Raw genomic sequence first — 54,979 nt, forward strand, 5'->3', positions numbered from 1 at the left:
GCCGCGGTCGGCCGTGACGAGCGACTCGCCCTCGTCCAGCAGTTCGAAGGCGCGCACCGCGTAGTCGAGCAGCGTCTGGCCCTGGGGCGTGAGGCGCATGGCGCGCGTGGAGCGCTCGAACAGGCGCGCGCCGAGCTGGGCCTCCAGCCGCTTGAGCGTGGCGCTGGCGGCCGCGGGCGTGATGCCCAGCGCATGCGCCGCCGCCGTGAGCGTGCCGCCGCGCGCTGTCTGCACCAGCACCTGCAGGTCGGAGAGATTTTCAATCTTCATTTGAAAGTGTTGCTGATTCGAGCCGGCTTATCAAGCCAGCCTTGCGATCCTACAGTTCAGGCATCGTCACTGAAAAGGTTCCTTGCCATGAAAGCCGTCGGCTACTACCAGCCCCTTCCCATCGACAACCCCGAATCGCTGCAGGACATCGAGTTGCCCGCCCCCGTGGCCGGCCCGCGCGACCTGCTGGTGCGCGTGAAGGCGGTGTCGGTCAACCCCGTGGACACCAAGATCCGCAAGAACGCCGCGCCCGAGGCCGGCCAGGCCAAGGTGCTGGGCTGGGATGCCGTCGGCACGGTCGAGGCCATCGGCAGCGGCGTGCAGAACTTCAAGGTGGGCGACCGCGTGTACTACGCGGGTTCGATCATCCGCCCGGGTGCCAACGCCGAACTGCATGCGGTGGGCGAGCGCATCGCGGCCATCGCGCCGAAGACCCTCGACGACTCGCAGGCCGCCGCGCTGCCGCTGACCACCATCACCGCGTATGAACTGCTGTTCGACCGCCTGCGCGTGCCCAAGGGCGGCGGCGAAGGCCGGACGCTGCTGATCACCGGCGGCGCGGGTGGCGTGGGCTCGATCCTGATCCAACTCGCGCGCCAGCTCACGAAGCTGCGCGTCGTCGCCACCGCCTCGCGCGCCGAAACGCGCGAATGGTGCCTGGCGCTGGGCGCGCACACCGTCATCGACCACTCGAAGCCGCTCGCGGCCGAGCTCAAGGCGGCCGGCATCGGCGAGGTCGACATGGTCGCCAGCCTCACGCAGACCGAGCAGCACTACGCGCAGATCATCGAGAGCCTCAAGCCCCAGGGCCAGCTCGCGGTGATCGACGACATGAAGATGCTCGATGCGATGCCGCTGAAGACCAAGTGCATCTCGCTGCACTGGGAAATGATGTTCGCGCGCTCGCGCTTCGAGACGCCGGACATCGCCGAGCAAGGCGCGCTGCTGGCGGAGGTTGCGGCGCTGGTCGACGCGGGCCGCATCCGCACCACCGCCAATGCGAGCTTCGGGACCATCAATGCGGCGAACCTTCAGCGCGCGCATGCGCTCATCGAGAGCGGCAAGGCGCAAGGGAAAGTCGTGCTGGCCGGGTTCTGAGCTACGTGGACTGCCACGGCAGTCCACGCATGCGCTCGCGCTTTTCTTCCTCGTCGAAGTGCGCAAGCGAAGGCTTGATGAGGTCGCTGCGCGCCACGATGCCGGCCAGCACGAGCGATTGCGCGTCCTTCACCACCGGCAGCCGTTCGAGCCGGTGGCGCGCGAGCCGGGTCGCGACGGCGCGGCAGTTCTCGCCAGGCAGGGCGAAGTACAGCGGCGCGTCGGCGCAGGCGTCGCCCACGGTCGCGATCGGGTCGCGCGTGCCATACGCGGCCAGCATCGCGCGATCGGCCACGCCGATCACCGCGCCGTTGCGCAGCACGGGGAACGCACGGTGCGCCTGCCCTTCGCCGAAGTAGCCGAACAGCGCCTTCGCCACCGGCATGGCCGCGTCGATGCTGCGCACCTCGCGCGTCATCACCTCTTCCACCGAATGCCGCTCCAGCGGGTCGATGCCGTACTCGCGGTAGATGTGATAACCGCGGCGCGCGATCTTCTCGGTGAGGATCGAGCGGCGCATCGTCAGCACCGTGAAGCCGTAGGCCACCGCGGAGGTCGTCAGCAGCGGCAGCAGCGCATTGCTGTCGTGCGTGAGCCCGAAGGCGAAGATGGTGGCGGTGAGCGGCGCGCGCATCACGCCGCCCAGCGTGGCCGCCATGCAGACCAGCGGCCACAGCATCGGGTCGTTGCCCGGCAGGATGTGCGAGAGCACCACGCCCAGGCCGGCGCCCATCATCAGCAGCGGCGCCAGCACGCCGCCCGAGGTGCCGGAGCCCAGCGAGATGACCCAGATCACGGCCTTCACCGCCAGCAGCGCGATCACCACGCCGAGCGCGAGGTGGTTGTGCAGCAGGTCGCCGATCACGTCGTAGCCCACGCCCAGCGCACGCGGCTGCAGCCAGCCGCCGATGCCGACCGCGAGGCCGCCGATGGCTGGCCACCACATCCAGTGCAGCGGCAGCTTGCCGAACCAGTCCTCGACCTTGTAGAGCGAGATCGACAGCGACGCCGACAGCGCGCCGCACAGCACGCCGGCGATCACGCACGACAGCATGGCGAGCGGGCCGGGCACGGCCGTCTGCAGCGGGAACAGCGGGCCCGGGTCCATCAGCAGCGGCCGCGTGAAGCCCGCGACCGCGCAGGCCACGGCCACAGGCAGCAGGCTGCGCGGGCGCAGCTCGAACAACAGCAGCTCGACGGCCAGCAGCACCGCCGCCACGGGTGTGCCGAACACGGCCGTCATGCCGGCCGTGGCGCCCGCCACCAGCAGCGCCTTGCGCTCGGCCGCGGTGAGGTGAAAGTGCTGCGCGATCAGCGAGCCGATGGCGCCGCCGGTCATGATGATCGGCCCCTCGGCGCCGAACGGTCCGCCGCTGCCGATGACGATGCCCGACGACAGCGGCTTGAGCAACGCGACCTTCGGCGACATCTTGCTCTTGCCGAACAGGATCGCCTCGATGGCCTCGGGAATGCCGTGGCCGCGGATCTTGTCGGAGCCGTAGCGCGCGACAAGGCCGACGATCAAGCCGCCGATCACCGGCACCACGATGACCCAGGCGCCCAGCGTGTGCGTGGCCGGCGAACGGTCGGCCAGCGAGAAGGTCTGGAAGAAGAACAGGTTGGTGAAGAAGCGGATCAGGTCGAGCAGCACGCGCGCTGCCACGGTGCTGACGGCGCCGATGACGGCGGCCATGACGGTGATGCGCATGAGGCGCGTGTTGAGCGCGAAGTCGCCGCGCGGCGGATGGGAGTTGGCTTTGGAGCTCATGGATTTTCCGGAAGATCGATTTGCGGCACGTCGAACACGCCCTTGAGCGAGCGCAGTTCCGCGCGGTGGAGCTCGGCCAGCCGAAGCAGCAGCTTCTCGCCCTTGGCGAGCAGGTGCACCTCGACCTGCCGGCGGTCCATTTCGCTGGGCCGGCGCTGCACGAGATCGAGCGCTTCGCAGCGCGTGACGAGCGCGACCGCGCCGTGCGGCTGCAGTTGCAGGCGTTCGGCGATCTCGCCCACCGAGGCCCAGTCGCGGCCGGGCACGCCCTTGATGTGCAGCAGCACCAGGTATTGCTGGGGCGTGAGGCCCTCGGCCTGCGCGGCGCGTTCGGAGAAGCGCTCGAAGCGGCGCATCTGGTAGCGGAACTGGGAAAGCGCCTCGAAGTCTTTCTTGGCGAGCTTGCGGGAGGTGGAGGCCATGGCGAGGGGAGATGCCGGAATGGCCGCGAATATATCACGTCGTGATATATATGCCGTGCGACACAATGGGTGCATGACCGCCGACCCCATCGAATTCGACACCCCGCGCCTGCGCTTGCGCCAGTGGCGAGAGAGCGATCTGGCGCCGTTTTTCGCGCTGGCTTGCGACCCTCAGGTGATGGAGTTCCTGCTGCCGCTGCCGACGCGCGCCGACAGCGATGCGCTGGCCGATCGCATCTGCGCGCGCTTCGCGGAAAACGGCTGGGGCTTGTGGGCGGTGGAGCACAAGGCGTCCGGCGGGTTCATGGGTTTCACCGGCCTGAACTCGCCGGCGGTCACGCTTCCGTTCTCGCCGTGCGTCGAGATCGGCTGGCGCTTCGGGCGCCAGTGGTGGGGTCAGGGTTTCGCGAGCGAGGCCGCGCGCGCGGCGCTGCAGGTCGGCTTCGAGCGGATCGGGCTGGACGAGATCGTCGCCTTCACCGCATGGCACAACACGCGCTCGAGCGCAGTGATGGAGCGCATCGGCATGAAGGAAGACGCAGCCGGCGCCTTCGACCATCCGTTGGTACCCGAAGGACACGCGCTGCGCCGGCACAGGCTCTACCGCATCGCCCGACCGCAGCGCTGAAGAAAGCTACTTCGCCCTCGAGACCCGCCACACGGCATTGCCGACATCGTCGGCCACCAGCAGTGCCCCGCCCTTGTCGAGCGCCACGCCCACCGGCCGGCCCTGCGCCTTTTCGTCGGCGGTCAGGAAGCCGGTCAGCACATCGACCGGCGGCCCGCTGGGCTTGCCGCCGATGAAGGGCACGAACACCACCTTGTAGCCCGACTTGGGCTTGCGGTTCCACGAGCCATGCTCGCCGATGAAGACGCCGCTGGCGAACTGGTCGGGCATGCCGCCCGGCCGCGAGAAGGCCATGCCGAGCGGCGCGACGTGCGAGCCCAGCGCGTAGTCGGGCGCGATGGCCTTGGCCGTCATCTCGGGGTTCTGCGGCGTGACGCGGGCGTCGACGATGCCGCCGTAGTAGCTCCAGGGCCAGCCGTAGAAGGCACCGTCCTTCACCGAGGTGAGGTAGTCGGGCACGAGGTCGCTGCCGATCTCGTCGCGTTCGTTCACCACGGTCCACAGCGCCTTCGTGTCCGGGTCCCAGCCCATGCCGTTGGGGTTGCGCAGGCCGGTCGCGAACAGGCGCTTCGCGCCGCTCTTCGTGTCGACTTCCCAGATGGCGGCACGGCCCTCCTCAGCCGCGAGGCCGTTCTCGCCGATGTTGCTGTTGGAGCCGACCGTCACATAGAGCTTGCTCCCGTCGGCATTCGCGATGACGTTCTTGGTCCAGTGGTGGTTGATGCCGGCGGGCAGCTGCGTCACCAGCGTGGGGTTGGCGCTGATGGAGGTCTGGCCCTCGGTATACGGCACCTTCACCAGCGCATCGGCATTGGCGATGAAGAGTTCGTTGCCGACCAGCGCCATGCCGAACGGCGACATCAGGTTGGTCATGAACACCTGCTTCACCTCGGCGAGGCCGTCGCCGTTGGCGTCGCGCAGCAGGGTGATGCGGTTGGCGCTGGGCACGCCCGCGCCGGCGCGGGCCATGAGCTTGCCCATGACCCAGTTGCGCACCTTCGCGACCACGCCGCTGCCGCCGTCGCTGCTGCCGCCCGGCTTGGGCGGCTTGTTGCTCTCGGCCACGAGGATGTCGCCGTTGGGCAGGGTATAGACCCAGCGCGGATGGTCGAGGCCGCGCGCCAGCGCCGTCACCTGCAGGCCTTCGGCGGGGATGGGCGCGGCGGCGTCGGTCCAGCCGACGGCGGTCGCGACGTTGACGGTGGGAATCAGGGTCTTGTTCGGCTGGGCCAGTTGCGGGCGAGGGCCGGTCGTGAGCTCCGGGGCCAGCTTGGCGGTCTCGCCGCAGCCGGCGACGAGCAGCAGCGCGGCGGCCAGTGCCAGTGCCAGTGCGGATGCTTGCTGCGATGCTGTCATGCGTATTCCTTGTGCGGCCGGGTGCCGCATGCACCGGATGATCCCCAGCCGGGCAGCCCCGGGGTTGTCGGCCATGGGCGCTTTCTGGCGTGGGCGCACCTCATTTGCGCATCGCCGCTACCATCGCCGGATGACCGACGACCTGTTCCGAGCCGACGCCTACCTGCGCACCTGCGACGCCCGCGTCCTGCGCATCGACGAAACCGGCATCGTGCTGGACCGCACGGTGTTCTATCCGCTGGGCGGCGGACAGGCCGGCGACGCCGGCGTGCTGGCGCTGGCCGACGGGCGCGAACTGGTCATTGCCGACACCCGCAAAGCCAAGAACGAAGAAGGCCAGCCGACGAATGAATTCGTGCACGTGCCCGCCCCGGAACAAGCCGACCTGCTGGCCGCGCTGAAGCCCGGCGACACCGTGACCGCCCGCCTCGACTGGGAGCGCCGCCATCGCCTGATGCGCTTCCACACCGCCTCCCACCTGCTGTGCCACCTCGTGCCGGTGCCGGTGAACGGCTGCTCCATCACGCCCGAGTACGCACGCATCGACTTCCACATGACCGATCCGCTGGACAAGGAAGCGCTGACCGCCGGGCTCACGAAACTGGTCGAAGCGGCCCATCCGCTGACCGTGGGCGCTATCACCGACGAGGAGCTCGACGCCAACCCCGCGCTGGTCAAGAGCATGAGCGTGCAGCCGCCGCGCGGCACGGGCACGGTGCGCACCATCCGCATTGGCGGCGACGGCGATGCCCAGATCGACTTCCAGCCCTGCGGCGGCACGCATGTTGCAAACACTTCCGAGATCGGGGCGGTGATGGTTACCAAGATCGAGAAGAAGAGCGCCAACAGCCGCCGCGTGGTGCTGGGCTGGGCCCCTGCGGCGGCCTGAAACGGCCCGGAACTTCGCCCCCATTGAATGCTCCGACTGACGGCATGATCTTTTCGCGCATCCATTTCGCTACGCTTCTGATAGCAACCGCCGCAGCCAGCATGCCGGCTGCGGCGCAATTGGCTTCCAAGCCAGGCGCCGTGGTGACCACCCCCCACGTGCGCGCCGAGCTGATCGCCCACGCCCCCGACGGCGTGGCGCCCGGCGCCCCGGTCTGGGTCGGCCTGCAGATCACACACCAGCCCGAGTGGCACACCTACTGGAAAAACGCCGGCGACTCGGGCCTGCCCACCGAGATGACGTGGACGCTGCCGGCCGGAGTGTCCACCGGCGAGATCGCCTGGCCTGTGCCAAAGAAGATCCCGGTCGGCAACCTCGCCAACTACGGCTATGAAAACACCGTGCTGCTGCCGGTGCCGCTGGAGGTGTCGACGCTCTACAAGCCGCCGGTGGCGCTGGGCGGCACGCCGGCCATGGACATCCAGCTCAAGGCTTCCTGGCTGGTCTGCCGCAAGGAATGCATCCCCGAAGAAGGCACGTTCACGCTGCCCCTGCCGCTGCAGGGCTCGACCGCGCTGCACAAGGCCGAGTTCGACGCCGCACTGGCGGCCCAGCCGCAGCCGCTGGCCAAGGCGGGCACCATCGAGGTCGATGGCCGCAACCTCAAAGTGCGCCTCGAAGGCCTGCCTGCCGCCGTGCAGGGCAAGACGCTGGGCTTCTTCCCCGAGACCCCCGAGGTGATCCGCACCGCGGCCGTCTCCGGCAAGGACTGGACCCAATCCTGGCAGGGCGGCACCTGGACGGCGACGCTGCCGCTGGCCGACCAGCGCAGCGCGAGCCCCACGGTGATGCCGGTGGTGGTGGCGCTGGCCGAGGCCGACCGGCAGGCCGGCCAGCCGGTGGCCTGGCGCGCCGAAGCGCCGGTCACGGGCGCCTGGCCGGCAGGCGCTGCGCCGCGCGCCGAGGTGTCGCCGGCGCTGCAGGCCGCGCTCACCGCCAACGCAGCCAAGGCAACAGCCCCGGCCGGCGATGCCCCTGCGCCCTCCTCCACCACCTTCATGGCCGCGCTGCTGGGCGCGCTGGTCGGCGGCCTGCTGCTCAACCTCATGCCCTGCGTGTTCCCGATCCTCGCGATCAAGGTGCTGGGCTTCGCGCGGCAGGCGGGCAACGCCAGCGCGCACCGCAAGGCCGGGCTGGCCTACACGGGCGGCGTGATGCTGTCCTTCCTCGCGCTGGGCGGCGGCATGCTGGCGCTGCGCGCGGCCGGCGCCGGGCTGGGCTGGGGCTTCCAGCTGCAGTCGCCGGGCGTGGTCGCCGCGCTGGCGGCACTGTTCACGCTGATTGGGCTCAACCTCGTGGGCGTGTTCGAGTTCGGCCGCGCGGCGCCCTCGTCGGTGTGCAGCGCGCAGGCCAAGCACCCGCTGGCCAACGACTTCCTCTCCGGCGTGCTCGCCGTGGTCATCGCCTCGCCCTGCACCGCGCCGTTCATGGGCGTGTCGCTGGGCTTCGCCATCGGCCTGCCGGCCGGCCAGGCGCTGCTGCTGTTCGCGGCGCTGGGCTTCGGGCTGGCGCTGCCGTACCTCGTGGCCGGCTTCGTGCCCGCCGTGGCGTACCTGCTGCCAAAGCCCGGCCCCTGGATGGGCACGCTGCGCCGCCTGCTCGCCTTCCCGATGTTCGCCACCGTGGCGTGGCTGGTGTGGGTGCTGGGCCAGCAAAGCGGCATCGACGGCGCGGGCACGCTGCTCGCGCTGCTGGTGTGCCTGGCCGCCATCGTCTGGGCACTTACGCTGCGCGGGCGCACGCGGGTCGTGATCGCCACCGTGCTGATCGGCTTCACGGCCCTGCTGACCGCCACCATCGGCCGCAATGTGCTGCAGGTGGTGGAGCCGGCCAGGCTGGCGTCGGCATCCGGCACCGCCGGCCAGCGCTGGCAGCCGTGGTCGGCCGAGCGGGTGTCCGAGTTGTCGGGCGCCGGCCAGCCGGTGTTCATCGACTTCACCGCTGCGTGGTGCGTGACCTGCCAGTACAACAAGAAGAGCACGCTCTCCGATGCCGCGGTGTTGGCCGACTTCGACGCTAAGAAGGTCGCCATGCTGCGCGCCGACTGGACCCGGCGCGACCCCGCCATCACCGCCGCGCTCACCGCGCTGGGCCGCAGCGGCGTGCCGGTGTACGTGCTGCAGGCGCCGGGCAAGCCGCCGGTCGTGCTGACCGAGATATTGGGCAAGGACGAAGTCCGCGCCGCCCTCGCCGCGCTTTGACCACCAGCGTGACATGGGTTGTCACAAGCACTTGAAGAAACCGTTCTAAGCTGCAGTTGTTGTTTGGAATTTGTTCTGGAGTTCAAGCTGGCCATGTCCCTTTCGCCATCCACAGACTCGCGTTCTCGCCGCGCCGCGCGCCATGCCCGCGCCGCACTGAGCCGGGCCTCCCGCCGTGCCGTCGTCGCTGCCGCCGTGGCGCTCGGCGCCACTTTCCTGATGGGCACCAATGCCGCCGCCGCGCCCGCAGTGGGCCAACAGGCGCCCGATTTCGTCGCGGTCGACACCAGCGGCGCCAAGCACAAGCTGTCCGATTTCGCGGGCAAGTTCGTGGTGCTCGAATGGACCAACCCCGGCTGTCCCTTCGTGCGCAAGCACTACGGCAGCGGCAACATGCCCGCCACGCAGAAAGCCGCGACCGACAAGGGCGTGGTGTGGCTGGCCATCAACTCCACCGAGCGCGCCGCCACCGACTACCTGAAGCCCGACGCGCTCGACGCGTGGATGAAGTCGCAAAAGGCCACGCCCACCGCCGTGCTGATGGACGAAGACGGCCTCATCGGCCAGGTCTACGGCGCGCGCACCACGCCGCACATCTTCATCATCGACCCCAAGGGCACGCTGGTGTATGCGGGCGGCATCGACAGCATCGCCTCGGCGCGGGCGGACGACATCAAGACCGCGACCAACTACGTGAACCAGGCGCTGGGCGAGGCCTTCGGCGGCAAGCCGATCTCGGCCGCCAGCACGCGGCCCTACGGCTGCTCGATCAAGTACAAGAGCTGAAACGCAACCACCTCTTGGCAAATATTCACGGGGTCACGTTCAACTGGCCGTAGTAGTAGACGGCTGTGGGCGCGCCATCCCAGGCACGGTGGGTATATCGCACCCGGAACGCGTAGGTACCGCTTGGCAGGCAGTCCCGTGCGCCTGACAGGGAATCGGAAAACCCGCAACTTGCTGAAGCCACGCGTTGGGTAATCGAGTTCGCGGGCGGTGCCGGGACGGTGCCGGAGGTATTGCTCTCGTCGTATATCTTCAGCACCGCCGACAACACGCCAGGCGGCACCGAAGCTGCCTGATCCGGTGCAAGCAGCCATTCGATTCCCTCATAGACCACTGTCTGATTGGATTGGCCCGCCTGCACGCGGTAGTACGTGGTTCGATACTGCTCAGGATCGACATTGAGCGGCACCGACAGCGCGAGAGTCGGGTTCGGGGTGAAAGCCACCAGCACGGCCGGTTCGGCCGCGACGGCATACTTGACAGTGAGCATCAGGCTGGGCGGCGCGGCGCCCGATGGAGTCCGGGCCGAGGATGACACCCAGAACACGGATGAGCCTGACGACGGGATGGTTTGAGGCGGCAAGCTGAATCTGAGGCGGGCAGTTCCGTTGCCGTTGTCCGACAGCGAACCGCTTAAGGGAAACGCGAATGAATCTGCGTACAGTGCGAGCGAGGAAACTGCGGCCCCTTCGGGCGGCGTGACTGTCACATCGCCCACGGGCGGCGGGGCGCCGAAGCTGGATTGGAGCATGAGGTCGCCCCCGCTCAGATGGATCCCGCGCAGCACCTTGACGGTGTACGGGACAAGGTGCGGCGAAGCGCGAAAACGAACCTGGCATCCACTGTCGAGGCACACTGAAATGCGCAATGCCCCCGAAAAAGTGCCTGCCGTTCCTAACGTCTTGCCGCGAAGCAGCAGCGACACCGTCGGGCTGGAACCCGCCTGCATGGCAAAAAGAGCGTTGTTCTCGAAAAGTCCGTCAGGATCTTCGACCACCACGTAGAGAAAGCTTCCGTTGAGCGCGGCAATGTTCCCGATCAGACGACCTGTCAGAAAAAGGCCCGGCATCTCGGCACCCTGGTAGATCGTCGTCGTGACAGATGCGGGCACGAGGTCGACGATCGAAACATCCACCACCTTCCCCAGGTAAAGGGGCTTGTTGGGTGCCGGATGGGCATCGCCGATTTTTGTGCTTTGCAGCTGAGTTGACGCCACCGCGGGCGTGGCACTCGCAGCCTCTGCCAAAGGCTGAGGCGACAAGACCTTCGCGTCCACGCCAGACAACTGAATGCCGCCGGCGTCGTCCGAGCCGCCTCCGCATCCCACCAAGGTCGCACACAGTACCCAGACGCAAATGATCGAGCGCACTTTCATGACTCCCTGATGTTCTTGTCCCGATGCCCGTCCCCACCAGACGCGCTCCGCAAGTGTAACGAGACGCAAGCACCGCCGTGCTGATGGACGAGGACGGCCTCATCGGCCAGGTCTACGGCGCGCGCACCACGCCGCACATCTTCATCATCGACCCCAAGGGCACGCTGGTGTACGCGGGCGGCATCGACAGCATCGCCTCGGCGCGGGCGGACGACATCAAGACCGCGACCAACGACGTGAACCAGGCGCTGGGCGAGGCCTTCGGCGGCAAGCCGATCTCGGCCGCCAGCACGCGGCCCTACGGCTGCTCGATCAAGTTCAAGACCTGATGAGTTCCGTCGCGGGGCGCAACGCAGCCCCCGCGTGACAGCTACCTGACTCGCACAGTCAGCCAGCGGTCGGGAAGCCCGGCCTACCCTCGGGCGAGCACATCGCCAATATCGCCCAAGGGGACAACCAGATGAATCCTGCGCCCACCGCCGCGCAAACGGGTACGGCCGCCCACGCCTCCTCCGCCTCTTCCTCCAAGTTCGCCACCGTCCTGCGCGTGACCGGCGGCAACTTCATGGAGATGTTCGACTTCTTCCTGTTCGGCTTCTACGCCACGCAGATCTCGAAGGCGTTCTTCCCCGCGGGCAACGAGTTCGCCTCGCTGATGCTCACGTTCATGACCTTCGGCGCGGGCTTCCTGATGCGGCCGCTGGGCGCGATCTTTCTCGGCGCATACGTCGACCGCGTCGGACGCCGCCAGGGCCTGATCGTCACGCTCGCGCTGATGGCCGTCGGCACCCTGCTGATCGCCTGCGTGCCTTCCTACGCCACCATCGGCCTCGTCGCGCCGCTGCTGGTGCTGGTCGGCCGGCTGCTGCAGGGCTTCTCGGCCGGCGTGGAGCTGGGCGGCGTGTCGGTGTACCTGTCGGAAATGGCCACGCCGGGCCGCAAGGGCTTCTACGTGAGCTGGCAGTCGGCCAGCCAACAGGTGGCCATCGTCGTGGCGGCTGCGCTCGGCTACTGGCTCAACGTGACCTTCACGCCGCAGGAGATCGGCGACTTCTATTGGCGCATTCCGTTCTTCGTGGGCTGCCTGATCGTGCCGGCGCTGTTCATCATCCGCCGCTCGCTGCAGGAGACCGAGGAGTTCATGGCGCGCAAGCACCGGCCCGACGCGCGCGAGATCTTCCAGTCGATGATCGCCAACTGGGGCCTCGTGCTCGCCGGGATGATGCTGGTGTCGATGACCACCGTGTCGTTCTACCTGATCACCGTCTACACGCCCACCTTCGGCAAGGCCGTGCTGCACCTGAGCACGACCGACGCGCTGATCGTCACGCTGTGCGTGGCCATCTCCAACTTCATCTGGCTGCCGATCATGGGCTCGCTGTCGGACCGCGTGGGCCGCAAGCCGCTGCTGATCCTGTTCACGGTGCTGACCATTCTGACCGCGTACCCGTCGCTCAAGTGGCTGGTCGGTGCGCCGAGCTTTGTACGCATGCTCGAGGTCGAGCTGTGGCTGTCGTTCCTCTATGCGAGCTACAACGGCGCGATGGTCGTGGCGCTCACCGAGGTGATGCCGGTGAACGTGCGCACCGCCGGCTTCTCGCTCGCGTACAGCCTGGCGACGGCGCTGTTCGGCGGCTTCACGCCGGCGATCGCGACAGGGCTGATCGAGATGACCGGCGACAAGGGTGCGCCGGGGCTGTGGATGACGGCCGCCGCGGTGTGCGGGCTGATTGCGACGCTGCTGCTGTACCGGCGCAACGTGGACCCGGCCGATGCGCGGCGCGTGCCGGTGGTCTGAGCGCAGCCAGCCCGCTGCCTTTCGATAGGCCAGGCTGCGAGGAGCCGGGACACACCCCTGCGACAATCGCGGAATGCCCTTCGCCCCCCTGCAAAACGACACGTTCCTGCGAGCCTGCTGGCGCCAGGCCACCGACCACACGCCCGTCTGGCTGATGCGCCAGGCCGGCCGCTATTTGCCGGAGTACGTCGCCACGCGCGCCAAGGCGGGCAGCTTCATGGGGCTGGCCACCAACACCGACTACGCCACCGAGGTCACGCTGCAGCCGCTGGCGCGCTACCCGCTGGACGCGGCCATCCTGTTCTCCGACATCCTGACGGTGCCCGACGCGATGGGCCTGGGCCTGTCGTTCGAGGCCGGCGAGGGCCCGCGCTTCGCGCACCCGGTGCGCGACGAGGCGGCGGTCGCCGCGCTCGAAGTGCCCGACATGGACAAGCTGCGCTACGTGTTCGACGCGGTGGCCTCGATCCGCAAGGCGCTCGACGGCCGCGTGCCGCTGATCGGCTTCTCGGGCAGCCCGTGGACGCTGGCCTGCTACATGGTGGAAGGCGCCGGCTCCAGCGACTACCGCCTCGTGAAGAGCATGCTGTACAGCCGCCCCGACCTCATGCACCGCCTGCTGGCCGTGAATGCCGACTCGGTGGCCGCCTACCTCAATGCCCAGATCGATGCCGGCGCGCAGGCCGTGATGGTGTTCGACAGCTGGGGCGGCGTGCTGGCCGACGGCGCGTTCCAGGAGTTCAGCCTCGCCTATACGGCCCGCGTACTGGCCGGCCTGAAGCGCAACGGTGCCGACGGCCAACCGGTGCCGCGCATCGTGTTCACCAAGGGCGGCGGGCTGTGGCTCGACGCCATGCGCGAACTCGACTGCGAAGTGCTCGGCGTCGACTGGACCGTGAACCTCGCCACCGCGCGCAGGCAGATCGCTGAAGGCACCGACGGCAAGGCCAAGGCGCTGCAGGGCAACATCGACCCCAACGTGCTGTTCGCGCCGCCCGCGCAGATCGAGGCCGAGGTGGCGAAGGTGCTGAACGCCTTCGGCAAGCCTCACGCCGACCGCAACGCCAAGGGCCCGACCCACATCTTCAACCTGGGCCATGGCATCAGCCAGTTCACGCCACCGGAGCATGTGGCGGCGCTGGTGCAGGCGGTGCACGCCCAGTCGCGCGCGCTGCGCGGTTGAAACCGTCACTTCGGGGCGGGCCGGCGATGGCGCCAGGCCTGCCCGAAAGTGGGTTCGCAGCCGTTTGTCAAGCACAAAAACGGTCTATCGGCGCCGACTTATACACAAAACACGTGTTGCACTGCGCAAGATTATCTGAGTGGCCTCTTTCTTTGCTCCTAAAGAAATAGCGAAGCTAAGTTGTTGATTTATATAGGATTTGAACTTTGCTTTTTTTCCGGGCATTCCAGCCAGAGCCTTGATTTTCAAGGCCTCGCAACGAGTCGAGCCCGCTTGTCAACAAAGTTATCCACAGAAACTCTGGATGGCCTTCAAAGCCCAGATAAATCAACGACTTAAGCGCTTTTGCTCAAAGTCGCATTAACAAACCTTTCCAAGAAGGACCGCTCATCTCCACAGCCGGCTTACCCCTCGGCGGGGCTCACCAGACGACCGACGGCGCTTCCCCGGCCCTGCCGTGGCGGCTCGACATCGCGGTGCAGACGCCCGCACATGCCGCGCTCGGCGACCTGCTGAGCTACGCCAGCGCGGAGCCGGTGCCGCCCGGCACGCTGGTGCGCGTGCCGCTGGGCAAGCGCGAGGTGCTGGGCGTGGTCTGGAACGAGCCGGTTTCGCTGCTGGGCGCCGAGCCCGACATGGCGCTGAAGCCCGTGGGCGCGGCGCTCGACGCACTGGCCCCGCTGGGCGACGCCTGGCGCGACCTGGTGGCCTTTGCCGCGCGCTACTACCAGCGCTCGATCGGCGAGATCGCGCTGGCCGCGCTGCCGCCGCAGCTGCGCGACCTGTCGACCGCGCAGCTGGCGCGCCGCCTCAAGCGCAGGACGACGGCCGGGCCGGTGGCCGAGACGGCCGAATCCGCCAACCTGATCGCGCTGAGCGCGGAACAGACCGCCGCGCTGGCGCGCATCGAGGCAGAAACGGGCACCTTCCTGCTGGTCGGCAGCACCGGCAGCGGCAAGACCGAGGTCTACCTGCGCTGCGTGGCCGACCTGCTCGCGCGCAACCCCGAGGCGCAGGCGCTGGTGATGGTGCCCGAGATCAACCTCACGCCGCAGCTCGAAGCCCGCTTCAAGGCCCGCTTCGGCGACGAGGCCGTGGTGTCGCTGCACAGCGGCATGACAAATCCGCAGCGGCTGGCGAGCTGGCTGGCGGCGCACGGCGGCGCGGCGCGCATCGTGCTGGGCACGCGCATGGCGGTGTTCGCGTCGATCCCGGGGCTGAAGCTCATCGTGGTCGACGAGGAGCACGACCCAAGCTACAAGCAGCAGGAAGGCGCGCGCTATTCGGCGCGCGACCTCGCCGTGTGGCGCGGCCAGCGCGAGAAGGCCAAGGTGATCCTGGGCTCGGCCACGCCCTCGCTCGAAAGCTGGCACCAGAGCCGGCCCGCCGAGGGCGACGACCAGGGCGGGCGCTACGTGCGGCTGGCCATGCCCTCGCGCATCGGCGCCGGAGAGCTGCCCGCCGTGCGGCTCGTCGACATGAACCTGCAGCCGCCGAAGACGGTGATTTCCGCCGCGCTGCTCGACGCCATCGGCCAGCGCATCGCGCGCGGCGAGCAGAGCATGATCTTCCTGAACCGGCGCGGCTATGCGCCGGTGCTGGCCTGCGGCGACTGCGGCTGGAAGAGCGAATGCCCGCACTGCAGCGCCTACCGCGTGTTCCACAAGATCGACCGCACGCTGCGCTGCCACCACTGCGGCTTCACCGAGCGCGTGCCGCGCGCCTGCCCGGCCTGCGGCAACCCCGACATCGCGCCCGTGGGCCGCGGCACCGAGCGGCTCGAAGAACACCTGGCCGAGCTGTTCGCGGGCGTGAAGCACCCGGACGGCAGTGCGGTGCCTGGACCTGTGAGGATTGCACGCATCGACGCCGACAGCACAAAGAAACAGGGCGCGCTCGAATCGCAGCTCGCTGCCGTTCACGCGGGCGAGGTCGACGTGCTGGTCGGCACGCAGATGATCGCCAAAGGTCACGACTTCCGCCGCATCACGCTGGTGGCCGCGGTGAACCCCGACGGTGCGCTGTTCTCCAGCGACTTCCGCGCGCCCGAGCGGCTGTTCAGTTTGCTGATGCAGTCGGCCGGCCGCGCAGGCCGCGACGCCGCCTACCTCGCGGCTCAAGGCGCCAAGGCCGAGATGTGGATCCAGACGCACCATGCGCAGCACCCGCTGTTCATGGCGCTGCGCCAGCACGACTACGCCAGCTTCGCGCAGCAGCAGCTCGACGAGCGCCGCGCGGCCGGCATGCCGCCCTTCGCGTTCCAGGCGCTGCTGCGGGCCGACGCGCGAGAGCAGTCGGTGGCGCAGGGCTTCCTGAACACGGCCGCCGACAAGGCCGAGGCGCTGCCGGGCGCCGACCTCGTCACGCGCTACCCGGCGGTGCCGCTGGCGATCCAGCGCGTGGCGAATGTGGAGCGAGCGCAAATGCTGATCGAAAGCCCCTCGCGGGCCGCGCTGCAGCGCCTGCTGGCGGGCTGGCAGCCGCTGCTGCATGAACTGCGGCGCACGCCCGAGGGCAAGGGCGTGATCCGCTGGCTGGTCGACGTCGACCCGCACAGCATCTGAACCCGAAACGCCGGCGAGCCTGACGCCGCGGTTTCAGTGGTGGCCGGCGGGCTCCTTGCCCATGTCGACATAGCGCAGCTCACCGTGATGCCTGCGCCGCGCGATGCTCGCGGGCCACGCGAACACCACGAGGCTCAGCGCGGCGAGCGCTATCGCGGTGGCGGTGCCGAACCTGTCGGCATGCCAGAACCAGCCGACCGCACAGAGCCAGGCCAACCACAGCAGGATGCGAGAAAGAATTGCCATCGCGCGCTCCATTCACATCTTTGACTTGCAAACACTGTAGCAGCTCATCTGCAAACCCAAGTATTCATCCGAAGTCATAGCGATAGCTATGTCTTACGGCCTGCCTTGGCCTACCCGAAAATTTGTGAAAAAAGAGTTGACGCCATACCCCGGCGATGGCCAAGCTGTAACCGCGCCAGCCCCCCGCGGGGACCGCGTTCCAAGCAAGCTCGCTCGTCGCAAAGGCAAAGGTCGCCGTGAAACCGCCGTCTTTCTCTGTTTGGGTCCTCTCGCTCGCTTCGAGCCTCGCCTGCATCGCGGGCGTGCCTTCGGCTTCAGCGGCCGAACTGGAGGTGCAAGGCAGCCGGCTGCTGGTGTCGGGCGCGCTCGACGGCACCGCCATCAAGGAATTCACCGAGCAGCTGGCCAGCGGCTCGGTGCACACCGTGGTCTTCAAGGATTCGTTCGGCGGCACCGCCGAAGCGGCCGGCGCCTTTGCCGACGCCATCCGCGCGAGCGGCGTGCAGACCGAGGTTCGCGGCCAGTGCATGGCGGCCTGTGCCTACGCCTTCCTGGCGGGCAAGACGCACCGGTTCGGCTACGGCGCGCAGGTCAACGGCATCCTGCTGCCTGTGGCGGCGCGGCCCACGGCTGCCGAGCTCGCGGTGCGCTGGCGCGGCGACGAAACCCACAAGACCCTGGCCGACTTCACACCGACCGCAGGGTCCGCGGCCAAGCCGGTGGAAGCGAGCGCCCCGCCGCCCAAGGACAACTGGCAGCCCGACCACGGCGTGCTCTTCACCGCCAGTCCCACGCTCTTCGGGCGTGTCTACAACACCTACTACTGCGACGGCACGCAGGGCCGCGACTTCTCGAAGTGCGAGCGCCTCGCCGATGCCGATCCTTACAAGCTCGGCGTGCTGACCCCATAGCACGCGCACCGCGAGCGTAAAGCCGAAAAACGCGGTCCCCCGTCGTCCGCTGGACGATGCGGGCGATGCGGCCGCGCTCGGCGCGAAGAAAGGGAAAGTAACAAGGACTACAGGCGGCACCGGCCCGCTGTCGCCGGGCCGCTCCAGGGCTGCCGGGGGGTGTCGGGGCTATAACCCCGCAAAGGCCGGCCCCGTATCATTGCCCGCTTTGCGCCAGCCGTTCCCCACGGCCTTCTTCGCGGCCTTCCCGGTTCTTTTTCTCCCATGTCTCACGGTCTCAATCTCGCGCAACAAGAAGCGGTCAACTACATGCACGGTCCCTGCCTGGTGCTCGCCGGCGCGGGCTCGGGCAAGACGCGGGTGATCACGCACAAGATCGGTCGCCTGATCCAGTCGGGCATCGAGCCACAGCGCATTGCGGCCATCACCTTCACGAACAAGGCGGCCGCCGAAATGCGCGAGCGCGCGAAGGACCTGATCGGCAAGGACGCGCGCAAGGTCGTGGTCTGCACCTTCCACGCGCTGGGCGTGCGCATGATGCGCGAGGACGGCGCGGTGCTCGGCCTGAAGAAGGCCTTCAGCATCCTCGACGCCGACGACGTCACCAAGATCCTGAAGGACGCCGGCGGCACCACCGATGCGGCCACCGCGCGCATCTGGCAGTGGACCATCAGCAAGTGGAAGAACATGGGCCTGAACGCCGCGCAGGCCGAAGCCCAGGCTGCCGACGACAACGAGCGCATCACCGCGAAGATCATGGCGCGCTACGAGGAGCGCCTCGCGGCCTACCAGAGCGTGGACTTCGACGACCTGATCGGCATGCCGCTGAAGCTGCTTTACGAATTTCCCGAGGTGCGCGCCAAGTGGCAGGCCGCGCTCGGCCACATCCTGGTGGACGAATACCAGGACACCAACGCCACGCAGTACGAAGTGCTCAAGGCCCTGGCCGGCGAGCGCGGCCACTTCACCGCCGTGGGCGACGACGACCAGTCGATCTACGGCTGGCGCGGCGCCACGCTCGACAACCTGCGCAAGCTGCCGGTCGACTACCCCACGCTCAAGGTCATCAAGCTGGAGCAGAACTACCGCTCCACCAGCGCCATCCTGCGCGCGGCCAACAACGTGATCGGCCCCAACCCCAAGCTGTTTCCGAAGACGCTGTTCTCCGAGCTCGGCGAAGGCGAGCCGGTGCGCATCGTCGATGCCGACAGCGAGCTTCACGAGGCCGAGCGCGCGGTGGCGCGCATCGTCAGCATCCGCGCGGGCGACGTCATCCCGCAGGGCAAGCAGTACAAGGAGTTCCGCGACTTCGCGATCCTGTACCGCGCCAACCACCAGGCGCGCGTGTTCGAGCAGGCGCTGCGCAAGGCGCAGATTCCGTACAAGGTGTCGGGCGGCCAGAGCTTCTTCGACCGCGCCGAGATCAAGGACCTGTGCGGCTGGTTCCGCCTCTGGGTCAACAACGACGACGACCCTGCGTTCCTGCGCGCCATCACCACGCCCAAGCGCGGCATCGGCCACACCACGCTGGCGAGCCTGGGCACCTTCGCGAGCCAGTACAAGCTGAGCCTGTTCGAGGCGCTGTTCAGCCCCTCGCTGCCGAGCGTGATGCCCAAGCGCACGCTCGAAGGCATCCACGAGTTCGGCCGCTACATCAACGACCTCGAATACCGCGCGCGCCGCACCATGGGCGCCGAAGACTCGCGCACCTTCATGCTCGACTGGCTGAAGGAGATCGACTACGAGAAGCACCTCTACGACGGCGAGGACAGCGAAGCCGCCGCGGCCTCGCGCTGGACCAACGTGCTGGAATTCGTCGACTGGATGTCGCAGCGCGCCGGCGGCACGCTCGACGATGCCTCGGGCGCCAACGACAACGTCGAGACCGAGCGCAAGAGCCTGCTCGAAGTGGCGCAGACCATCTCGCTGCTGTCGACCATCAGCGAGCGCGAGCAGGACCAGGACGTGGTCACGCTCTCGACGCTGCACGCCTCCAAGGGCCTGGAATGGCCGCACGTGATGCTGATCGGCGTGACCGAAGGCCTGCTGCCCTTCAAGCTCGAAGACGACAACGGCCGCCAGCAGGTGGTGAGCGACGACACGCTGCAGCGCCTGCAGGAAGAGCGCCGCCTGATGTACGTGGGCATCACGCGCGCGCAGCGCAGCCTGGCCGTGAGCTGGACCAAGAAGCGCAAGCAGGGCCGCGAGATGGTGCCCTGCGTGCCGAGCCGCTTCATCGCCGAGATGGGCCTCGACAAGACGACCATCAAGGAAGACCCGCGCGAGAAACTCAAGGCGCTGCGCGCGGAGTTCGCGCGCAAGGCACAGGACAGCGCGGCGAAGGCGGCGGCAGCGTCATGAAGGCGAACAGCTTTTCCGCGCTGCTGGCCGGCGCCGTTCTTCTTGCGCTGTCGGGCTGCGCCTCCGTGCGGGGCAGCGCCGACTGCCCCGCCGATGCGCGCGACCTGCCGCTGCAATCGCTCTACGGCCGCTGGGATGCGCACTTCGACGGCCTGCCGGCCGTGGCCGCCGTGCAGCTCGGCAAGCACCCCGACTACGACGGCGTGCGCGGAACCATCACACGCCACGGCGCCAACCCTGCAAAGGCCGCGGTCGCGCAACTCGCGGGCGACGTGGACGACGAAGGCGCCCTCTCCATCGACGAATCGCAGGACGGCCGCGCCATCAGCGCCGTCTGGTCGGGCAAGCTGCAGGCCGGTTCGTGCGGGCGCGAATTCAGGGGCACGTGGCGCAACGCCGCGGACGAGAGCACGCACCCGTTCGTGCTCAGCAAGACAGTCGCGCAGGAAGGAAAGCAATGACGACGACACGACGACAACCTCACTTCAACCTGGCCGCGCTCGCGGCCGTGGCCGCCTGCCTCGGCGGCGGCGCCACGGCGCACGCCCAGGCCGTGGACAAGCCCGCGAGTCCGCTGGCCGACGCCCAGCTCACCTGGCAGCAGTGCGCCGCACTCGGCGCCAGTAACGAGGCACGCCTGGCCTGCTTCGACCGCTGGTCGCAGCAGCAGACGCTGCCCTCGGCGTCGGTGCCCGCCGCGCCGCCCGTGCTGGCGAACACCCAGCCGCCGGTGGACGCCTCGATCCCGGCCACGCGCGTCGTCTCGGTCGCCACCACCGAAGGCTGCCGCGACCGCCAGTACTCGGTGCTCTCGCGCTTCTGGGAACTGGAGGAGGCCACCGACTGCGGCACCTTCGGCTTCCGCGGCTACCGCCCGCTCAACGTGTCGGCCTCGGCCGCCACCAAGAAGCCCGAGACACCGACCTCGCCCTCGGCCGGCCACACCGCCGACCCCGTGGCCTATCAGGCCAACGAGATGCGCATCGGCCTGTCGGTGCGCACCAAGCTCGCCCAGGGCATGCTCACGCAGAACGATCCGGCCAACAGGAAGGACTCGCTGTGGTTCGCCTACAGCCAGCAGTCGACCTGGCAGCTGTTCAACGGCGCCATCTCGCGGCCCTTCCGCACCACCGACCACGAGCCCGAGCTGATGTACGTCTACCCGACCGACTTCAAGCTGCCCGGGGGCTGGCGCTGGCGTTATTCAGGCCTGGGCATCGTGCACCAGTCGAACGGCCAGGCCCTGCCGCTGTCGCGCAGCTGGAACCGCGTCTACCTGATGGGCGGCGCCGAGCTCGACGACCGCTTCACCATCACCGGGCGCATCTGGAAGCGCGTCTCCGAGAGCGCCGCCAAGGACGACAACCCCGACATCTCCGACTACATCGGCCGCGCCGAGCTCACCGGCCGCTGGAACCTCAACCGCGACAACCAGCTCGCGGTGACCGTGCGCAACAACCTGCGCGACAGCGGCCGCGGCTCGGTGCGCCTCGAATGGCTCAAGGCCATCGGCGACCCGACCAAGAGCAACCTGCGCTTCCACACGCAGCTGTTCTCGGGCTATGGCGATACGCTGGTGGACTACAACCGCAAGCGGACCGTCCTGAGCATCGGCCTCAGCCTCGTCGACTTCTGATTCACTTCACACGTCCTTCCACACCATGAGTGCAGACCTGTCCCCCGTCGACGACACGCAGCGCGAGATCATCGCGACGCTGCATGTCGCACCCGTCTTCGATGCCGCCCACGAGCTGGAGCGCCGCGTCGACTTTCTTGCCGGCTACCTGAAGCAGACCGGCCTGAAGACGCTGGTACTGGGCATCAGCGGCGGCGTCGATTCACTGACAGCCGGCTGCCTCGCGCAGCGCGCCGTCGAGAAGCTGCGCGCCACCGGCTACGACGCCACCTTCATCGCGATGCGCCTGCCCTACGGCGTGCAGAAGGACGAAGCCGAGGCGCAGGCCTCGCTCGCGGTGATCAGGCCCGACCGCACCATCACCGTCGACATCCGCCCCGCCGCCGACGGCATGCTCGCGGCGCTGAAGGCCGGCGACCTGGCATTCCGCGACGCGGCGCATGAAGACTTCGTGCTCGGCAACATCAAGGCGCGCCAGCGCATGATCGCGCAGTTCGCGGTGGCCGGCGCGCACGACGGCATCGTCATCGGCACCGACCACGCGGCCGAGGCGCTGATGGGGTTCTTCACCAAGTTCGGCGACGGCGCGGCCGACATCACGCCGCTCACGGGACTCAACAAGCGCCGCGTGCGCGCGGTGGCGCAACTGCTGGGCGCGTCCGACGCGCTGGTCTACAAGGTGCCGACCGCCGACCTCGAATCGCTGGTGCCGGGCAAGCCCGACGAAGATGCCTTCGGCGTCACCTACGAGCAGATCGACGACTTCCTCGAAGGCAAGCCGGTGTCGGCCGAGGCCCGCCGGATCATTCTTGCGACGCATCGCAAGAGCGCGCACAAGCGCGCGCTGCCTGTCGAGCCCTTCTGACGGCGGCCGTGCGGCCGGTCAGGCCGCGGGCTTGAACTCGTCCACCGTCAGGCCGAGCTTGCGCACCTTGTCGTGCAGCGTCTGGCGCGCGATGCCGAGCGCGGCGGCCGTGGCCGGCTGGTCGCCGTGCTGCCGCCGCAGCTCCTCGACGATCACCGCGCGCTCGAACGATTCCACCTGCTGCGGCAGCCCGCGCGGCAAGGCCGGCACGCCGTCGGCGCCGTTGCCGCCGCGCGTCTGCGTCAGGCGCTCGCCGAGCAGGCCCAGCACGAAGCGGTCGGCCACGTTGCGCAGTTCGCGCACGTTGCCGGGCCAGGCGTAGGCCATCAGGTCGGCCAGCTGCGCGTTGCTCAGCAGCGGCGCGGGGCGCTCGTAGCGGCTCGCGGCCTGCAGCGTGAAGTGCTCGAACAGCAGCGGGATGTCCTCGCGCCGCTCGCGCAGCGGCGGCAGCTCGATGAAGGCCACGCCCAGGCGGTAGTACAGGTCAGCCCTGAACTTCTGCTGGTCGCTCATGGCCTTCAGGTCATCCTTGCTCGCAGCCACCACGCGGCAGTCGAAGGGAATGGTCTTGTTGGAGCCGATGCGCTCGATGCTGCGCTCCTGCAGCGCGCGCAGCAGCTTGATCTGCACCGCCATCGGCATGCTCTCGATCTCGTCGAGAAAGAGCGTGCCACCGCTGGCGTATTCGAACTTGCCCACGCGCACGCGGTTGGCGCCGGTGAAGGCGCCGGCCTCGTGGCCGAACAGCTCGCTCTCGGCCAGCGACTCGGGCAGGCCGCCGCAGTTGAGCGGCACGAAGTGCTGGCGGCGGCGCGCGCTGTGGTCGTGCAGGCAGCGCGCCACCAGCTCCTTGCCGGTGCCGGTCTCGCCGTAGACCAGCACGTCGGCCGAGGTCTCGGCCAGCGTCTTCACGGTCTGGCGCACCTGCTGCATCTGCGCTGAACGGCCGATCAGCACCGACTGGATGCCCTGCCAGTTTTCCAGCGCGTCGCGCAGTGCGCGCACCTGCAGGCTGAGCTGCCGGCGCTCGATGGCATGGCGCACGATGGCCACCAGCCGCTCGGAGCTGAAAGGCTTCTCGATGAAGTCGTAGGCACCCTCGCGCATGGCCTGCACGGCCATCGCGATGTGGCCGTGGCCGGTGACCAGGATCACGGGCAGCTCGGCATCGACGTTGCGCAACTCGGGCAGCCACTCGGTGCCGCTCAGGCCCGGCAGGCGCACATCGCTGATCACGACGGCCGGCACGCCGAAGGCGATGTGGGGCCGCGCGCGCTCGACGCTGGCGAAGGATTCGACCTCGAAACCGGCCAGGGTCAGCACCTGGGTCGTGCTGATGCGGACGTCTTCGTCGTCCTCGACCAGCAGCACCCGGATGGCAGGGGCTTCGCTCACTTGGGGGTCACTCCTGTTGTGCAATGGAAAGGGAGGGGATGGGCGGGTTGTGGATCACGGCAATGGCGGCGGGCAGGTCGATGACGAAGCATGCGCCGCCTCCATCCAGGTTGGCCGCGCGCAGCGTGCCGTCCATGGCGCGCACCAATTGTGCCGAGATCACGAGCCCCAGGCCCAGCCCGGAACCCGCGGCCTTGCCGGTGACGAAGGGTTCGAACAGGCGCGGCAGGATGTCGGGGCGAATGCCCGGGCCGGTGTCGGTCACCGAAAGAAGCACGCGCCCCTCCTTCGGCCGGGCTTCCAGCCGCAGCGTGCGCAGCGGCACGTCCTGCATGGCGTCGATGGCGTTGCGCATCAGGTTGGCGAGCACGCTGCCCAGCGCGGCGTCCTCGGCCATGGCGCTCAGCGCCGCGGGCTGCACATCGACCTCGATGGTCACGCGCTGCTTCTTTGCGGCGTCGGCGACGATCGCCTGCGCTTCGGCGATCGCCTGCGACAGCAGCACCGGCGCCAGCGGCACCTCGCCCTTGTAGGCGAAGGTGCGCAGCTGCGAGGTCAGGCGCGCGAGCCGGTCGACCATGTTGCGGATGCGCTGGAGGTTGCCGCGCACGTCGTCGATGCGGTTCTTGTCGAGCAGGATGACGGCGCTTTCCGACAGCGTGCGCATGGCCGTGAGCGGCTGGTTGAGCTCGTGCACCACGCCGGCCGACATCTGGCCCAGCGCGGCCATCTTGCCGGCATGCACCAGCTCGCCCTGCGCCGCGCGCAGCTGCGCGGTGCGCGCCACCACGGTCGATTCGAGCGTGTCGTGCGCCGCCTGCAGCGCAGCCTGGCTGGCCAGCTTCTGGCGCACCGCGCGGCGGCGCTGCCACAGCGCGACGGCCACCAGCAGCAGCACCGCCATCGCCAGGCCGGCGGTGACGGCCGCGTAGCGTGCCGCCGTGCGCAGCGGCGCGAGGTCGTCGAGGACCACCAGCTGCCACGGTGCGCCGCGCAGGATGCGCGCCGACGCGAGCTGGTCCACGCCGTCGAGCGAGATCACCTGCACGTCGCGGTCCAGCGCCTCTTTCTGCGTCCACTGCAGCGGCTGCAGGCTGGCCTCGCCATAGGGACGCGAGCGCAGCACCTCGGCGCGCTGCAGCGCATCGAGCGGCAGCAGCGGGCGGAACTTGAGGTCTTCGCGGGTGGAAAGGATCACCACGCCGCGCTGGTCGATCAGCGCCACGTCGCCGGGCAGCTTGCGCCAGGCGCGCTCGGCCTCTTCGAGGTTGATCTTGACGGCCACCACCCCGCGCGAGGACTGGCCGCGGCGCAGCGCATACGACAGGTAGTAGCCCGGCTTCTTGCTGGTGATGCCCACCCCGTAGAAGCGACCCCGGCCCTGCCCCAGCGCGTCGATCACGTAGGGCCGGAACGACAGGTCCTGGCCGACGGTGGTGCCGGGCTTGTCCCAGTCGGACGCGGCCAGCGAGGTGCCGGAGGCGTCGAGCACGTAGAGCATCTCGGCGCCGGCCGTGGCGTTGACGCCGTCGAGGTAGCGGTTGACCGCGTCGCGCAGGCGCGTGTCGGAAGGCGTGCCCAGGAGCTCCGGCACGACGGGCGTCATCTCCAGCAGCGCGGGCAGGTAGTCGAAGCGGGCGAGATCGGCGTCGAGCCCGGTCGCGAGCATGTCGAGCCGGTGCTCGGCCGCCTCGCGCAGGCGCGCCAGGCCGGCCTGCATGGCGATCTGCTGGCCGGCGAGGGCGGCCACGGCCACCAGCGCCAGCGCGCCACACCAGCGCGGCAGGGCGCGCCATCCCCTCGTGTGGTCGAAAGGTCCATCGGAATGCAGGCCCGGCTCCCTTGAAATCATGGGAGCGTTATTGCACAAGGCCGGGCCGTCCGCATCGGTGGCAGCCCGATGGCCCCTGGCGGGGCCGGAAGCAGGGTCAGGCCTGCCGTGCCTGGCCGGCGGGCATGTGCGCCTCGGTGGCGTCGAGCACGCGCTCGGGCTCGTCGGCTTCGGCGGTGCTTTCCTGGTTCAGATGCTGGTGCATGCGCACAGTGTCGAGGTCGCCGGTCCACTTGGCGACGACCAGCGTGGCCACGCCGTTGCCGATCAGGTTGGTCAGCGCGCGGGCTTCCGACATGAAGCGGTCGATGCCCAGGATCAGCGCAAGGCCCGCCACCGGCACATGGCCCACGGCCGACAGCGTGGCCGCCAGCACGATGAAGCCGCTGCCCGTGACGCCGGCCGCGCCCTTCGAGGTGAGCAGCAGCACGGCCAGCAGCGTGAGCTGCTGCGTGAGCGTCATGTCGGTGTTGGTGGCCTGCGCGATGAACACGGCCGCCATGGTCAGGTAGATCGACGTGCCGTCGAGGTTGAACGAGTAGCCCGTGGGCACCACCAGCCCGACCACCGACTTCTTCGCGCCCAGGTTCTCCAGCTTGGCCATCATGCGCGGCAGCACCGATTCGCTCGACGAGGTGCCCAGCACGATCAGCAGCTCTTCCTTGATGTACTTGATGAACTTCCAGATGCTGAAGCCGTGGAAGCGCGCGATAAGCCCCAGCACCACGAAGATGAAGAACAGGCAGGTGGCGTAGAAGGTGGCCATCAGCTGGCCCAGCTGCAGCAGCGAGCTCACGCCGTACTTGCCGATGGTGAAGGCCATCGCGCCGAAGGCACCGATGGGCGCCAGCTTCATGATGTAGCCGACGATCACGAAGAGCACGTGCGAGCCCTTCTCGATCACGTCGAACACCAGCGTGCCGCGGCCGCCGAAGCGGTGCAGCGCGAAGCCGAACATCACCGCGATCAACAGCACCTGCAGGATCTCGCCCTTGGCGAAGGCGTCGACCAGCGTGCTCGGAATGATGTTGAGCAGGAAGTCGACCGTGCCGGTCATCTTGCCCGGGCCGGTGTAGGCCGCGATGCCCTTGGTGTCGAGCTGGCTCACGTCGACGTTCATGCCCGCGCCGGGCCGCACGAGGTTGATGATCACGAGGCCCACCACCAGCGCGACGCTGCTCACGATCTCGAAGTACAGCAAGGCCAGCCCGCCGGTCTTGCCGACCTTCTTCATGTCTTCCATGCCGGCGATGCCCACCACCACCGTGCAGAAGATGATCGGCGCGATGATCAKCTTGATGAAGCCGTCGCCCAGCGGCTTCATCGACGCGCCGGTGTCGGGGTAGAAATGCCCCAGCAGCACACCGAGCACGATGGCGGTGATGACCTGGAAGTACAGGGACTTGTAGAAGGGTTTGGGTGCGGTCGGATGTTCCATGGGGGTGCTCATCGGTTTGTCTCCAATTCGTGGCCAGGCTCCGTAGCGGGGCGCACGGCCGGCCTTGTGATTAAGCAATCGACATGCCACCGCCAACAGCGCGCCGACTGCGCGCCAAGTCCTTGATTTGATGGACCTTTTCGCGAACGGGCGAATGGCGCCCCGCCGACGATCCGGATGGCGCAGGCAGGGCCCGTCCGATCTGCCGGATCGACATCTCGGGGAAAACCCTAGGCCCAGGACGGTGTCAGACTCGGCTCCATGAACGACCCCGCGCAGCCGCCAGCGGCCACGGACGGCGCCTCGAAGCGCATCGCGCTCACCGTGGCGGCCGCCTTCTTCATGGAGACACTGGACGCCACCATCATCGTCACCGCGCTGCCGGCCATCGGCGCCGGCTTCGGCATGGGCGCGCTCGACGCGAGCCTGGGCGTCACGGTCTACCTGATCGCGATGGCGGCGCTGGTGCCGGCGGCGGGCTGGTGCGCCGGGCGCTTCGGGGCGCGGCGGGTGTTCGCGCTCGCGGTCGGCACCTTCACCGCGGCCTCGCTCGCCTGCGGGCTCGCGCCCACCTTCGAGGTGTTCGTCGCGGCGCGCGTGCTGCAGGGCGCGGCGGCGGCCTTCATGTCGCCGGTGGGGCGGCTCGTGGTGCTGCGCGAGACGCCGAAGCACCGGCTGATCGAGGCCATCGGCACCATCACCTGGCCGGGGCTCATCGCGCCGGTGATCGGCCCGCCGCTGGGCGGGCTCATCGCCACGCATGCATCGTGGCGCTGGATCTTCCTGCTGAACGTGCCGCTGGGCCTCGTGGGCCTGTGGCTGATCATGCGGCTGTTTCCGCGCCGCACCGACGCGGCTCCGACGCGCTTCGATGCGGCCGGCTTCGTGCTCACCGCCGTCGCGCTGGCCGCGCTGGTCGAAGGCCTCACGCGCCTGGGCGGGCCGCAGCCGGGCTCGCCCGCCACCCTCGGCCTGCTGGCCCTGGGCGCCGTGGCGGCTGCCGCCGCGGTGCGCCATGCGCGGCGGACGGCGGCGCCCCTGCTCGACCTGCGCGCGCTGGCGGTGCCGACCTATGCGCTGGCCACCGCGACGGCCGGCTTCGTCTCGCGCATCGCGATCAACGCCTCGCCCTTCCTGCTGCCGCTGATGTTCCAGATCGGCTTCGGCATGAACGCGTTCCAGGCCGGCTCCATGCTGCTGGTGTACATGGGCGGCAACCTCGTGATGAAGAGCGCCACCACGGCCGTGCTGAGGCGCTTCGGCTTTCGCAGGGTGCTGACGGTGAACGGCGCGATCTGCGCCGCCACGCTGTTCGGCTGCGGGCTGCTGTCGCCGGGCGACCCGCTGCCGTGGGTGTGCGTGCTGCTCTTCGCGGCGGGCATGGCGCGCTCGATGAACTTCACCGCGGTCAACACGCTGGCCTTTGCCGACGTGCCCGACGAATCGCGCGCCGGCGCGAGCACGCTCGGCACGATGCTGCAGCAGGTGTCGCTCGCGCTCGGCGTGGCGCTGGGCGCGATGGTGCTCGGCGCATCGCAGGCGCTGCGCGGCGCACCGGCCGTGCAGCTCGCGGACTTCCGCCACGCCTGGTACGTGGTCGGCCTGCTGATGGCCATCGCGACGCTGATGACGCTGCGGCTCGACCGCCAGGTCGGCATGGCGGTGTCGCACAGGCGATGAAGGCTCCCGCCATGGCCGTACCCGATCTTCCATCCACCCATTCAGGAGAAGTTGTCATGCCATTGCACATCGGCGTGGTCGGTTGCTCGGCCGAAGGCGCCGCGCTCTGCTATCGCACGCTCTGCGTCGAAGGCGCCTCGTACCTTGGCGCGGCCCATGCGCACCCGGAGGTGTCGACGCACACCCACTCGCTCGCCGCGTATGTGGACTGCCTCGACCGCGGCGACCTGGACGGCGTCGCGCAGCTGATGCTGTCCTCGGCGGGCAAGCTGGCGGCGGCCGGTGCGGATTTTCTGGTCTGCCCCGACAACACGATCCACCAGGCGATGCACCTGGTGCTGCCGCGGTCGCCGCTGCCATGGCTGCACATCGCCGAGGTGGTCGCGGCGCAGGCACTGTCGCGGGGCTTTCGCCGCGTGGGCGTGCTGGGCACGCGCTGGCTGGTCGACAGCGAGGTCTACCCGCAGGCGCTGTCGGCCGCCGGGCTGGACGCCGTGCGGCCGGATGCCGGCGAACGCGCCGAGCTCGGCCGCATCATCATGGACGAGCTGGTGTGCGGCGTGTTCCGGCCGGAATCCACGGCCGCGCTGCAGCGGATGATCGAAAACCTGAAAGCGCGCGGCTGCGACGCCGTGGCACTGGGCTGCACCGAGCTGCCGCTGGTGCTGAACGACGGCAACTCCGCGCTGCCGACGCTCGACTCGACGCGCCTGCTGGCGCGCGCGGCGCTGCGGCGCGCGACAGCCGGCTGAGAGGCGCCGCCTACTTGCGCACCTTGTCGATCTCGGCCATCAGCTCCTTCACGGTGGCCTCGCCGACCGAGGCCGAGTACTTGTCGATCACCGGCTTCACCTTCGCGCGCAGCTTCGCCATTTCTTCGGGCGGCAGCTCCGACACGGTCATGCCCGCCTTCTTCAGCGCATCGAGTGCGCTGTCGGCGGCGCCGCGCGAGGCCTGGCGCTGGAACGCGGTCGATTCGGCCGACGCCTCGGTGATGATCTTCTTCTCGTCCGCGCTCATGCCGTCCCAGGTCTTCTTGCTGATCAGCAGCGCCTGCGGGTTGTAGATGTGCCGGGTCTGCGTGATGTACTTCTGCACCTCGGCGAACTTGGACGACAGGATGGTGGTGTTCGGGTTCTCCTGCCCGTCGACCGCCTTCTGGTCGAGCGCCGGGTACAGCTCGGGGAACGGCAGCGGCGTGGCGTTGGCGCCCAGCGCGCTGAACAGGTCGATGTAGATCGGCGACTGGATCACGCGGATCTTCAGCCCCGCGATGTCGTCGGCCTTCACGACCGGCCGCTTGCTGTTGGTGAGGTTGCGAAAGCCCAGGTCCCAATAGCCCAGGCCGTGCAGGCCCTTGTCTTCGAGCTTGGCCATCAGCTTCTGGCCGAAGGGCCCGTCGGTGACGGCATCGGCCTCCTTGCCGCTGTTGAACAGAAACGGAAAGTCGTAGGCCGCGAACTCCTTCACCTGCGCCGAGAGAATGCCGGCGTTGAGCACCGTGAGTTCCACCGTGCCGCCCTGCAGCGCCGACACGGTCTGCAGGTCGCCGCCGAGCGCGCCGCCCGCGAACAGCTTGACGGTGATCTTGCCGCCCGACTTGGCGGCCACGAGGTCGGCGAACTTCTGCGCGCCTTGCGCCTGCGGATGGCCGGTCTGGTTCTGGAACGCGAACTTGAGCGTGCGCTCCTTGACCTGCGCGCCGGCGCTGCACACGGCGAGCACCGCAACGGCGGCAACCAGCATTTTTAGAATCGAACGCTTCTTCATGGTGAATATCTCCTTGTAGTTGTCTATCCGTGGAACAGCCTGGCCGGCCCCGTCACCAGCCACGGGAACAGCACCATCAGGAACATGACGGCGAACTCGGCAATCATGAAAGGCACCACGCCGCGCGTGACGTCGTCCATCGATATCTTTCCGACGCCGGCCACCACGTTGAGCACCGTGCCCACCGGCGGTGTCACCAGCCCGATCGAGTTGTTGATGATGAAGAGCACGCCGAAGTACACGGGGTCGATGCCTGCGGCCTTCACGATGGGCATCAGCACGGGCGTGAGAATCAGGATGGTCGGAGTCATGTCCATCGCGGTGCCCACGATCATCACGAGCACCATGATCGCGAACATCAGCAGGATCTGGTTGCCCATGAAGGGCTGCAGCAGGCCGACCACCTTCGACGGCAGGTCGGCCACGGTGATGAGCCATGCGCTCACCATGGCCGCGGCGATCAGGAACATCACGATGGCACTGGTCTTGGCCGCGCCCACGAACACCGCGTAGAGGTCTTTCCAGCTCAGCTCGCGGTAGACCACGATCGACACGAAGAGCGCGTAGGCGGCGGCCACCACGGCCGCCTCGGTCGGCGTGAACACGCCCATGCGCAGTCCCACGAGGATGATCACCGGCAGCATCAGCGCCCACAGCGCCTTGCGGAACGCGGTGAATATCTCGGCGCCCGACTTGCGCGGCGGCGGCATGATCTTCTCGCGGCGCACCAGCCATGCCCAGGTGATCCACAGCGCACCGCCGATCAGGAGACCCGGCACGATGGCCGCAAGGAACAGCTTGGAGATCGACACGTTGGCGGCCACGCCGAAGATCACGAGCCCAATGCTCGGCGGTATCACCGGCCCGATGACGCCGGTTGCCGCGATGAGCCCGCCCGCGCGCGCCTTGTCGTGGCCCGCCTTGACCATCATGGGCAGCAGCAGCGCGGTGAGCGCAGCCGCGTCGGCCACGGCGGAGCCTGAAAGCGCGGAGAGCAGGCAGCCAGCCATGATGGTCACGTAGCCCAGACCGCCCTTCACGTGGCCAACCACCGCGAGCGCGAAGTCGACGATGCGCTTGGAGAGGCCGCCCACGTTCATGATCTCGCCGGCCAGCATGAAGAAGGGTACGGCCAGCAGCGGAAAGCTGTCGGCGCCGCCGATCACGTTCTGCGCAAGGATCTGCGCGTCGAACAGGTCGAGATGCCACATCAGCGCGACGCCGCTGGCCAACAGGGAGAACGCGATGGGAATGCCCATCGCCATGGCGAGGAGCAGCGAGCCGACGAAGACGAAGATGGTCATTTGCGCGGCCCCTGTGGTGCATCGCCTTGCGAACCGAGGATCTGCTGCAGCTGCACCGCTTCTTCGGACTCCTGCACCATCACGAGATCGCTTTCGGCAATGCGCCCGGTGAGCAGGCGCAGCAGATCGAGCGCGAGGATGAATGCGGCCAGCACCGAGAACACCACGCCCGACAGGTACACCACTGCCATCGATGCGCCGGTGACCGGCGCCGTCACGTCCCAGTTGATGCGCGCCTGCGCCACGCTGCCCTGGAACAGCAGCCACACGATGTAGAGCATCACCGCATGTCCCACCGCGAGGCAGGTCTTCTTGCCGATGGGCGGCAGCTTCTGCACCACCATGTCGACGCCCAGGTGGCCGTGCTCCTTCAGCGCGACGACCGCGCCGAGAAAAGTCATCCAGATGAAGAGCCAGCGCGAGACCTCTTCGGACACCGTGATGCCCGAGTTGAAGCCGTAGCGCAGCACCACGTTGCCGAAGACCAGCACGACCATGACCGCGAGCGCGGCCGCGATCACGGCTTCGATGCCGGCGCAGCATCGGTCGATCCATCGATTCATGCGTGTGCTTCCTGCTCAGGCCGACGCGGGCTGCTTCTGCATCTCGACCAGCGCGCGCAGCGCAGCCAGGTACGAGTGCGGACCGAGCCCCTGGACCGTGCCCTTCACGGCCGGCGAGATGATCGAATGCGCGCGCCATTCTTCGCGCGCGGCGATGTTGGACATGTGCACCTCGATGATCGGGAACGGCATGGCCTTGATCGCGTCGTGCAGCGGCACACCGTGCTGCGTGAGGCCTGCCGGGTTGACCAGCGCGCCCTGGGCGTCATCGATATGCGTGTGCAGGAAGTCGACCAGATCGCCTTCGTGGTTCGACTGGATGATGTCCAGCGCCACGCCGAGCTCGTTGGCGAGCTGCTGCAGCTGTGCGTTGATTTCGGCCAGCGTGGTCTTGCCGTAGATATGGGGTTCGCGGCGGCCGAACAGGTTGAGGTTCGGCCCGTGCAGCACGAGGATCTTCATGAGGCGCCTTCGGTCGGAGTCTTGCTTACTGCTTGCGGATGCGCGCAAGCTCGTCGGTGTAGAGCTTGACGATGGCGGGGTCGTAGCTCGCGGCAAAGCGCTCGGTGACGGGCCTGGCGACCTGCCGCATGCGCGCCTGCTCCGCGGGTGCGAGCTCGTTGAACTGCGCGCCCTTGGCCTGCAGCTCGCCCACGGCGCGCTGCGCAGCGGCGCGGCTCACCTGGCGCTGGTAGCCGCGCGTTTCGTCGGCGGCCTCGTGCATCATCTTCTGCTCGGCGGGGCTCAGGGAGTCCCAGAACTTCTTGCTGACCAGCACGATGTTGGCCGCGTACACGTGGTTCGTGGCGCTCACGAACTTCTGCACCTCGTAGAACTTGTTCGACAGGATCACCGCGTACGGGTTCTCCTGGCCGTCGACCGCCTTCGCCTCGAGCGCGCCGTACAGCTCGGCAAAGGGCATCGGCACAGGGTTCGCCTTGAAGGCCTTGAAGGTCTCGAGGAACACGGGGTTCGGAATGACGCGGATCTTCAAGCCTTCGAGGTCTTCGGGCTTGGTGATCGGGCGCTTGCTGTTGGTGACGTTGCGAAAGCCCAGGTCCCAGTAGCCCAGCGCCACGAGGCCCTTCTCCGGCAGCTTCGCGATCAGCGCCTGTCCCAGCGGACCGTCGAGCAGCGCATCGGCCTGCGCGAAGCTGCCCACCGCGAACGGAAAGTCGATGAGGCCGAACTCCTTGACGATGCCCGCCAGCGAGGTGGTGGCCGGCGCCGACATCTGCTGCACACCGCCCTGCAGCGCCGACTGCTGCTGCATCTCGTTGCCCAGCTGAGAAGCGGGAAACTCCTGCACCTTCATCCTGCCGCCACTCTTGGCTGCGAGCAGTTCGGCGAAACGCTTCACGCCGAAGCTCACGGGATGGTCGGCGTTGTTGAGGTGGCCGAAGCGGATCACACGGTCCTGCACGCCCTGCGCGAGCGCGGGAACGGCCAGCGCGAGGGTCAGGCCGACGGCGGCCAGCGAGCGATGAAGGGTTCTCAAGATGTATGTCTCCAGCGATGCAAAGGTGCAGCGCGGCGCGATCTTAGGCGGAATGTGGAAAGTATTTCCACTAGTGAAAACGCTTGGCAAAACCGCTAGAGTGCCGCCATGACAGCCATACTCGAACGCAGCTTCAAGGTCCTCGAACACCTGGCCGGCCACCCCGAAGGCCGGGCGCTGTCCACCCTCTCGGCCGAACTGGAAATGCCGTTGAGCGCCACCCATCGCCTGCTGGCCGAGCTGGTGCGCTGCGGCTACGTGCGCCAGGACCAGAGCCACGGCGACTACTTTCTAACGATCAAGCTGGTATCGCTGGGCCTGAGCTTCCTGAGCAACAGCGGCATCGTCGACGTGGCGCAACCGCTGCTCGACCGGCTCGCGGCAGAGTCCGGCGAGCTGGTGCGGCTGGCCGTTGTCGACGGCGACGAACTCACCTTCGTCGCCAAGGCCCAGGGCGCGACGCGCGGCCTGCGCTACGACCCCGACATGGGCCTGTCGGTGAACCTCTCGTGCAGCTCCGCGGGCCACGCCTGGCTCTCGACGATGACGGACGAGCAGGCGCTGCAGCTCGTGGCAAAGCGGGGCTTCGGCAAGCCCGAGGACTACGGCCCGAAGGCGCCGACCACCGTGAAGGCATTGCTCGCATACCTGCGCGCGGCACGCAAGCGCGGCTTCGCGATGATCAGCGAGGTGTTCGCGCCGGCGATGACGGCCATGGCCGCACCGGTGCGCAACGGCAACGGCGCGGTGATCGGCGTGATCACCATCGCCGGGCCGCTGGTGCGGCTCACGGAAGAACGCATGCTCGAGCTCGGGCCGGTGCTGCTGGCGTCGGCCGAGGACGTGGCGCTGGCCAGCGGGGCCTCCGCGCTGTTCAAGCGAAGGGCCTGACCGGACACACGCAACGCTACTGCGGCCTCGCCAGCGTTTCCGCAAGCTCCCAGAGCGAACCCATCTGCCCCGAATGAAAGAGCAAGGGCGGCGTGTCGGTGCGCGAGAAGCGATCCACGCGACCGAGGATGATCGTGTGGTCCCCCTCCTGGTGGCGTGAATACGTCGAGCATTCGAATGTCGCGACGCTGCGCGTCAATCGTGCGCATCCGTTGGATGCAAGGGCGAAGGCTTCGCCGAAGCGCTCGAACTTGTCCGCCGCAGGCTTGGCGAAATGCCAGGCCAGGTCGCGCTGCTCGGCGGCCAGGACGCTGAGGTTGAAGGAGCGCGCCGCAAGAAACGCGTCGGCGCTGCGCGTGTCGTCGCGGATGCTCCACAGGATCAGCGGCGGGTCGAGCGACACCGACGAGAAGGAGTTGATCGTCATCCCCTCGCGCTTGCCGTCCGGCGTGGTGGTCGTCACGAGGCACACCCCCGTGGGGAAAGCGCCGAGCGCCTGCCGGAGTTGGCGGGCATCGGCCGTTTCGGCGGCGTCGCCCGTGATCAGAGCCCAGGAGTACATGGCCGGCGTCTCGCTCAGTACTGGCCCTTCGGCTCGAGGCCGAGCAGGTACTGCCCCACCATGGAGGAGACCGCGTCCCAGTTGAGGCTTATGTGGCGCGAGATGGCATTGGCATCGCGCCACATCCGCTGGATCGGCTGGTTCAGCGACAGGCCCGCGCCTCCCACGCTGGCGAACACCGCCTCGACGGCATCGCGCGACAGGCGCGCGGCGAAGGCATGGTCGCGGCGATTGCGGATGCGCTGCTCAACGCTGATGACATGGCCGTCGAGCGCCATCTGCTCCACCTGCGCGGTGTCGCGGTAGAGCAGCAGCCGCGCCGCATCGACGCTTGCCGACGCCTCGGCCAGGCGGGACTGCACAGGGAAGAACTCGCTCAGCCTGCTGCCTGCGCCGGCCACCGCGCCACGGGTGACGCGCGAGCCGGCCAGCTCGATCAGCTCGTCGACCGCGCCCTGAGCGGTGCCGAGGATGGGCGACACGAGGCAGACCGGCACCGCCGAGAGAAAGGGAATGCGGTAGATCGGATTCGCATTGACCTTGGTGCCGGGCGGGCAGTTCGAGGAGGCCTCGGCGAACGTGAGCTTGCGGTGCCCGGGGATGAAGGTGGGCTTGTCGATGACGACCGCCTTCGAGCCCGTGCCCGCCTGGCCGGCGACGTGCCAGTTGTCCTCGATCGACCAGTCCGATCGAGGGGCGAGCAGGAAGCCCGCGGTCGGCGGAGCACCTTTTTCCTCGGGCGGGAACTGCACGCCCAGCAAGGCCCACTGGGAGTTGTCCACGTTGGACGCGAAGAGCCACTTGCCTTGCACGAGGTAGCCGCCATCGACCTTCTCGGCCATCGTTGCCGGCGCGTACGAACCGCAGACGATCGCGCCGGGGTCCTTGCGCCACACGTCGTCCTGCGCCTCCTCGGGGAAGGTCGCGACGAGCCACTGGTGGATGGCTCCCAAGGAGCAGCCCCATGCCGACGAGGTGCAGCCCCGCGCCAGTTCGCTCACCACATCGATGAAGGCGGTGAATCCGTATTCGAAGCCGCCGTAGCGTGCCGGCTGCATCAGCTTGAAGAAGCTCGCATCGTGGAAGGCACGCGTGGTTTCGTCGGAAACGCGCCGATCCTGCTCGGTGCGCTGCGCCCGGGCCCGAAGTATCGGCACCAATTCGCTTGCGGATGCAACTATCGATTCGATCGGAGGCGCGTCTTTCACCGGCGATTTCCTGCCGGGGGCCGGGAGGTCGACGTGATTGAGTTGGGCAAACGGGTTCGCGGCATCTGTCATGGGGGGTCTCCAGGAAGGGTCGGATGGATCTCGGGGTTGGAGCCTTGATTGGAGAAGAAAACATTTGCAAATGCAATCAAATTAACCTAGGTATTAACGCTATATAGGCGCCGATGATTGTTTGTAAGATCGGCCATGGCAAAGAGAAAACCCTCCTCGACTCCTTCCTCCGAGCGGCCCGGTCCGTCGGTGGAATTGGTTCGTGAATTGAATGCATTTACAGATAAATCGCCTCAGCACGACCTGGAGCGCGCTATCCCCTACCTGCTTGCGCGTGCAGGAACAAGGATGGGGCAATCGTTCAGCAGGGAGCTCAAGCAGTTCAACCTCTCGCTGACCGAGTGGCGGGTGTGCGTCGCGCTGCACCACGCGGCGCATCAGCGGCTGTCCGACCTGGCGCTGCACACCTCGACGGAGCCCTCCACGCTTTCGCGGGTGGTCGACGGGCTCCTGCAGCGCGGCATCCTGGTGCGCGACCGGTCGGATGAAGACGCCCGCGCGCTCGCCCTGAGCCTGACCGACGCGGGGCGCGATCTCGCGCTGCGGATCATTCCCCTGGCACAGCTCTACGAGCGGGTGTCGTTGTCAGGGCTGAGCTTCGCGCAGGCCGAATCGCTGAGGGACATGCTTCGCATGGTCTACGACAACCTGGAAGTGCTCGACAACGAGTGATGCCGCGGTGAACATCAACACCATCGATCTGAACCTCTTCCTGGCGTTCCAGGCGATCTACGCCACGCGCAGCGTCACGCTGGCGGGCGAGCGCCTCGGCATGACCCAGTCGGCGATGAGCAATGCCCTGAAGCGCCTGCGCGAGCGCTTCAACGACGCGCTGTTCGTGCGCTCGACCGACGGCATGGTCCCGACGCCGGTCGCCGAGCGGCTCATCACCCCGATCGAGGAAGGCCTTGCCTGCCTGATGCAGGCGGTCGACCAGGGCAGGACCTTCGAGGCGCAGACATCAGGCCGCACGTTTCGAATTGCCGTCAACGACATCGGGCAGCTGGTCATGATGTCGGAGCTGCTCCTGGTCGCGCGCGGCATTGCGCCCGGGGTGCGATTCGAAACCGTCGATGTGCCCATTGCCGAGGCGCGCCAGCGCATGCTCCACGGGCAGATCGACATCGCCCTGGGCAGCTGGGAGCCCATAGGGCCGTCGTTCTATCAGCAGCGGCTGTTCGACGAGACATTCGTCGTGCTCACGTCCAAGGCCTCGCCCCTGGGCGGGCGCGACAGCATCGATCTCGACGAGTACCTTGCGGCCGAACACATCGCATACCGCCCCCATGGAACGACCGACTTTCAATTGCAGCAGACGCTGGAACGAGCCGGCGCGCTCGATCGACGGCGCGTGATCCTGACGGCCGCCCATTCACTGGGCCTGTCGTCGATCGTCGCCTCGTCGGGACTGCTGCTGACGGCACCGGCGCGCCTCGCCCAGGCGATGGTGGCGTCGCGCACGGACCTGCACATCGTCAATGCGCCGTTCGAGGTCGTGCCCTTCGAGATCCGGCAGCAGTGGCACGAGCGATTCCACCAGGACAGCGGCAATCGCTGGCTGCGAGAGCTGATATTCGGCCTGTTCCACGAGCGCTCGCAGCGGCATCAGGGCGCCGGCAAGCAGGCGTAGTCGACCTGATGGCGCTCGGTGCGGATGCTGCCGAGCTCGCGCTTCACGCGAAGGTGCTCGGGATGGGTCGCATAGTCTTCGAGGCTGCGCGCATCGCGGAAGCGCGTGCAGAGCACCACGTCGCAGGCGTAGTCGATGCGGCTCGTATCGATCCCGACTTCCAGCTCCAGGAGCCCCGGGATGCGGCCGCGCAGCCCTTCGAACGCATCGCGCACCGCGATGCAGTTCGCGCTTCGTTCCGCGGCCGAGGCACCGGCGACGCGCCACATGACGATGTGCTTGATTTCCATGCCTTCAGTCCCGTGGCGCCTTGTTCAGCACGAAGTCGTGGTCGAGTGTGTAAAAGGGTTCGTCCATGCGCGTTCCGTCCGGCGCGACGCCGGGCTCATGGCGCTTCCAGTCGGCGATGAGCGAGGAGCGCACGCCGAACACGGCATCGGAATCCAGGTATGTGCCGCCCGAGCGGAATATGTGGGTGATGAGCGTCTCGTACCCCGGCGCCTGGATCATGAAGTGCAGGTGGGCAGGACGCCAGGGATGGCGGCCGAGTTGCTCCAGCAGCTGCCCCACGGGGCCGTCGTGGGGAATGGGATACGGCACGGCCACGATGGACCTGAAATCGAAGCGGCCGTCCTCGCGCGTGCTCAGCTGGCCACGGCCTTGGGCACTGCCCAGTTCGGGGCGCTGAACGTCGTAGAAGCCTTCGTCGTCGGACTGCCAGACGTCGATCCGCGCATCGGCGATGCGCTCGCCCTGGATGCCCCGCACGCTGCCCCGCACGAGGCAGGGCATGCCGTGCGCGCCGTTGGAGATGTCGTCGCCGTTCTGGTACTTCGGCGCGTCGGGGACATAGAAGGGACCGAAGACGGTCGCCTCCGTGCAGCCCGTCGGGCGCCGGTTGCACTGCGCGGTAACGAGCGTCGAAAGCCCGAGCACATCCGACAGCAGGATGAACTCCTGGCGCTTATCGTCGGTGATCCTGCCGACGCGCGTGAGGAAGTCGATGCCGTGGGACCACTCGGCTTCGGTGAGCTGCACCTCGCGCGCGAAATCGTGCAGATGGCGCACAAGGCTGTCCATCACCGTCTTCAGGCGCGCGTTGGCTGTTCCGCCCTGCGCCTTCAGCGTTGCGCCGGTGATGGTCCATTCGTCGATGTCGATCATCTGGTCTTCTCGCCGCGCCGGCACCTCAGGATTGCTTCAGCTTGAACAGCGACAGTGCGTTCGTGCGGCCGATCTTCAGCCGGTCGGCTTCGCTGATGCTCGTATCGTTGAACCAGTTCGACGCGTGGTCCACGTTCTCGAAGGGCCAGTCGGTCGAGAACAGGATCCGGTCCGAGCCGACTTCCAGCATCGCGTCGATCAGCGTCTGGGTGCGGAAGTTGCCGGACGTCGTGAGATAGAAGTTCTCGTGGAAGTACTCGCACAGCTTGCGCTTGGCGGGATAGCCTTTGGGCGCCTTGACCCAGGCATTGCGGTGGTCGACCCGCCACATGTTGTACGGGAGTCCTTCGCCGAGATGGCCAAGAATGATCTTCAGACCGGGATGCCGGTCGAAGAGGCCGCTGGCCATGAGGCGCAGCGCATGCACGGCGGTTTCCTGTGCAAAGGCCCACGTGGGCCCGAGCAGCCAGGGGTGGCCTTCGTAGATCTGGGCCCAGCTCGCGAGCGGGTTGCGCGGATGCAGATAGAACGGCGCATCGAGCCGCTCCGCCGCGGCCCAGAAGGACGCGTACTGCGGCGCGTCGTAGTAGACGGCGTTGTCGGGCGTGCCGACCTGCGAGAACCCGTTGACCAGCGCGCCACGGAAACCAAGCACGGTCATGCAGCGCTCGAGCTCCTCGGTCGCCTTGTCGGGGTCCTGCATCGGCAAGGCGGCGAATGCCTGGAAGCGGTCGGGCCGCTTCGCGACCTGCTCCGCCAGGAAATCGTTGGCGCGGACAGAGAGTTCATAGGCCTTGACCGGATCGGGAACCGCCTGAACGGCAGGCGCGTTGAGCGAAAGAATCATCATCTCCATGCCGTTTTCATCCATCTGGCGCAAGCGCCCTTCATGGATGTCGATGAGACGGCTGCTGAGTTCCTTCCAGTAATCCCCAGGCACGAAGCCGGCCGAGTCCTGCAGCGTCTCGGGAAGCGCAAAGTGTTCCTCGAGGCCGATCTTTCCTTGCATGGCTGTTTCCTTTTTTGCGGGCACGGTCCGCAGGTATTGATTCGCGGCAGCGCCAACAGCGGCGCTTGCCTTGCAGGTCAATTTACGAAAGCCTCGTTGCAGCGTCGAACGAAATTCGGTGATGGCGCACATCTGGATTTCGCATGAAGGGCAGCTTGTGGGTAGACCCGCCCCAACATTTCCAGGCTTCATAGAGAACATCCTGAAAATGCGTTGGACCTTCCCGCGCCCGCAATCCACCATGCGAACGCCGTCAACGTTCGCCCGCCGACAAGGCGCTGACGCCACCTTTTTCCATCAACTCGGAGACACGAGTCATGCGTCAGATCGACCTTCACAAGCTGGCCGACGAAACCCGCTTCAACCGCTTCCACGGCCTCGTGCTGTTCTGGTGCGCCCTGATCATCGTGTTCGATGGCTACGACCTCTCCGTGGTCGGCATCGCGCTGCCTTCGATCATGGCGAACATGGGCGTCCAGCCCACCAACGCCGGATTCATGGTCAGCTCGGCACTCTTCGGCATGATGTTCGGCGCCATCTTTCTCGGCACCATCGCCGACAGGATCGGCCGTCGATGGGCGATCGTCATCTGCGTGGGCCTGTTCAGCGTGTTCACCGCAGCAGCCGGGTTCGCCAAGGACCCCGTCACCTTCGGCGTGGTCCGCTTCCTCGCGGGGCTGGGCATTGGCGGGGTCATGCCGAACGTCGTTGCGCAGATGACCGAATACTCGCCGAAGAAGTTGCGCGCAACCCTCGTCACGCTGATGTTCAGCGGCTATGCCGTCGGCGGGATCATCGCCGCGCTGCTCGGCAAGGGCCTGATCGAAACCTACGGCTGGCAGTCGGTGTTCTTCGCGGCGGGCATGCCGCTGGTTCTGATCCCCTTCATCCTGAAGTACATGCCGGAATCAATGCCGTTCCTGCTGGCCCGGGGACGAACCGAAGAGCTGAAGAAGATCGCCTCCAGGCTCGACCCGGACTACAAGCCGCTGGCAACCGACCGCTTCGTGGTGCCGCCCGCCGACCGGGCTGCCGGCGCACCGATCAGGCACCTCTTCCAGGAGGGCCGCGGCTTCAGCACCGTCATGTTCTGGCTCGCATTCTTCATGTGCCTTTTCATGGTGTTCGCGCTGAGTTCATGGCTGACGAAACTCATGGCCGGTGCGGGCTACAGCCTCGGTTCGGCATTGACGTTCGTGCTGGTGCTCAACGCGGGCGCAATGGTCGGCGCAATCGGCGGCGGCTGGCTCGCGGACCGCTTCCACATCAAGTACGTGCTGGCAGGCATGTATGCGCTGGCCGCGATTTCGCTCACGCTGCTTGGCTACAAGATGCCGACGCCGGTGCTGTTCGTCCTCATCGGCCTGGCCGGTGCGTCGACCATCGGCACGCAGATCGTGGCCAACGCATACACCGGCCAGTTCTATCCGATGGCAGTGCGCGCCACGGGTCTCGGGTGGGCACTGGGAATCGGGCGCAGCGGCGCGATCCTGGCTCCCATCCTGATCGGCGTGCTCGTGGGCATGAACCTGCCGCTGCAGCAGAACTTCATGGCGATCGCGATTCCGGCCGTGATCGGCATGGTTGCGGTTCTTCTGATCAATCACGGCCGGTCCGCGTCTGCGCAGATGGTCGATGCCGACCGGCCTCGAGCCGAGCCGGGGAACGACGGCCAGCAATTGGTCGGTTCGTGAGCGACAAGGCGATCTGCTCCTGCACCTTTTCCGGGCGGCCTGACAAGGCCGCTTTTTTCATGGTGCGGTCATTGTCCAAAAACGGGCACCGCCGGCGCCATACCTGAAAATTCGCGTGTTCGCTCGATTCCGCACGACACTTCACAAGGAAAGTGTGCAAAATTCCCATCCGTGATCGGCCGCAGCGCCGCCGATCGGATACTCGGCTATTTCAATCTCCGCTCTCTTCCATCCATGCGCGCTGAAAGCGGTCTCCTCGAGGCACGAAGTGGCCTCCCCCAACCGGCGGCGGGGCCCATGCCAAAAGACATGCTGGGATGCACGCTCGGTCATCTCCAGAAAGACCAGGCACTCTCGGCCAACGGCTTGCGGATCTACCGCAAGACCGTGAACGCCAATGAGCTCCACTACGTGGAAACGGCCGCAAGCGCGCGCGGGGTGCTGCTCGGCATCTCGTTGCGCGACGGCCACCGCAGGCGAATCCTCCATGAGCACCATGCGTCGTGCCATGACTTCGGCAAGGGCTCGATCTATGTCCGTGATTTTTGCGACCGCTACCGCGCGGACATGCAAAGCGGCTTCGACTTCGTGCTGCTCGAGATCTCGCATCCGGCCCTGGAACGCGCCATCGACGAAAAGCAGGGGCCCCGCGTCGGTGGCCTCGTCGATGTTGCGGGCACCAGGGACGACGTGCTCACCCACCTCGCGAGTGCGCTGACCCCTGCGCTCGAACGCCCTGCCGAGGTCAGCCAGTTGTTCATCGACCAGATCGGCGTCGCGATGACGAGCTACCTGGTCGACAACTACGGCCGCGGAGCCACGGCAACCGGGTCCCGGACGAACCGGCTGCTTTCGCGTTCGCACGAGGCGCGGGTCAAGGAGATGCTGCGCAGCAAGATGAATGGCGACATCTCGATTGCCGAGATCGCCGACGCCTGCAACCTGTCGCGCAGCTATTTCATCCACGCCTTTCGCGAAACCACCGGACAGACGCCGCACCAATGGCTGATCGCGCAGCGGATCGAACGTGCGCAAGCGCTGCTGATGGACTTCGAACGACCGCTGGTGGAGGTTGCGACGGCCTGCGGCTTTGCGGACCAGAGCCACTTCACACGCGTCTTCTCCCAGTACACCGGCAAGCCGCCAGGCGCCTGGCGCAGAGAGATCCGAATCGGCATGTGAAAAGATCCGGGTGCGCACGCCGATACGGATTGCGTCCGAATATGCAAAGCCGCGTCCAACCCTGCAAGACAGCGCGCGCCGCCGCGCGCACCATGGGATCCCCATCGAAGGAACCACCATGAAACCCTCCCTGCCGCAGCTCATGAGCCTCAACGGCGGCTTCGTCGACACCGCCGGCTTCCTCGCGCTGCATGGCCTGTTCACCGCGCACGTCACCGGCAACTTCGTCACCATCGGCGCGGCGCTGGTGCATGGCACCTCGGGCACGATCACCAAGCTGCTTGCGCTGCCGGTGTTCTGCATCGTGGTCGTGCTCGCACGGTTGTTGAGCTATGGCCTTCCCGGCCTCGGCCTGCCGGTGCTGCGCACGATGCTGGTGCTCAAGGCCGCACTGCTGCTGGCGGGCGGCGTCCTGGCCATCCGCTTCGGCCCCTTCGCCGATGGCGACAGCGCAAGCGCGATGCTCACGGGCCTGGTGCTGGTGTCGGCCATGGCGATCCAGAACGCGGTGCACCGCATCCACCTGGGCAGCGCACCGCCGACCACGCTGATGACCGGCACGACGACGCAGGTCATGGTCGACCTCGCCGACCTGATGCGCGGCAAGCAGGCGCCCGAAGAAGCGGCCGCCGCCCGCGCGCGCATGCGGCGCATGTCGGCCGCGGTGGTCTGGTTCGCCGCCGGCTGCGCGGCGGCGGCGCTCATCTACCTGCAGTGGAACGTATGGTGCTTTGCCGTGCCGCCGGTGCTGGCCGCCTGCGCCGTGGTGCTCCAGCGCAGCACGCACGAGGGCGATCCTGCACCGGTGTCAGCCGCGTCAGCTGCGCCTCACCTGTAGAGCCAGCGCGCCATCAGGCGCGTGTACCTCGGCATCACGAGGTACACCATCAGCCCGACGATGGTCGCCGCGGCCAACAAGTGCGCCAGCCAGTAGGCGGACAGCACGGGCACCGAGGCCAGCAGCCGGTGCAGCACCGCCGGCACCAGCATGGTCAGCGGATAGATCACCGACAGCGTCAACAGGAACTGCTTGTAGCGCTTGGCCGGAGGCTGCCCTGCGGGCGGATGGAACCAGAACTCGAGCCCGCTGCGCGTTTCCACCTTCTCGTCGGCGTCAAGGAACGGCGCCACCTCTTCCACCAGCTGGCGGCGCGCGACGGAGGCGAACCAGTCCTGCGCATGCGCGAGCGAATCGAAGCGGATGGCGATGGTGTACTGCAGGCCGCCGCCGGCGGGATGGATGATGTTGACGCCGCGGTGCCCGGGAAAGCGCGAGGCGATGGGCACCACCTTCTTCAGCCATTGCTCGTAGGCGGCCACGGACTCGCGCTTCACCGTCTGCTGGATGACGGCGGTGACGGTTTCGGCACCCGGCAGCACGCGCCCGGCAATCTCGTCCAGCGTGGCGGTGCGCAACCCGGGTTGGCGGTCGTCGGCGGTCATGCGCGGTCCTTTCTCAGAGGCCGATCAGCTTGCGGCCTTCTTCGGCCAGCAGGTCGTGCGTCTCGGGGTGCGACCGCATGTAGGCGTTGAACACGGGGCACTGCGGCACCACGCGCAGCCCGCGCTCGCGCGCCGAAGCGAGGCCCGCGAGCACCAGCTGCTTCGCGATGCCCTGGCCTTGCAGGGCTTCGGGAACCAGCGTGTGGATGAAGGTAATGACGTTGCCTTCGAGCGAATAGATTGCGACGGCACGCTCACCCTGAGCCTCGTATTCGAAGCGGTGCTTTGCGGGGTTGTCGCGGATCTGGATGGAAGAAGGAGGAGTGGTCATAAGAAATTCTTGAATGTGCCGGGCGCGCACGAAGCACCGCCCCGGCAAGTGGCTACAAGCGCCCTGCCGGGGCGGTGGCGGCATCAGCCCTTGATGAAAGCCAGCAGGTCGGCGTTCACCTGGTCGGCGTGCGTGTTGCAGGTGGCGTGCGGCGCGCCGGCATACGCCTTGAACTGGCTGCCCTTGATCATCTCGGCCGCCAGCTTGCCCGTGGCCTCGATGGGCACGACCTGGTCGTCGTCGCCATGGATCACGAGCGTGGGCACGTCGATCTTCGCCATGTCGGGACGGAAGTCGGTTTCGGAGAAGGCCGTCACGCAGTCGATGGTGGCCTTGATCGATGCCTGCAGCGCGATCTGCAGCGTCTGCTTGAACACGCCCTGCGACACCTTGGCGCCCGGGCGGTTGGTGCCGTAGAACAGCGTGCTGAAGTCGTCCAGGAACTGCGGGCGGTCGGCGGCCAGGCCGGCGCGGATGCTGGCGAACAGCGACGCGTCGGGGCCCCCGGGGTGGTCGGCCGTCTTCATGAACAGCGGCGTCACGGCGCTGATGAGCGCGAGCTTGGCGACGCGCGAGCTGCCCTTGCGCGCGATGTAGCGCGTGACGTCGCCGCCGCCCATGGAAAAGCCCGCGAGGATCACGTCCTTCAGGTCGAGCTTCTCGATCAGCTCGGCGATGTCGTCGGCGAAGGTGTCGTAGTCGTAGCCGGTCCAGGGCTGGCTCGAACGGCCGAAGCCGCGGCGGTCGAACGCGATCGCGCGGTAGCCGCGCTCCGCGAAGAACAGCATCTGCGCGTCCCACATGTCGGCGCTCAGGGGCCAGCCGTGGCTGAACAGGATGGGCTGGCCCGAGCCCCAGTCCTTGTAGTAGAGCTCGGTGCCGTCGCGCAGGGTCAGTGTGGTCATGGTCTTCCTTTTCGGAATGGTGTGAAGGGGAAAAAAGATGCAGGAAGGCGGGTGCGCTCAGCCTTGGCGCACGGACTCGAACAGGAACCACGTGCGCTGCTCGGCCTCGTCGATCCAGTTCTCCAGCACGCTGGCCGTGGCCACGTCGCCGTACTCGTCGCACACCGCGTGCGTGGCACGCATGAAGCCGGCCAGGCGCTGGTTGTCCTCGCGCAGCTCGGCCAGCATGTCGATGGGGGTCACGAAGTCGGCATCGTTGTCCGACAGGCGCTGCAGGCGCGCGGCGTGGCCGGTGGAGCGCAGCGTGGTGCCGCCCACCTTGCGCACGCGCTCGGCAATGGGGTCGACCGTGGCGAAGATCTGGTCGGCCTGCTCGTCCAGCAGCAGGTGGTAGTCGCGGAACGACGGGCCCGACATGTGCCAGTGGAAGTTCTTCGTCTTGAAGTACAGCGCGAACACATCGGCCAGCAGCACGTTGAGCGCCGCGGAAATGTCGCGCGTGGCGTCGGCGCCCAAGTCGCTCGGGGTGTGCAGCGATGCGACGCGGCGCGCCTTGGTGCTGCTGGCCAGGGCCTTGACGGCCTTGGTGGATTTTGAAGTAGCCATGTTTTTCCTTGGTACGCCTGGGTTGTCGGCGAAATTTCGTCTGTCGTCAGAGAGAAAGAAAGTGATGCACCGCGGGCTTGTCCGGCCCGATGTGAAAGCGCACGGCCTCGCTCTGCAAGTCGGCGTCGGCGTGCGACACGCGATGGTGCTGGCGCAGGTGCTCGGCCCACGATTCGACGAGGAACCACTCCATCACGCGCTCGGTGTCGCCGGTGTGCTCGGTCACGCCCCATGCGTAGGCTCCATCGCGGCGGCGCTCCAGCGAGAGGCGCTTCATCGCGTCGAGGAAGGCCGGGCGGTCTTCCTTGCGGATGCGGTACTCGACCTGGATCATCACCGGGCCACGGTCGTGCGCAATGGGCTCGGCCACCAACGGTTCGGGCCAATGGTTGGAAGCCTGCAGGTCCGACTCGCCCTTGGGCAGCCGCGCACGGTGGAACAGCACGGCCACGATCACCAGGCCGATGGCGCCGGCCACCAGCGTGTTGGGCACGCCAATTTCCTGTGCAACCAGGCCCCAGCCGAGGCTGCCGGCCGCCATGGCGCCGTTGAACACGGTGAGGTACACCGCCAGCCCGCGGCCGCGCACCCAGTTCGGCAGGATGGCCTGCGCCACGCCGTTGAGCGTGGTCAGCGCAATGATCCAGCCCAGGCCCAGCAGCAACAGCAGAACGATGGCCAGCCACTTCGGCGGTGCGAACACGAGCGCGCCCATCACGGCGGCGGTGATCACCGAGGCCAGCAGCACGAGGCCGTCGGCATCGAGCCGCTGGCGCAGCCGCGGCATGACCAGCGCACCGGCAATGGCGCCCGCGCCAACGGCGCCCAGCAGCACGCCGTAGAAACCGGCGGTGCCGCCCAGCATCTGGCGCGCCACCAGCGGCAGCAGCGCCCACACCGAGCTTGCGAACAGGAAGAACACGGCCGCGCGCAACAGCACGCGGTGCAGTTCCTTGCTGGCGCGCGTGTAGCGCAGGCCGGCACGGAAGGCGCCCAGGAAGTTCTCCGACAGGCCGCTGTCGACCGCGGCCGGGCGCTTCCACCAGATCAGCGCGGCAATGACGAACACGTAGCTCAGCACGTCGGCGCCGTAGGTCAGGGCCGCACCGAAGCTCGCGAGGATCAGGCCGCCCGCCGCAGGGCCGATGGAACGCGCGATGTTGATGCCCAGCGAGTTCAGCGCCACTGCGCTCTTCAGATCGGATCTGGGCACCAGCTCCGGCACGATCGACTGCCAGGTCGGCCCCATCAGCGCCGCGCCGATACCGCCGACGAAGGTCAGCGCAATCAGGTACTCGACAGTGAGCGCACCTGTGTGCGACAACACCAGCAACGTACTGCTCACGCTGGCCAGCACCAGCTGCACGAAGATCAGGAAGCGCCGGCGGTCGAGGATGTCCGACAGCACGCCCGCCGGAATTGCGAGCAGGAAGATCGGCAGCGTGGCCGCGGTCTGGATCAGCGCCACGGCCGTCGGGCTGGCCGACAGGTCGGTCACCAGCCATGAACTCGCCACGTCGCGCATGAAGCTGCCGATGTTGCCGAGCACGGTGGCGGTCCACAGCACGGCGAATACGGGCTGGCGCAGCGGCGCGAAGCTGCCGCCGCCGCCGCCGGCTGGCTGCGCGGCTTTGACGGCCTCAGTCATTCTTGCGTCCCTGCAGGTCGTGCCACGCCACCAGCAGGAAGCCGCCAACCAGTCCAAGGTGTTCGAAGAACGAGTTGGCGGCCATGAAGCGTTCCTGGCCCACCGGCATCTGCCAGAAGCGCAGCGCCACGAAGGTGGCGAACAGCGTGAACGCGGCCAGCGCCACGGCGCCCAGCCAACGGTAGAAGCCCGTGAGGATGAGCGCCGAGGCGCCCAGCTCCAGCACGATGACGGCGGCCGCCATCGGTGCCGCGGGTGACACGCCGAAGTGGTTCATCTCGGCGATGGCCGAGCCGAAGTCCATCGCCTTGTTGAAACCGCCCTGCAGGTAGGCCGCGCACAGCAGCAGCAGCGCGATCCAGCGCAGCACGGGTGAAGGTTGCCAGTGCATCGTCTTCATCACACCGCCCAGCAGGCGCAGCCCAGCGCGCCCCAGAAGCTCTTGAGATCAGCAATGGGCAGCTTGCTGCTCCAGGCCGTGGCGTGCCGGTGGCCGTGCACGTTGCAGTCGTTGGCGCAAGCGCAATCCGCCGCCATGCGGCGGATCGTCTGCTGCAAGGGGCGCCCTTCCTTGTCGCCCCAGCCCGCGTAGCCGCCGAAGGTGCGCGCGGGCGACCAGTCGGGCATGGCCGGCGGCGGCGTGCCTTCGTCCAGCGGCGCGAACGGACCGGCGCCGTAGACCACCTTGCCGCCCACCATGGTGAGCAGCGCGGTGGTGCCGGCGATGTCCGATTCGGCGCAGGCGAAGAAGTCGCGGTCGGGCACCATCAGGTCGGCCAGCTGGCCGGCCTCGATGCGGCCCTTCTTGCCGACCTCGTTGGAGAACCAGGTGACCTTCTCGGTCCACATGCGCAGCGCCGTCTCGCGGTCGATGCAGTTGCGCTGCGGCGTGAGCTGCATGCCGCCCACGGTCTTGCCCGTGACGAGCCACGACAGCGACACCCACGGGTTGTACGACGCGACGCGCGTGGCGTCGGTGCCGGCGGACACGTTCACGCCCTTCTCGAGCATGCGCTTGACGGGCGGCGTGGCCTCGGCCGCGCCGGCACCGTAGCGCTCGACGAAGTACTCGCCCTGGTAGGCCATGCGGTGCTGTACGGCAATGCCGCCGCCGAGCGCCGCGATGCGGTCGATCGACTTCTCGGAGATGGTCTCGCAGTGGTCGAAGAACCAGTTCAGGCCGGCCAGCGGCGTGTCGCGGTTGACCTTCTCGAACACGTCGAGCGCGCGGTCGATGGTTTCGTCGTAGGTGGCGTGCAGGCGCCAGGGCCAGCGGTTCTGCGCGAGCACGCGCACCACTTCTTCCAGCTCGCCTTCCATCTCGGGCGCCATGTCGGGGCGCGGCTGGCGGAAGTCCTCGAAGTCGGCGGCCGAGAACACGAGCATTTCGCCCGCGCCGTTGTGGCGGAAGTAGTCGTCGCCCTGCTTGTATTTGGAGGTGGCGGTCCAGTTCAGGAAGTCCTGCTTTTCCTGCTTGGGCTTCTGCGTGAACAGGTTGTAGGCCAGGCGGATGGTGAGCTGGCCGGCATCGGCCAGCTGCTGGATCACCTGGTAGTCCTCGGGGTAGTTCTGGAAGCCGCCGCCCGCGTCGATGGCGCCGGTAACGCCCAGGCGGTTGAGCTCGCGCATGAAGTGGCGCGTGGAGTTCACCTGGTAGTCGAACGGCAGCTTCGGGCCTTTGGCGAGCGTGGCATACAGGATGGACGCGTTGGGCTTGGCCAGCAGCAGGCCGGTCGGGTTGCCGGCGCTGTCGCGCACGATCTCGCCGCCGGGCGGTGCGGGTGTGTCCTTGGTGTAGCCCACGGCGCGCATGGCGGCGCCGTTGAGCAGCGCGCGGTCGTACAGGTGCAGGATGAACACCGGCGTGTCGGGCGCCACGGCATTGAGTTCCTCGATGGTCGGCAGGCGCTTCTCGGCGAACTGGTGCTCGGTGAAGCCGCCCACCACGCGCACCCACTGGGGCGCCGGCGTGATGGCGACCTGGCGCTTGAGCATGCCCATGGCATCGGCCAGGCTGCGCACGCCGTCCCAGCGCAGTTCGAGGTTGTAGTTGAGCCCGCCGCGAATGATGTGCAGGTGGTTGTCGATCAGCCCCGGCAGCACGCGCTTGCCCTGCAGGTCGACCACGCGCGTGCCGGTGCCGGCCAGCGGCAGCACGTCTTCGCCGCGGCCCACGCGCAGGAAGCGGCCGTCCTTGATGGCCACGGCGCTGGCCTCGGGGTTGGCGCGGTCCAGCGTGGTGAAGCGGCCGTTGTGCAGGATCAGGTCGGGGGCGGAGGAACTGGCCATGTCAGACTTCCTTTGAGCATGAGAGGGGGTCATTGCCGTGCCGGCAATGGCAGCACCGAGTGTGCCCAGGCACAGGCGGCGGCGTTGTTCGTCGAACAGATCGCTCATGACTCTTTGTGTGTGGCTGGTACGGCGGCGGCTGTGGCAGCGGGCTCGGCCTTCGCGCGTTGCGGCAACTCGCCGAACACATGCGGCGCGACCTGGTGCTGCAGCCACGAGGTGGCCGCGGTATCGGGCTTGATCACGCTCTTGATGAGCGGCGGGATCTGCTCGCCGAGCAGGATCCCGAGAAGCCCCACCAGGGCGATGACCGGCGGGGCCGGCGAGCGCACCTGGAACAGTGCGTAGATCACGCCGACCAGCAGGCCGAGCGCGAGCGACAGGACGTAGGGCTTCATCTTCGTGCTCACCGCGGGATTCAGCCTTCGTGCGCGCCGAACATGGTCTTGGCGTAGGTCACGCCCAGGCCGTAGGCGCCGCCGAACTTCTTGGCGATGCCGGTGGTCAGCTCGTAGGTGTCAGTGCGGGCCCAGTCGCGTTGCAGCTCGAGCAGGTATTGCAGCGAGGTCATGGGTTGCGCGCCGGCCTGCACCATGCGGTCCATCGCGCGGTTGTGCGCCTCGGCGGACACGTCGCCGCAGGCATCGGCAATCACGTACACCTCGAAGCCCTGGTCCAGCGCCGAGAGCGCCGGGCCGACGATGCACACGCCGGTCCACAGGCCGGACAGCACGATGCGCTTCTTGCCGATCTCGTTGACGCGGTCGATCACGGCGGCATCTTCCCAGGTGTTCATCGAGGTACGGTCGAGCATCTTCTGGCCCGGGAAGGCGTCGGCGATCTCGCTGAACATCGGGCCCGAAAAACTCTTCTCGGCCACCGTCGTGAGGATGGTCGACACACCGAAGCCTGCGGCCGCGTTGGCCACCAGCGCAGCGTTGTTGCGCAAATTGACCGCGTCGATCGAGTGCGTGGCGAAGGCCATCTGCGACTGGAAGTCGATCATCACCAGCGTGTGGTCCTTGGGGGTGAGCAGCTTGGCGCCGGCGGTGGGGGTGGCTTTGATGGACATGAAATAACTCCGTGAATGGGATGGGACGAGAGATCGGTGAGAGAAAAAACTGGGGTTAACCCGTGAAGCAATCCTCGTTGGGAGCGAGGGTGCGTGTCTTGTCGATTAATGAGGCGGTTTGGACATTTGCCGTCGCGTGGCTCAGAACGCGGGCAGCTCGTTGGGGCGAAGGTCGAACACCAGCACCTCGGCGCCCTCCCCCTGGGTCAGGTCGAGCTGGCGCACGTCGCGCAGCCGCACACCGTCGCCCTCGTTCAGGCGCTGGCCGTTGAGCGTCACGCTGCCGCGAGCCACATGGACGTAGGCGTAACGGTCGGTATCGAGCGTGAGCGAGGCCTGCTCGGCGCCGTCGAACAGCCCGGCGTAGACGCGGGCGTCCTGGTGCACCGCGAGCGAGCCGTCGGTGCCTTCGGGCGAAATGATCAGGCGCAGGCGGCCACGCTTTTCTTCCGGCGCGAAGTGCACCTGCTGGTAGCGCGGCGGCACGCCCTTCTTGGCCGGCACGATCCAGATCTGCAGGAAGTGCAGCGCCTCGGTGGCCGACGAGTTGAACTCGCTGTGGCGCACGCCGGTGCCGGCGCTCATCATCTGCACGTCGCCAGGGCGGATGACCGAGCCGGTGCCCATCGAGTCCTTGTGCTCGAGCGCGCCGTCGAGCACGTACGAGAAGATCTCCATGTCGCGGTGCGGATGGGTGCCGAAGCCGCGGCCGGGCGTCACCCGGTCGTCATTGATCACCAGCAGGTCGGAGAAGCCTTCCTGCTTCGGGTCGTGGTAGTGGCCGAACGAGAAGGTGTGGCGGGACTTCAGCCATCCGAAGTCTGCGATTCCGCGGTCGCCGGCACTGCGAATTTCCAACATGGTTCATTCCTTTGCGGTTCTTGAATTCGATTGAATTCATAATTGGCGTCGGAGGAGTTTCCGAGGCATGGGATGAATCATCGATCTTCAAGAAGGGCTTGTTGACGAACATTTTTGCCATCTATCATCGAATTTTTCGATCATTGATCCGGACGCCATTTTTTGAAGGAAACGCCGCATGCTCAAGCTCAGCCTGGAAGCCATCGAGGTGGTCGATGCGATCGACCGCCACGGTTCCTTCGCCGCCGCCGCCACGCGCCTGAACAAGGTGCCTTCCACCATCTCGTACGCCGTGGGCAAGCTGGAGGAGCAGCTGGGCATGCAGCTGTTCGAGCGCAACGGGCCGCGCATCGCGCTCACGGACGCGGGCCGCGAGATGCTCAGGGAGGGGCGCTGGCTGCTCGGCGCGGCGAGCGACCTCGAATCGCGCATGCGGCAGATCGCCACCGGCTTCGAGTCGGAGCTGCGGCTCGTGCACGACTCGCTCATTCCCACGCAGTCCCTCATCGACGACGTCCGCGCCTTCGAAGAGCTGCGCTGCGGCACGCGGCTGCGCATCGGCTGCGAGGCGCTCACCGGCAGCTGGGAGGCGCTGCGCGAGGGCCGCGCCGACGTGGTCATTGCCGCGGGCGAAGGTCCGGCGGGCGGCGGCTACCAGGCCGTGATGGTGGGCAGTCTCGATTTCGCCTTCTGCGTCGCCCCTACGCATGCGCTGGCGCGTGTGATGCGCCCGGTGCAGCGAGGCGACCTGCTGGAGCACAACGCCATCGTGGTGAGCGACAGCGCGCGTACCTTGTCGGACCGCACCGTGGGCCTGCTGGCGGGCCAGCCGCGCATCGCGGTGCCGTCGATGACCGCGAAGGTCGCGTGCCAGGTGGCCGGGCTCGGCCACGGCTTCCTGCCGCGCGCCTGCGTCGAGGGCGAACTGGCGCGCGGCACGCTGATTGAATTGCAGACCGAGGAGCCGCGCGCGCCGGAGGCGTTCTGGCTGGGGTGGAAGACGGGTGCCACGGGGCAGGCGCTGCAGTGGTGGGTGAAGCAGCTGAATCGGCCGTTGGTGCCGGCCTTGTTGCCACGCTCGGCGTGATGCCGTGAGCCGCAGCCGGAAGCGGCGCGCGGATCAGCCGGCGTTCAGGCGACGCCAGCGCGCCGGCGGAGTCCCGATGTGCGCGGAGAACACACGCGTCAGATGGCTCTGATCGGCAAAGCCGCAGGTCGCGGCGATCTCCGCGATTGGAAGATCGGGCCGGCGCAGCAGGCGGCGCGCGGCATCGACGCGCTGCGTCACCAGCCACGCGTGCGGGGCCTGGCCGAAGGTCTGCTTGAAGGCCTTGCTGAAATGGCTGCGCGACAGCCCGCACTCGCGCGCCACCTCGGCCAGCGACACGTCACTGGCCAGGTGCGCCATCAGGAAGGCCTTGGCACGGCGCTCCTGCCAGGGCGCCAGGCCTCGTGAGTCGGCACTGGCAACGCCCGCCGCGCCACCGTAGGCATGCAGCACATGGGCCTTCAATGCCAGCGCGAGGTGATCGACAAACAAGGTGCTCGCCTCTCCTGGCTGCATCAATGCCGGCAGCATCGCGCGGCCGAGGCTCGCCACCACGGTGTCGACCGTGCCCGCGTCGCAACGCAGTGCACGCACGCGGGGTACGTCCATTTCCTCGGCGAAGGAGTCGATGGTTTCGCGCGGCACGTGGAACAGCATCGAATGGAACGGACTGCACACATAGGCCGAGTTGCATTCCGACAGGTCGGTGATGTGAAAGGCGCCTTCCCGCTGCGGGCCGAGCCGCAACATGGTGCCGCCGCTGCGAATCCGCCGCGAGCCGCCCGACGAGATTTCCACGCTGAGCAGAAAAGCGTCTTCGGCCGGCAAGGGCGGCAGGACGAAAAGATGCGGGAGGTCGTAGTGAAGGCGCGCAATGCCGAGCTCCGACCCCCAGCGCGACGTAGCGATGAGCGACGGGACGGCATCGACGCCGTACTGTTTCGCCAGGTGTTGGCCGAATCGGTTGTTGGGGCAGTGTGCGGTCGGCATGTAAGCGAAGTGCTGTGGCGCTATCCGGGCACATCTTAGTTTGGCAGGCACGCCCCGCTCCGGGTCGCGTCGAAGCGCTGCTGTTGCTTGTCATTTTTTGAAATGATGAGGCTCCCCTCGTGCAGGGGGCCAAATCGTATTCAGAGCCGAGCACCCATCGTCAGCACCATCCGGAACCTGACACCGCCGGACTTCAGCTTCCGGTAGGCCTCGCCCGCCTGCTCCAGCGACATGACCTCGATGTGCGGCCGCACGTTCACCAACACGCTGAAGTTCAGCGTCTTCTCGTTGTCGTAGGGCGTGCCGGTCAGCGACCCCACGATGCTGCGCTGCCCTCCGACCAGCAGGCCGGCGGGAATCTGCAGCGGGCTCTTGCCGGGGCCGAGCACGACCAGACGTCCTTCGGGCGCCAAACCACCGAGCAGCGCCGACACCGTGTCGGCGTGATCGATCATGGTCACGATGGCTTGCGCGCCGC

Annotated in this window: 53 protein-coding genes and 1 pseudogene (2 of these 54 cut by a window edge); 23 read left to right on the forward strand and 31 right to left on the reverse strand. The window is 67.6% G+C overall.

Annotated elements, in window-relative coordinates; all coding sequences use genetic code 11:
* Nucleotides 1–270: the beginning of a LysR family transcriptional regulator gene (locus ASD05_RS23865; RefSeq protein WP_056597638.1), read on the reverse strand. It extends 639 nt beyond the left edge of the window; the window shows 270 of its 909 coding nt (coding positions 1–270); the start codon lies at nt 268–270; its stop codon lies off the left edge, out of view.
* Between the two features lie 87 nt (nt 271–357).
* On the opposite strand from ASD05_RS23865, the gene ASD05_RS23870 reads away from it, so the two are divergent.
* Nucleotides 358–1,368 (forward strand): zinc-binding alcohol dehydrogenase family protein, encoded by a 1,011-nt coding sequence (locus tag ASD05_RS23870; protein ID WP_056597639.1) that lies wholly within the window; start codon nt 358–360, stop codon nt 1,366–1,368.
* A 1-nt stretch (nt 1,369) separates the two neighbouring features.
* On the opposite strand, the gene ASD05_RS23875 is transcribed toward ASD05_RS23870, so the two are convergent.
* Together ASD05_RS23875 and ASD05_RS23880 are read right to left on the reverse strand one after the other, a co-directional pair.
* The gene (locus tag ASD05_RS23875) at nt 1,370–3,136 is read right to left on the reverse strand and encodes a chloride channel protein (RefSeq protein WP_056597640.1); all 1,767 of its coding nucleotides are present in this window, start codon (nt 3,134–3,136) and stop codon (nt 1,370–1,372) included.
* Nucleotides 3,133–3,558, reverse strand: a complete 426-nt coding sequence (locus ASD05_RS23880) for a MarR family winged helix-turn-helix transcriptional regulator (protein WP_056597641.1) — start codon at nt 3,556–3,558, stop codon at nt 3,133–3,135. The genes ASD05_RS23875 and ASD05_RS23880 overlap by 4 nt, the downstream gene beginning before the upstream one ends.
* Before the next feature lie 73 nt (nt 3,559–3,631).
* Here ASD05_RS23880 and ASD05_RS23885 point away from each other — a divergent pair, with 73 nt between their 5' ends.
* Nucleotides 3,632–4,186, forward strand: coding sequence for a GNAT family N-acetyltransferase (locus ASD05_RS23885; protein ID WP_056597642.1), 555 nt, complete (start codon nt 3,632–3,634; stop codon nt 4,184–4,186).
* A gap of 6 nt (nt 4,187–4,192) precedes the next feature.
* On the opposite strand, the gene ASD05_RS23890 is transcribed toward ASD05_RS23885, so the two are convergent.
* A complete protein-coding gene (locus ASD05_RS23890) occupies nt 4,193–5,542 on the reverse strand; it encodes a PQQ-dependent sugar dehydrogenase (protein ID WP_056597643.1) in 1,350 nt (449 codons plus the stop codon).
* 130 nt (nt 5,543–5,672) lie between these two features.
* On the opposite strand from ASD05_RS23890, the gene ASD05_RS23895 reads away from it, so the two are divergent.
* From ASD05_RS23895 to ASD05_RS23905, 3 genes are all read left to right on the forward strand, one after another.
* Entirely contained in the window at nt 5,673–6,431 is a 759-nt protein-coding gene (locus ASD05_RS23895) for an alanyl-tRNA editing protein (RefSeq protein WP_056597644.1), read from the forward strand.
* 44 nt (nt 6,432–6,475) lie between these two features.
* Nucleotides 6,476–8,692 carry a thioredoxin family protein gene (locus tag ASD05_RS23900; protein ID WP_200955477.1) on the forward strand — a complete coding sequence of 739 codons (2,217 nt, stop codon included), beginning with the start codon at nt 6,476–6,478 and terminating at the stop codon, nt 8,690–8,692.
* 93 nt (nt 8,693–8,785) lie between these two features.
* Nucleotides 8,786–9,478 (forward strand): thioredoxin family protein, encoded by a 693-nt coding sequence (locus tag ASD05_RS23905; RefSeq protein ID WP_200955478.1) that lies wholly within the window; start codon nt 8,786–8,788, stop codon nt 9,476–9,478.
* 25 nt (nt 9,479–9,503) lie between these two features.
* Here the strand turns inward: ASD05_RS23905 and ASD05_RS23910 are convergent, their stop codons facing one another.
* Nucleotides 9,504–10,853, reverse strand: a complete 1,350-nt coding sequence (locus ASD05_RS23910; protein WP_056597645.1) for a hypothetical protein — start codon at nt 10,851–10,853, stop codon at nt 9,504–9,506.
* 65 nt (nt 10,854–10,918) lie between these two features.
* Here ASD05_RS23910 and ASD05_RS23915 point away from each other — a divergent pair.
* The 4 genes and pseudogenes from ASD05_RS23915 to priA form a co-directional block, all read left to right on the forward strand.
* Nucleotides 10,919–11,182, forward strand: a pseudogene (locus tag ASD05_RS23915) (thioredoxin family protein); the annotation flags it as partial.
* Nucleotides 11,183–11,313: 131 nt separating this feature from the next.
* Nucleotides 11,314–12,651, forward strand: coding sequence for an MFS transporter (locus tag ASD05_RS23920; RefSeq protein WP_056597646.1), 1,338 nt, complete (start codon nt 11,314–11,316; stop codon nt 12,649–12,651).
* A gap of 73 nt (nt 12,652–12,724) precedes the next feature.
* On the forward strand, nt 12,725–13,834 hold the full coding sequence (gene hemE / locus ASD05_RS23925) for a uroporphyrinogen decarboxylase (RefSeq protein ID WP_056597647.1): 1,110 nt from the start codon (nt 12,725–12,727) through the stop codon (nt 13,832–13,834).
* Between the two features lie 476 nt (nt 13,835–14,310).
* On the forward strand, nt 14,311–16,398 hold the full coding sequence (priA, locus tag ASD05_RS23930; protein ID WP_056597648.1) for a primosomal protein N': 2,088 nt from the start codon (nt 14,311–14,313) through the stop codon (nt 16,396–16,398).
* A 33-nt stretch (nt 16,399–16,431) separates the two neighbouring features.
* On the opposite strand, the gene ASD05_RS23935 is transcribed toward priA, so the two are convergent.
* Complete coding sequence (locus tag ASD05_RS23935; protein WP_056597973.1) at nt 16,432–16,644, reverse strand: hypothetical protein; 213 nt, start codon at nt 16,642–16,644, stop codon at nt 16,432–16,434.
* A gap of 236 nt (nt 16,645–16,880) precedes the next feature.
* On the opposite strand from ASD05_RS23935, the gene ASD05_RS23940 reads away from it, so the two are divergent.
* The 5 genes from ASD05_RS23940 to nadE all read left to right on the forward strand — a co-directional run bounded on the left by ASD05_RS23940 (nt 16,881) and on the right by nadE (nt 22,417).
* Nucleotides 16,881–17,555, forward strand: a complete 675-nt coding sequence (locus ASD05_RS23940) for a hypothetical protein (RefSeq protein WP_235508072.1) — start codon at nt 16,881–16,883, stop codon at nt 17,553–17,555.
* A gap of 264 nt (nt 17,556–17,819) precedes the next feature.
* On the forward strand, nt 17,820–19,916 hold the full coding sequence (locus ASD05_RS23945; RefSeq protein ID WP_056597649.1) for an ATP-dependent helicase: 2,097 nt from the start codon (nt 17,820–17,822) through the stop codon (nt 19,914–19,916).
* Nucleotides 19,913–20,377, forward strand: a complete 465-nt coding sequence (locus tag ASD05_RS23950; protein ID WP_056597650.1) for a hypothetical protein — start codon at nt 19,913–19,915, stop codon at nt 20,375–20,377. The genes ASD05_RS23945 and ASD05_RS23950 overlap by 4 nt, the downstream gene beginning before the upstream one ends.
* The gene (locus ASD05_RS23955) at nt 20,374–21,552 is read left to right on the forward strand and encodes a phospholipase A (RefSeq protein ID WP_056597651.1); all 1,179 of its coding nucleotides are present in this window, start codon (nt 20,374–20,376) and stop codon (nt 21,550–21,552) included. Before ASD05_RS23950 ends, ASD05_RS23955 begins: the two co-directional genes overlap by 4 nt.
* 25 nt (nt 21,553–21,577) lie before the next feature.
* Nucleotides 21,578–22,417, forward strand: coding sequence for an ammonia-dependent NAD(+) synthetase (nadE, locus tag ASD05_RS23960; RefSeq protein WP_056597652.1), 840 nt, complete (start codon nt 21,578–21,580; stop codon nt 22,415–22,417).
* 18 nt (nt 22,418–22,435) lie between these two features.
* Here the strand turns inward: nadE and ASD05_RS23965 are convergent, their stop codons facing one another.
* The 3 genes from ASD05_RS23965 to ASD05_RS23975 form a co-directional block, all read right to left on the reverse strand.
* A complete protein-coding gene (locus ASD05_RS23965) occupies nt 22,436–23,812 on the reverse strand; it encodes a sigma-54-dependent transcriptional regulator (RefSeq protein ID WP_056597653.1) in 1,377 nt (458 codons plus the stop codon).
* 7 nt (nt 23,813–23,819) lie between these two features.
* On the reverse strand, nt 23,820–25,664 hold the full coding sequence (locus ASD05_RS23970) for a sensor histidine kinase (protein ID WP_056597654.1): 1,845 nt from the start codon (nt 25,662–25,664) through the stop codon (nt 23,820–23,822).
* A 76-nt stretch (nt 25,665–25,740) separates the two neighbouring features.
* Nucleotides 25,741–27,081 carry a dicarboxylate/amino acid:cation symporter gene (locus ASD05_RS23975; RefSeq protein ID WP_200955489.1) on the reverse strand — a complete coding sequence of 447 codons (1,341 nt, stop codon included), beginning with the start codon at nt 27,079–27,081 and terminating at the stop codon, nt 25,741–25,743.
* Nucleotides 27,082–27,342: 261 nt separating this feature from the next.
* Between ASD05_RS23975 and ASD05_RS23980 the strand changes: the two genes are divergently transcribed.
* Together ASD05_RS23980 and ASD05_RS23985 are read left to right on the forward strand one after the other, a co-directional pair.
* On the forward strand, nt 27,343–28,761 hold the full coding sequence (locus ASD05_RS23980) for an MFS transporter (RefSeq protein WP_056597656.1): 1,419 nt from the start codon (nt 27,343–27,345) through the stop codon (nt 28,759–28,761).
* 56 nt (nt 28,762–28,817) lie between these two features.
* Entirely contained in the window at nt 28,818–29,513 is a 696-nt protein-coding gene (locus ASD05_RS23985) for an aspartate/glutamate racemase family protein (protein ID WP_056597657.1), read from the forward strand.
* A 10-nt stretch (nt 29,514–29,523) separates the two neighbouring features.
* Here ASD05_RS23985 and ASD05_RS23990 read toward each other — a convergent pair whose 3' ends face one another.
* From ASD05_RS23990 to ASD05_RS24010, 5 genes are read right to left on the reverse strand one after another with little or no spacing between them, the layout of a single operon-like run.
* Nucleotides 29,524–30,531, reverse strand: coding sequence for a TRAP transporter substrate-binding protein (locus ASD05_RS23990; RefSeq protein ID WP_056597658.1), 1,008 nt, complete (start codon nt 30,529–30,531; stop codon nt 29,524–29,526).
* Between the two features lie 23 nt (nt 30,532–30,554).
* Complete coding sequence (locus ASD05_RS23995) at nt 30,555–31,835, reverse strand: TRAP transporter large permease (RefSeq protein ID WP_056597659.1); 1,281 nt, start codon at nt 31,833–31,835, stop codon at nt 30,555–30,557.
* The gene (locus ASD05_RS24000; protein ID WP_056597661.1) at nt 31,832–32,398 is read right to left on the reverse strand and encodes a TRAP transporter small permease; all 567 of its coding nucleotides are present in this window, start codon (nt 32,396–32,398) and stop codon (nt 31,832–31,834) included. The genes ASD05_RS23995 and ASD05_RS24000 overlap by 4 nt, the downstream gene beginning before the upstream one ends.
* Before the next feature lie 15 nt (nt 32,399–32,413).
* Complete coding sequence (locus ASD05_RS24005) at nt 32,414–32,860, reverse strand: type II 3-dehydroquinate dehydratase (RefSeq protein ID WP_056597663.1); 447 nt, start codon at nt 32,858–32,860, stop codon at nt 32,414–32,416.
* Nucleotides 32,861–32,885: 25 nt separating this feature from the next.
* Nucleotides 32,886–33,896, reverse strand: a complete 1,011-nt coding sequence (locus ASD05_RS24010; protein WP_056597665.1) for a TRAP transporter substrate-binding protein — start codon at nt 33,894–33,896, stop codon at nt 32,886–32,888.
* 108 nt (nt 33,897–34,004) lie between these two features.
* On the opposite strand from ASD05_RS24010, the gene ASD05_RS24015 reads away from it, so the two are divergent.
* Complete coding sequence (locus ASD05_RS24015; RefSeq protein ID WP_056597667.1) at nt 34,005–34,787, forward strand: IclR family transcriptional regulator; 783 nt, start codon at nt 34,005–34,007, stop codon at nt 34,785–34,787.
* 16 nt (nt 34,788–34,803) lie between these two features.
* Here ASD05_RS24015 and ASD05_RS24020 read toward each other — a convergent pair whose 3' ends face one another.
* Nucleotides 34,804–35,349 (reverse strand): flavin reductase family protein, encoded by a 546-nt coding sequence (locus ASD05_RS24020; RefSeq protein WP_007831128.1) that lies wholly within the window; start codon nt 35,347–35,349, stop codon nt 34,804–34,806.
* 14 nt (nt 35,350–35,363) lie between these two features.
* Nucleotides 35,364–36,629, reverse strand: a complete 1,266-nt coding sequence (locus tag ASD05_RS24025; protein ID WP_056597669.1) for an acyl-CoA dehydrogenase family protein — start codon at nt 36,627–36,629, stop codon at nt 35,364–35,366.
* Nucleotides 36,630–36,917: 288 nt separating this feature from the next.
* On the opposite strand from ASD05_RS24025, the gene ASD05_RS24030 reads away from it, so the two are divergent.
* Nucleotides 36,918–37,301: a MarR family winged helix-turn-helix transcriptional regulator gene (locus tag ASD05_RS24030; RefSeq protein WP_007831124.1), complete on the forward strand. Its 384-nt coding sequence runs from the start codon at nt 36,918–36,920 to the stop codon at nt 37,299–37,301.
* A 7-nt stretch (nt 37,302–37,308) separates the two neighbouring features.
* On the forward strand, nt 37,309–38,259 hold the full coding sequence (locus ASD05_RS24035) for a LysR family transcriptional regulator (RefSeq protein ID WP_056597672.1): 951 nt from the start codon (nt 37,309–37,311) through the stop codon (nt 38,257–38,259).
* On the opposite strand, the gene ASD05_RS24040 is transcribed toward ASD05_RS24035, so the two are convergent.
* Genes ASD05_RS24040 through ASD05_RS24050 form a run of 3 tightly spaced genes read right to left on the reverse strand, consistent with a single transcriptional unit; the run spans nt 38,235 to nt 40,432 of the window.
* Complete coding sequence (locus ASD05_RS24040; RefSeq protein WP_056597674.1) at nt 38,235–38,549, reverse strand: Dabb family protein; 315 nt, start codon at nt 38,547–38,549, stop codon at nt 38,235–38,237. The genes ASD05_RS24035 and ASD05_RS24040 overlap by 25 nt on opposite strands.
* A gap of 4 nt (nt 38,550–38,553) precedes the next feature.
* Entirely contained in the window at nt 38,554–39,423 is an 870-nt protein-coding gene (locus tag ASD05_RS24045; RefSeq protein ID WP_056597675.1) for an intradiol ring-cleavage dioxygenase, read from the reverse strand.
* 25 nt (nt 39,424–39,448) lie between these two features.
* Entirely contained in the window at nt 39,449–40,432 is a 984-nt protein-coding gene (locus ASD05_RS24050) for an amidohydrolase family protein (protein ID WP_056597677.1), read from the reverse strand.
* A gap of 317 nt (nt 40,433–40,749) precedes the next feature.
* Between ASD05_RS24050 and ASD05_RS24055 the strand changes: the two genes are divergently transcribed.
* The 3 genes from ASD05_RS24055 (at nt 40,750) to ASD05_RS24065 (ending at nt 44,146) form a co-directional block, all read left to right on the forward strand.
* Nucleotides 40,750–42,126: an MFS transporter gene (locus ASD05_RS24055; RefSeq protein ID WP_056597678.1), complete on the forward strand. Its 1,377-nt coding sequence runs from the start codon at nt 40,750–40,752 to the stop codon at nt 42,124–42,126.
* A gap of 171 nt (nt 42,127–42,297) precedes the next feature.
* Nucleotides 42,298–43,308, forward strand: coding sequence for a helix-turn-helix domain-containing protein (locus ASD05_RS24060; protein ID WP_235508073.1), 1,011 nt, complete (start codon nt 42,298–42,300; stop codon nt 43,306–43,308).
* Between the two features lie 118 nt (nt 43,309–43,426).
* On the forward strand, nt 43,427–44,146 hold the full coding sequence (locus ASD05_RS24065) for a DUF1275 family protein (protein ID WP_056597682.1): 720 nt from the start codon (nt 43,427–43,429) through the stop codon (nt 44,144–44,146).
* Here the strand turns inward: ASD05_RS24065 and ASD05_RS24070 are convergent.
* The 10 genes from ASD05_RS24070 to ASD05_RS24115 all read right to left on the reverse strand — a co-directional run bounded on the left by ASD05_RS24070 (nt 44,137) and on the right by ASD05_RS24115 (nt 52,463).
* Entirely contained in the window at nt 44,137–44,751 is a 615-nt protein-coding gene (locus tag ASD05_RS24070; protein ID WP_056597684.1) for an antibiotic biosynthesis monooxygenase, read from the reverse strand. The two genes, ASD05_RS24065 and ASD05_RS24070, sit on opposite strands and share 10 nt — an antisense overlap.
* A gap of 13 nt (nt 44,752–44,764) precedes the next feature.
* Entirely contained in the window at nt 44,765–45,082 is a 318-nt protein-coding gene (locus ASD05_RS24075) for a GNAT family N-acetyltransferase (RefSeq protein WP_056597686.1), read from the reverse strand.
* A gap of 83 nt (nt 45,083–45,165) precedes the next feature.
* Nucleotides 45,166–45,987 (reverse strand): alpha/beta fold hydrolase, encoded by an 822-nt coding sequence (locus tag ASD05_RS24080; RefSeq protein ID WP_056597688.1) that lies wholly within the window; start codon nt 45,985–45,987, stop codon nt 45,166–45,168.
* Between the two features lie 57 nt (nt 45,988–46,044).
* A complete protein-coding gene (locus ASD05_RS24085; RefSeq protein ID WP_056597690.1) occupies nt 46,045–46,593 on the reverse strand; it encodes a Dps family protein in 549 nt (182 codons plus the stop codon).
* Nucleotides 46,594–46,639: 46 nt separating this feature from the next.
* Nucleotides 46,640–48,241, reverse strand: a complete 1,602-nt coding sequence (locus tag ASD05_RS24090) for an MFS transporter (protein WP_056597691.1) — start codon at nt 48,239–48,241, stop codon at nt 46,640–46,642.
* Nucleotides 48,234–48,641, reverse strand: a complete 408-nt coding sequence (locus ASD05_RS24095; protein ID WP_200955479.1) for a DoxX family protein — start codon at nt 48,639–48,641, stop codon at nt 48,234–48,236. Before ASD05_RS24095 ends, ASD05_RS24090 begins: the two co-directional genes overlap by 8 nt.
* Nucleotides 48,641–50,530 (reverse strand): amidohydrolase, encoded by a 1,890-nt coding sequence (locus ASD05_RS24100; protein WP_056597693.1) that lies wholly within the window; start codon nt 50,528–50,530, stop codon nt 48,641–48,643. The genes ASD05_RS24095 and ASD05_RS24100 overlap by 1 nt, the downstream gene beginning before the upstream one ends.
* A gap of 104 nt (nt 50,531–50,634) precedes the next feature.
* Nucleotides 50,635–50,928, reverse strand: coding sequence for a DUF1427 family protein (locus tag ASD05_RS24105; RefSeq protein ID WP_056597978.1), 294 nt, complete (start codon nt 50,926–50,928; stop codon nt 50,635–50,637).
* Between the two features lie 20 nt (nt 50,929–50,948).
* Nucleotides 50,949–51,602 carry a hydrolase gene (locus ASD05_RS24110; protein ID WP_056597695.1) on the reverse strand — a complete coding sequence of 218 codons (654 nt, stop codon included), beginning with the start codon at nt 51,600–51,602 and terminating at the stop codon, nt 50,949–50,951.
* Nucleotides 51,603–51,743: 141 nt separating this feature from the next.
* Nucleotides 51,744–52,463: a pirin family protein gene (locus tag ASD05_RS24115; RefSeq protein WP_056597697.1), complete on the reverse strand. Its 720-nt coding sequence runs from the start codon at nt 52,461–52,463 to the stop codon at nt 51,744–51,746.
* Nucleotides 52,464–52,641: 178 nt separating this feature from the next.
* On the opposite strand from ASD05_RS24115, the gene ASD05_RS24120 reads away from it, so the two are divergent.
* Complete coding sequence (locus ASD05_RS24120; RefSeq protein WP_056597699.1) at nt 52,642–53,550, forward strand: LysR family transcriptional regulator; 909 nt, start codon at nt 52,642–52,644, stop codon at nt 53,548–53,550.
* A 33-nt stretch (nt 53,551–53,583) separates the two neighbouring features.
* Here the strand turns inward: ASD05_RS24120 and ASD05_RS24125 are convergent, their stop codons facing one another.
* Nucleotides 53,584–54,501 carry an AraC family transcriptional regulator gene (locus ASD05_RS24125; RefSeq protein ID WP_056597700.1) on the reverse strand — a complete coding sequence of 306 codons (918 nt, stop codon included), beginning with the start codon at nt 54,499–54,501 and terminating at the stop codon, nt 53,584–53,586.
* Between the two features lie 140 nt (nt 54,502–54,641).
* On the reverse strand, nt 54,642–54,979 hold the final stretch of the coding sequence (locus ASD05_RS24130) for an alcohol dehydrogenase (RefSeq protein ID WP_056597702.1). Its footprint extends 691 nt past the window's final position; 338 of the gene's 1,029 nt are visible here — the last part of the coding sequence; the start codon falls outside the window, past its right edge; its stop codon occupies nt 54,642–54,644.

The sequence above is a fragment of the Variovorax sp. Root434 genome (genome assembly GCF_001426595.1).
Lineage (GTDB): Bacteria > Pseudomonadota > Gammaproteobacteria > Burkholderiales > Burkholderiaceae_C > Variovorax.

What these genes read in the sequence shown, in the direction of transcription:
- ASD05_RS23870 (WP_056597639.1), top strand. Translation starts at nt 358, where the DNA reads ATGAAAGCCGTCGGCTACTACCAGCCCCTTCCCATCGACAACCCCGAA.
- ASD05_RS23875 (WP_056597640.1), bottom strand. Translation starts at nt 3,136, where the DNA reads ATGAGCTCCAAAGCCAACTCCCATCCGCCGCGCGGCGACTTCGCGCTC.
- ASD05_RS23880 (WP_056597641.1), bottom strand. Translation starts at nt 3,558, where the DNA reads ATGGCCTCCACCTCCCGCAAGCTCGCCAAGAAAGACTTCGAGGCGCTT.
- ASD05_RS23885 (WP_056597642.1), top strand. Translation starts at nt 3,632, where the DNA reads ATGACCGCCGACCCCATCGAATTCGACACCCCGCGCCTGCGCTTGCGC.
- ASD05_RS23890 (WP_056597643.1), bottom strand. Translation starts at nt 5,542, where the DNA reads ATGACAGCATCGCAGCAAGCATCCGCACTGGCACTGGCACTGGCCGCC.
- ASD05_RS23895 (WP_056597644.1), top strand. Translation starts at nt 5,673, where the DNA reads ATGACCGACGACCTGTTCCGAGCCGACGCCTACCTGCGCACCTGCGAC.
- ASD05_RS23900 (WP_200955477.1), top strand. Translation starts at nt 6,476, where the DNA reads ATGATCTTTTCGCGCATCCATTTCGCTACGCTTCTGATAGCAACCGCC.
- ASD05_RS23905 (WP_200955478.1), top strand. Translation starts at nt 8,786, where the DNA reads ATGTCCCTTTCGCCATCCACAGACTCGCGTTCTCGCCGCGCCGCGCGC.
- ASD05_RS23910 (WP_056597645.1), bottom strand. Translation starts at nt 10,853, where the DNA reads ATGAAAGTGCGCTCGATCATTTGCGTCTGGGTACTGTGTGCGACCTTG.
- ASD05_RS23920 (WP_056597646.1), top strand. Translation starts at nt 11,314, where the DNA reads ATGAATCCTGCGCCCACCGCCGCGCAAACGGGTACGGCCGCCCACGCC.
- hemE (WP_056597647.1), top strand. Translation starts at nt 12,725, where the DNA reads ATGCCCTTCGCCCCCCTGCAAAACGACACGTTCCTGCGAGCCTGCTGG.
- ASD05_RS23935 (WP_056597973.1), bottom strand. Translation starts at nt 16,644, where the DNA reads ATGGCAATTCTTTCTCGCATCCTGCTGTGGTTGGCCTGGCTCTGTGCG.
- ASD05_RS23945 (WP_056597649.1), top strand. Translation starts at nt 17,820, where the DNA reads ATGTCTCACGGTCTCAATCTCGCGCAACAAGAAGCGGTCAACTACATG.
- ASD05_RS23950 (WP_056597650.1), top strand. Translation starts at nt 19,913, where the DNA reads ATGAAGGCGAACAGCTTTTCCGCGCTGCTGGCCGGCGCCGTTCTTCTT.
- ASD05_RS23955 (WP_056597651.1), top strand. Translation starts at nt 20,374, where the DNA reads ATGACGACGACACGACGACAACCTCACTTCAACCTGGCCGCGCTCGCG.
- nadE (WP_056597652.1), top strand. Translation starts at nt 21,578, where the DNA reads ATGAGTGCAGACCTGTCCCCCGTCGACGACACGCAGCGCGAGATCATC.
- ASD05_RS23970 (WP_056597654.1), bottom strand. Translation starts at nt 25,664, where the DNA reads ATGATTTCAAGGGAGCCGGGCCTGCATTCCGATGGACCTTTCGACCAC.
- ASD05_RS23980 (WP_056597656.1), top strand. Translation starts at nt 27,343, where the DNA reads ATGAACGACCCCGCGCAGCCGCCAGCGGCCACGGACGGCGCCTCGAAG.
- ASD05_RS23985 (WP_056597657.1), top strand. Translation starts at nt 28,818, where the DNA reads ATGCCATTGCACATCGGCGTGGTCGGTTGCTCGGCCGAAGGCGCCGCG.
- ASD05_RS23990 (WP_056597658.1), bottom strand. Translation starts at nt 30,531, where the DNA reads ATGAAGAAGCGTTCGATTCTAAAAATGCTGGTTGCCGCCGTTGCGGTG.
- ASD05_RS23995 (WP_056597659.1), bottom strand. Translation starts at nt 31,835, where the DNA reads ATGACCATCTTCGTCTTCGTCGGCTCGCTGCTCCTCGCCATGGCGATG.
- ASD05_RS24000 (WP_056597661.1), bottom strand. Translation starts at nt 32,398, where the DNA reads ATGAATCGATGGATCGACCGATGCTGCGCCGGCATCGAAGCCGTGATC.
- ASD05_RS24005 (WP_056597663.1), bottom strand. Translation starts at nt 32,860, where the DNA reads ATGAAGATCCTCGTGCTGCACGGGCCGAACCTCAACCTGTTCGGCCGC.
- ASD05_RS24015 (WP_056597667.1), top strand. Translation starts at nt 34,005, where the DNA reads ATGACAGCCATACTCGAACGCAGCTTCAAGGTCCTCGAACACCTGGCC.
- ASD05_RS24020 (WP_007831128.1), bottom strand. Translation starts at nt 35,349, where the DNA reads ATGTACTCCTGGGCTCTGATCACGGGCGACGCCGCCGAAACGGCCGAT.
- ASD05_RS24025 (WP_056597669.1), bottom strand. Translation starts at nt 36,629, where the DNA reads ATGACAGATGCCGCGAACCCGTTTGCCCAACTCAATCACGTCGACCTC.
- ASD05_RS24030 (WP_007831124.1), top strand. Translation starts at nt 36,918, where the DNA reads ATGGGGCAATCGTTCAGCAGGGAGCTCAAGCAGTTCAACCTCTCGCTG.
- ASD05_RS24040 (WP_056597674.1), bottom strand. Translation starts at nt 38,549, where the DNA reads ATGGAAATCAAGCACATCGTCATGTGGCGCGTCGCCGGTGCCTCGGCC.
- ASD05_RS24045 (WP_056597675.1), bottom strand. Translation starts at nt 39,423, where the DNA reads ATGATCGACATCGACGAATGGACCATCACCGGCGCAACGCTGAAGGCG.
- ASD05_RS24050 (WP_056597677.1), bottom strand. Translation starts at nt 40,432, where the DNA reads ATGCAAGGAAAGATCGGCCTCGAGGAACACTTTGCGCTTCCCGAGACG.
- ASD05_RS24055 (WP_056597678.1), top strand. Translation starts at nt 40,750, where the DNA reads ATGCGTCAGATCGACCTTCACAAGCTGGCCGACGAAACCCGCTTCAAC.
- ASD05_RS24065 (WP_056597682.1), top strand. Translation starts at nt 43,427, where the DNA reads ATGAAACCCTCCCTGCCGCAGCTCATGAGCCTCAACGGCGGCTTCGTC.
- ASD05_RS24070 (WP_056597684.1), bottom strand. Translation starts at nt 44,751, where the DNA reads ATGACCGCCGACGACCGCCAACCCGGGTTGCGCACCGCCACGCTGGAC.
- ASD05_RS24075 (WP_056597686.1), bottom strand. Translation starts at nt 45,082, where the DNA reads ATGACCACTCCTCCTTCTTCCATCCAGATCCGCGACAACCCCGCAAAG.
- ASD05_RS24080 (WP_056597688.1), bottom strand. Translation starts at nt 45,987, where the DNA reads ATGACCACACTGACCCTGCGCGACGGCACCGAGCTCTACTACAAGGAC.
- ASD05_RS24085 (WP_056597690.1), bottom strand. Translation starts at nt 46,593, where the DNA reads ATGGCTACTTCAAAATCCACCAAGGCCGTCAAGGCCCTGGCCAGCAGC.
- ASD05_RS24090 (WP_056597691.1), bottom strand. Translation starts at nt 48,241, where the DNA reads ATGACTGAGGCCGTCAAAGCCGCGCAGCCAGCCGGCGGCGGCGGCGGC.
- ASD05_RS24095 (WP_200955479.1), bottom strand. Translation starts at nt 48,641, where the DNA reads ATGAAGACGATGCACTGGCAACCTTCACCCGTGCTGCGCTGGATCGCG.
- ASD05_RS24100 (WP_056597693.1), bottom strand. Translation starts at nt 50,530, where the DNA reads ATGGCCAGTTCCTCCGCCCCCGACCTGATCCTGCACAACGGCCGCTTC.
- ASD05_RS24105 (WP_056597978.1), bottom strand. Translation starts at nt 50,928, where the DNA reads ATGAAGCCCTACGTCCTGTCGCTCGCGCTCGGCCTGCTGGTCGGCGTG.
- ASD05_RS24110 (WP_056597695.1), bottom strand. Translation starts at nt 51,602, where the DNA reads ATGTCCATCAAAGCCACCCCCACCGCCGGCGCCAAGCTGCTCACCCCC.
- ASD05_RS24115 (WP_056597697.1), bottom strand. Translation starts at nt 52,463, where the DNA reads ATGTTGGAAATTCGCAGTGCCGGCGACCGCGGAATCGCAGACTTCGGA.
- ASD05_RS24120 (WP_056597699.1), top strand. Translation starts at nt 52,642, where the DNA reads ATGCTCAAGCTCAGCCTGGAAGCCATCGAGGTGGTCGATGCGATCGAC.
- ASD05_RS24125 (WP_056597700.1), bottom strand. Translation starts at nt 54,501, where the DNA reads ATGCCGACCGCACACTGCCCCAACAACCGATTCGGCCAACACCTGGCG.